Genomic DNA, 57,671 nt, shown 5'->3' with positions numbered 1-57,671 from the left:
AGCGATGGAGATGACCGAAGAGAAAATTCGCGACATCATGAAGATCGCGCAGGACCCGGTCTCGATCGAGACGCCGATCGGCGACGAACAGGATTCCAAGCTGGGCGACTTTATCGAAGACAAGGAAGCGATCGCGCCTTCGAAGTTTGCCGAAGCGGGCCTGCTGCGCGAACAGCTCGAAGAAGTGCTCGATACGCTGACCGAGCGTGAAGAGAACGTGCTGCGTCTGCGTTTTGGCCTGGAAGACGGCCGGGCGCGCACGCTCGAAGAAGTGGGCAAAGAGTTCGGCGTAACCCGCGAACGGATTCGCCAGATCGAAGCCAAAGCGCTGCGCAAGCTGAGACATCCGAGCCGGAGCAAGATCCTCAAAGGGTATCTGGAATAGTCGCTGCGGCGGCCAATCGAATCGAAAATTCAAGACCGGAACGTTTCGTTCCGGTCTTTTTGCGCGTTCGGACACGGAAAATAGTGCAGAAGGTTGCGAAAGGTGCAGAAATGTTGGAGATGCGACATAGGCCGGAAGGCGACAACCCATTTACAATAAAAAAAGGAAGCCATTTCAATATCGGGAGGGAAAGACTTGGGAAATCGAAGACGGGGAATCCAAGCCGGGCTGCTGGCGTTATGCGCGGGCTTGATACTGAGCGGATGCGGGGGCGCCGGCGGCGAGCAGACTGCACAGTCGCCTATTTTTGAAAACGCATACAAAGAAAAATACGAGCCGCCGGTAACGATCACGACCGCCTGGGGCATCAATCCAATCGCCAAGTTCAAAAACGGGGAAACGATCGAGAACAACGTGGCGACCCGATGGGCCCGGGAACAATTCGGCATCGAGATCAAATCGCTCTGGTCCGTGACGGATACGAACAACGCGTTCACGACCAAAATGCGGCTGTCGCTGTCTTCCGGGCAGGAGATGCCGGAGATCGTAACCGTCGGCGACGATCTGCTGGCGCAGGACCTGATCGACTCCGGCATGTATCAGGAAGCCGGCCCGCTGTTCGACAAATACGCGTCCGACACGTGGAAAAAGGCGATGGAGCTCGATCCGAACATCTGGAATCCGTATACGCGCGACGGCAAAAGAATGGGGATTCCGATTCTCGATTATGCGTATAACAACGATTATCTGCTGTGGATTCGCCAGGACTGGCTGGACAAGCTGAAGCTGGGCACGCCCAAGACGCTGGACGAACTGGAAACGGTCATGGAAGCGTTCAAGAACGACAATCCCGACGGCTTGGCGCCCGACCGGGTCGTCCCGCTCAGCATCGGCTTCAAGACGACGATGAACACGTGGATGGGCGATCCGTCCTGGGTGTTCGGCGCTTACGGCACGCTGCCGCAGCAGTGGAACGCGGGCGCGGACGGCAAGCTGGAATACGGCTCGGTCAATCCGGCGATGAAGCCGGGCCTGACGAAGCTGGCCGACTGGTTGGCCAAAGGGTATATTCCGCAGGAAGCGGCGCTCTGGGACGAGAACAAAACGGCCGAACCGGCTGTCGCCGGAACCGCCGGCATCATTCCGGGCCCGTACTGGATGAGCGGCTGGCCGCTGCAGGACACGGTGAAAAACGCGCCGAACGCCGTATGGAAACCGATCGGCATTCCGAGCGGACCGGAAGGCCAAGCGATGCGACACGGCACCGAGTTTTCCAACGGCGTCATTTTGATCAAAAAAGACATGGCGCATCCGGAAGCTTTTTTCACCTACCAGAATTACCTGTTCGACCATTACGCCGATCCCGAGCCGGGCAGTCCGTACGATTACGGTCTGTTCGAAGGCTACGATTACCAGCTTGACGCCGAGGGCCAGCCGATTCCGGGCGAAGAGATCGACGGCGGATACGTCAACGTAACGCTGTATCTGCTCGTGCACGACGGCGCGCGTATTCCCGATGCCCAGATGAAAGCGCTGCTGAGTTTGGCCGACGGCAAAGAACCGGTAAGCAAAATCGAAAAAGACGTCGCGCTCAACTACGGGGCGGAAACGCCGGCGGCGGCCAAAGTGCTGCTGAGCCAGGAAGACCGTTCGCACAAAAACCGGTTTACCGGCCCGGCGACCGACACGATGAAATCGAAGCTGGATTATCTGAACAAAATGGAAAATCAGGTGTTCAACGAAATCATTTACGGCAAAAGCCCGGTCGAAGCGTTCGATGCGTTCGTCCAATCCTGGAAGTCGGGCGGCGGCGACACGATCACGCAGGAAGTGAACGAATGGTATGACAGCGTCAAATAAAGACAGGCGGACCAATAGAACGAACGAATCGATAGAACGAACGAATCGAAAGAACGAATGAACGGGGAAAAGACTTCAATATCGCCGTCCGTAAGCGCGCATGCCGCGGCTTGCGGGCGAGCTTGCACCGATCGGGAGGTTGTCTGTTATGGGAAAAAGAACATCGATTCGCGCCGCGGCACTGACGCTGCTGTGCGCCCTGCTTCTGCTGTCGAGCTGGAACGTCGGCGGACCGAATACGGCTTCGGCCGCCGCGCCCGCGTTTGCCAAAGGCGCCGATATCAGCTGGGTAGCGGGACTGGAAGCGAAGGGACAGACGTGGAAAGACAAGACCGGCAAGACCAAAGACATTTTGCAAATTCTGCGCGACGATTACCAGATCAATTCGGTCCGTATCCGCGTATGGGTCAATCCCAACATGAGCGATTACGCCAGCGGCTACCTGAACGCGGACAAAGCGGCGGATCTTGCGGCACGCGCCAAAAAGCTCGGCATGAGCGTCATGCTGACGCTGCACTACAGCGATTCGTGGGCCGACCCGGGGCAGCAGACCAAGCCTTACGCCTGGCAGAGCTTCAACTTCACGCAGCTGATGGACGCGGTCTGGAGCCATACGGTCTACGTCATGAACACGATGAAAAATAAAGGCGTAACGCCGGACTGGGTACAGATCGGCAACGAGACGAGCGACGGCATGCTGTGGCCCGACGGCCGCGCTTCCCAGGGCGGAATGAAAAATTACGCCTGGCTGGTCAATACCGGCCATAACGCGGTCAAATCGGTCAGCAGCGGCACCAAGACGATTGTCCATCTCGCGAGCGGCCACGATTCGGCGCTGTTCGAATGGAATATCGGCGGCCTGATCGCAAACGGCGCCACGTTCGACATGGTCGCGATGTCGCTCTACCCGACGACGTCCGACTGGCAGACGAAAGTCAATCAGGCGGTGCAGAACGCGAACAATATCGTCGCCAAATCTAACAAAGACGTGATCGTGACGGAGATCGGACTGGACTACAATCAGGCCGCCGTCACCAAAAGCTTTATCGCGGACATCAAGCAGAAGATCCGCAGCCTGCCAAACGGCCGGGGCAAGGGCGTCTTCTATTGGGAACCGGAAGCGCCTCCGGGCTACAACGGCGGCTACAACAAAGGCGCCTGGGGCAGCGACGGCAGACCGACGCAGGCATTGGAAGGCTTCTTGAATTAAAAAGAAACGCGCCGACCGGCCCCTGCCGAGCAAGGGGCCGGTTTTGCGCGCGGGAAGCGAGGGTGCCCGGCCGAAGCTCTAATGGACAAGGTCCGCGAACACGGCCTGCGCCGCCGACGCCAGGTGCTGCGGAGCCAGCTTGACCTGCAGCCCGATTTTCCCGGCGCTGACCGCGACATGTTCCAGGTCTTCGCCGGCGGCTGCGATAAACGTCGGAAACGGCTTTTTCATCCCGATCGGCGAGCAGCCGCCGCGCACGTAGCCGGTCCACGGCTGAAGGTCTTTCAGCGGCAGCATTTCGATTTTTTTGACGCCGGCGGCGCGGGCCGCTTTTTTGAGGTCCAGGTCTTCGCCGACGGGAATAACGAACACGTACCCGCTGCTGCCCGCGTGGGCAACGAGCGTTTTGAACACCGATTCCGGCGCCAGCCCTATTTTGTCCGCGACGGCCGTACCGTGAACCTGCCCGTCTTGGTTGTCGTAACTCAGCGTTTCGTAGAAGATGCCCAGTTCGTCGAGCCTGCGCATCGCGTTCGTTTTGTGGATTTTCGGAGCGGCCATTTCGGTGTGCCTCCTTGCGTTTTCGGATGTATTCTATTGTAGCGAACCGATCGGGAAGGCGCAAAATTCATGATCGGAGCGTCGTTTCTTGACATGAAATTTCAACAGTGCTATAAATGGAATTGGATTAGCACTCCGGCAAAACGAGTGCTAACAACGAAACGGGCGCATCTGCGAAGGAGCGTGCCCGGCCATTTAAAAATCGGACTTTATCGGAGGGAAAATCACGCATGGAAAAGAAGCAGTTCCAGGCCGAATCGAAACGCCTGCTCGAAATGATGATCAACTCCATCTACACGCAAAAGGAAATTTTTCTGCGCGAACTGATTTCGAACTCAAGCGACGCCATCGACAAAATCTATTACCGCGCGCTGACCGACGAGAACCTGTCGTTCGACCCGGATCAGTACTACATTAAATTGTCCGTCGACAAAGAGAACCGCACGCTGACGCTGACCGATACCGGCATCGGCATGACGCGCGAAGACCTGGAGAACAATCTCGGCGTCATCGCCAAAAGCGGATCGCTTGCTTTTAAAAAGGAAAACGAAGCCAAAGACGGGCACGATATCATCGGCCAATTCGGCGTCGGCTTCTACTCGGCGTTCATGGTCGCGGACCATGTAGCCGTCACGAGCCGCGCGCTGGGCGAAGAACAGGCTTACAAATGGGAATCCGACGGCGCGGACGGCTACACGATCGCACCGGCGGACAAAGCCGAAGTCGGCACGCAGATCGTTCTGACGATCAAGACCGATACGGAAGAAGAGAGCTACGAAGAATATCTGGACGCTTACCGCCTGCGCTCGATCGTCAAGAAATATTCCGACTTTATCCGCTATCCGATCAAGATGGACAACACTGTCCGTGTTCCCAAAGAAGACGCCGAAGGAGAATTCGACGAGCGGATCGAAGAAGAACAGGTCAACAGCATGGTGCCGATCTGGCGCAAAAACAAAAGCGAGCTGACCGAAGCGGACTACGAAAACTTCTATGCCGAGAAGCATTACGGATTCGACAAGCCGCTCTCGCATGTGCATATCAACGCCGACGGCGCTGTCGTGTACCGCTCGATCCTGTTTATCCCGGAGACGCCTCCGTTCGATTTCTATTCCCGCGAATACGAAAAAGGGCTGGAACTGTATGCCAACGGCGTGCTGATCATGAACAAATGCGCCGACCTGCTGCCGGACTATTTCGGGTTCGTCAAAGGGATGGTCGATTCCGAGAGCCTGTCGCTGAACATTTCCCGGGAAATGCTCCAGCATGACCGCCAGCTCAAACTGATCGCCAAAAATATCGAAAGCAAGATCAAAAGCCAGCTCAAATCGCTGCAAAAAGACGACCGCGAGAAATACGACAAGTTCTTCGAAGCGTTCGGCCGCCAACTGAAATACGGCGTGTACAGCGATTACGGCACGCACAAAGACGCTCTGCAGGACCTGCTCATGTTCTACTCTTCGACGGAGAAGAAGCTGGTCACGCTGGACGAATACGTCTCCCGCATGCCGGAAGAGCAAAAGTATATCTATTACGCGGCCGGCGCATCCCATTCGCGGATCGAGAAGCTGCCGCAGACCGAAATGGTCGCGGACAAAGGCTACGAAATTTTGTACTTCACCGACGATATCGACGAGTTCGCGGTCAAAGTGCTGCTGTCTTACAAGGAAAAAGAATTCCGCTCCGTGTCTTCGGGCGATCTCGGCATCGAAGAGACCGAAGAAGAGAAGCAGGATGAAGCGGAAGCGGCGGGCGACCAGGAGCTGTTCGAATACATGAAGACCCGTCTGGCCGGCAAAGTCTCGAACGTGCGCGCTTCCAAGCGCCTGCGCTCGCACCCGGTCTGCCTGAGCTCCGACGGCGAAGTGTCGATCGAGATGGAGAAAATTCTCAGCATGATGCCGGACAACCCGAACGTCAAAGCGGACAAAGTGCTGGAAGTGAACGTCAACCACGACGTGTTCGCTTCGCTCAAGTCTTCGCTGGAAGGCGACAAGTCCAAGCTGGACCTGTACACCGACCTGCTGTACAACCAGGCGCTGCTGATCGAAGGACTGCCGATCGAAGATCCGGTCGAGTTTACGAATCAGATGTGTAAAATTATGGTGTAGGGGGAAAAGATCGGTCGGCTCCGGGAAAGATCGGCTTCGGTCGCTGTTTCGATCGGGAAGCTGAATTGGATTTCAAGGAGGCTTCCCGATCTCAAAGGCGAACACTGTCGTTCCTGCACCGATCTTTCCCTCCGCCGCCCGATCTTTTCTTGGATTGGAAAGGGAAGAGACAAGGGCTGAAAGACAAGAGATCAAACATAAGAGCGGGAAAGATGAAAACGGGCCAGTTTCCTTCGGGAAACGGTCCGTTTTGTTGTGGGCAGGGGACAGGGAGAAGGGCCGAGAGAGATAAAGAGAGAGAAAGAGAGAGGGAAAAGGAAAGGAAAGAGCAAGGCGAGGGAGCCGGCGAGAGGGAAAGGGAAAGTTAGGGGAATGGGAGCGGGAATGTGAGGGGGATCGGGGGGTAACCGGGATTTTTCGGCTCATTCAGCGAAAACCCGGACGTAAGCCCCCGGGGTTTTTTCAGGGAAAAGGCAAGCTGTGGGACCAAAGCCTATCGGTCGGGAGAGGCTTTTTTTGGCGGATGATTTCTCCTATACTGGAAGCCATTAAGAGACGACAGGAACAGAAGGGAGACCATCCGCATGAGTTTGATGAGACAGGCCATGCTGGGACCGAACGAATCCCGGAGGACCGGTTCGCATTTGTCGGCGGCGCAGAGGTTGATCGATTACTACCTGCTGCCGGTCGAAAAAGAACATTGGAGCTTCAGCAAGCAGATGATCCATCTGGAGCGGTATGCGGGCGGAGGCGGATTCGAGCGGGCGTCTTCGAGGCTCCGGCTCGCGGATTGCGCGCTGCACGGATTGTCGTTGACGATTCTGCTGCTGCTTCTGGGCACGGCGGGACTTGATCTGGTCTGGCCCGGGCTTGAACTGCGCGAAGCGGTCCTGTCCGCCGCCGGAGCCAATCTCGAAGCGGCCCTGCTTGCGGTGGCGGCGCTGCTCATGCTTGTGATCGCTTTGATGGGCGTGCGGCGTTCGCTCGGCCGGGAGCAGGAAGACCATCTGGTGCTGCTGTGGCAGCGCGTGCTGGAAGTCGTGAATCCCGCGCTGGACATGCCGGCGGGTTCGCCGTATGAACTGTCCGAAGCGCTGAACGAATGGATAAACCGCCAGACGGCAAGAGACGACGAGGCCAATCCGGAAGCGACTTTTTGAAGTCGAATAAAGGCATACATAGGCGAACGCGCAGCGGACGAGGAGAGTCGATGCTGAGAACGTCACATTTTTTCGGGAAAATCGGTGTGTTAAAGAGATTGTGATTTTGGAAGTTTTCATTGTTTTTTTGCCATCGGAACGGTGCCAAGGCGAGCAGGATTCGCGGCGGCGCCGTTTTTGCCGTGCACCGGGCAGAAAGCGGACGGCATGCGAACGGCATGCAAACAGTGCGGGCTTCTGGTACACTGGGACTCAGACTATACGCACTGGGGGAACGGCTTTGAGAGAACGAGCGGCGGAGGAGAGATGGAACGAAAGGATGATCAAATCGCTGTGCGGCGCCGGCCCGTACCGCAAAGGGGAAGCGCTGTTTCGCGCGGGCAAAGCGGAAGTAATCCGGCTGCCGGAAGAAGGTCCGGGCGTGTACGAAGCTTATGTGCGCGACGGCGATTCGCTGCATCTGACGCTGCGCTTCGGAGCGGACGACGGGATCTTCGCGGAGTGCGACTGTTCGGCCGGATTCGCGTTCGAACGCTGCTGCAAGCATACGGCGGCGGCGCTGCTGCAGCTGCTGCATCTGCGGCGGGAAGGCCGAACGGCGAACGCCGGAAGACCGGAAGCCGAAGCGCCCGGGCCGGAGACGGCTGCGGGTTCTCGATCGGAACGGGCGTCAGAGCGGCCGACTGCGCAGGCGGCGGAATCGGTGGAACCGCTCAATTTGGCCGATTCGTTCGATTCGGTCGATCCGGCCGGGGCCGCCGGCGCAAATCGGAACAACGCCGGCGCGGCATCCGCCGGGCCGAAGCGAAGCGTTCCTCTTCGCGGCGTCTCTGACGCGGCGGAACGTCCCGAAGACCGGCTCGTCGGCCGGGTGATGGACCTGTTCCGCCAGCAGCCGAGAGCGCTGGCCGGATCGCGGGCGATCTTCGAATCGCGCCGGGAGCTGACAGCGGAGTTTTGGATCGCGCCGTATCCGCACGGCCCGCGCCGGGGGCTGCTCGGCATCGAGCTGCGGGTCGGCGCGGGCCGGACGTACGCCGTGCCGGATATCCGCGAATTTCTGGCGCGCTTCGAACGGGGCGAGAGCTATTCGTTCTCGCGCCATTTCGCGTACGATCCGTCGCGCGACTGCTTCGGCCTGCGCGACGATGCCGTGCTGCTGCGCCTGGCCGAGATTCGGCGCAGCGAGAAAATGCAGCGCGCTTCCGCCGGTGCGCTCTACACGGGCGAGATCGGCGATCCGCCGTCGCTGCCCCTGCCGCCGCACGCCTGGGACGGACTGCTGCCGCTGCTGCGGGAAGCGCCGTTCTCGGCCGTTCGCGGCGGAAGCCGGACGCATTCCGGCGTCGAACTGTCGACAGAGCCGCTGCCGCTGCGCTTCGAATTCCGGCGCGCCGGGGAAGCGGATCGATCGCTGGACATGAGTGCGCGCGGCATGGCCGACACGCTCGTGCTGGAAGCGTACGGCCTGACGCTGCATGCGGGCAAGTTCTACCGCCTCGGGGCGGCGGAAGGCCGGCGGTTGGCCGATTTGCAGCGGATTCTGCGCGCGGAAGAAGAAGCGGGAGGAAGCGCGGAGAGCCTACGCATTCCCGAGGAACAGGTCGAAGCGTTCATGGAAGAAGTCGTGCCGGGCCTGATGAAGCTTGGCGACGTGTTCATGGATCACAGCGTATCCGATGAGGTCGTGCGGATTCCGCTCGAAGCCCGCGTCTATCTCGATCGGGTCGGCGACCGCCTGCTCGCCGGACTGGAATTCCAGTACGGAGATATCCAGATCAATCCGCTGGAGCGCGCGGAGCGGCGGCGCGGCGAGAGCCGTATTCTCGTGCGCGAAGGCGGCAAAGAACTTCAAATCCTGGAACTGATGGAAAACGCGGGCTTTACCCGAACGGAGAGCGGGTATTACATGCAGGCGGAAGAACGGGAATTCACGTTTCTGCATACGATCGTGCCGCATCTGGAGAAGCTCGCGAAAGTGTACGCAACGACGTCGGTCAAGGAACGGGTCATCGCGGTGCACGCGCCGCCCCGAATCTCGGCGCAGTTCGACGAACGCTCCAACTGGCTGGAATTCCGCTTCGAGATCGACGGTGTTCCCGAAGCGGAGATCCGCGAAGCGATTGCGGCGCTGCAGGACAAGCGCCGCTATTACCGGCTGCGCAGCGGCGCGCTGCTGCCGCTGGAGACGCAGGCGTTCCGCACGCTGCTGGAATTCCTGAACGGCAGCCGCCCTTTCCTGCCAGGCGAAGATTCCGCTTCCTTCCGCGTGCCGGTCGCCGAAGGGCTGCATCTGCTCGCCGAAGCGGCGAGCGGCACCGACGGCGGCCCGATCCGGCCGGACCGCAAGCTGCGGCGGCTGCTGGACAGCCTGCGCAGCCCGGACCTGCTCGATTTCCCGCTGCCGGAATCGATGGAGACCGTGCTGCGCGATTACCAGCAGACCGGCTACCGCTGGCTGAAGACGCTGGCCCATTACCGGCTCGGCGGGGTACTTGCCGACGACATGGGCCTCGGCAAGACGGTGCAGAGCATTGCGTACCTGCTGTCGGTGCTGCCGGAGATCCGGCAGAGCGGCCGTCCCGCGCTGATCGTCGCGCCCGCTTCGCTGCTGTACAACTGGCGCAGCGAGCTGGAACGCTTCGCGCCGCAGATCCGCGCCGCGGTCGCCGACGGCACGAGAGCCGAACGCGAAGCGCTGTTCGCACCGGGCGGGGCCGGGCAGACGGACGTATGGATCGTCTCGTATCCGCTGCTGCGCCGCGATCTGCCTCATTACGAAGCGATGGAGCTGCATACGCTCGTGCTCGACGAGGCGCAGGCGATCAAGAATCCGGACACGCAGACGGCCCGGGCGGTCAAAGCGCTGCGAGCCGGTTTCCGCTTCGCGCTGACCGGCACGCCGATCGAGAACTCGCTCGAAGAACTGCGCTCCGTGTTCGACGCGGTCCTGCCGGGGCTGTACCCGGACCGGCGGAAGTTCGCGGAGCTGACGCGCGAACGTATCGCGCAGCGGGCGCGTCCGTTCCTGCTGCGCCGGCTCAAGTCCGACGTGCTGCGCGAGCTGCCGGAGAAGATCGAGTCGATCCGGGTGACGGAGCTGCTGCCCGAACAGAAAAAGCTGTACGTGGCCCATCTCGCGAAGCTGCGCTACGAGACGCTGGAGCATCTGGACAACAGCGCAGAGCTCGGGCGCAGCCGGCTGCAGTTTCTGGCCGGCTTGACCCGGCTGCGCCAGATCTGCTGCCATCCGGCGCTGTTCGTCGACGGATACGCCGGCCGTTCGGCCAAGTTCGAGCAGCTGCTCGAAACGTTGGAAGAATGCCGCCGCGCCGGGCGCCGGGTGCTCGTCTTTTCGCAGTTTACCGAGATGCTGGGGCTGATCCGGCGCGAGCTCGGTTTTCGGGACATGCCGTTCTTCTACCTTGACGGCAGCACGCCTCCGAGCGAGCGTCTGGAGCTGTGCGACCGGTTCAACGCGGGAGACAAAGACGTATTTCTCATCTCGCTCAAAGCCGGAGGGACCGGACTCAACCTGACCGGCGCCGATACGGTCATCTTGTACGATCTGTGGTGGAATCCCGCCGTGGAACGGCAGGCCGAAGACCGGGCGCACCGGATGGGGCAGACGAAGGTCGTGCAGGTGATCCGTTTGGTGGCGAAAGGCACGGTCGAAGACAAGATGCACGAGCTTCAGCGAAAAAAAGCGGCTTTGATCGACGACGTGATCCGTCCCGGCGAAGACAGCCTCACGTCGCTGACCGATGCCGATCTGCTGGACCTGCTGCGCGAGGAATAACGAACAGGACGGCGCGTATACGCGCCGTCCTGTTTTTTTTATTTGCGTGACCTGCCGATCAGATTTTGAACCGTTCGATCGAAGTCTGCAAATCCTGCGCCAGTTTGCTGAGATAAGCGGCGGAACCCGCCACTTCCTGCACGGAAGCGAGCTGTTCTTCGGTGGCTGCCGCAACGCTCTGTGCCATGTCTTTGGAACCGCCGGCGATCGCGGCGGAAGATTCCACGGTTGCCAGCACCTGTTCGGAGCTTGCGGACATCTGCTCGGTCACGGCTGAGACTTCATGCAGCTGTACGGACAGGTTGCGCGTGCTGCTCATGATGCCGCCGAACACGCGGGAGACGTCGCTCATGACGACGCGTCCGTTCTCGGCCTGATTGCGGCTGAGTTCCATGCTCTGGAACGCGATCTTCGTCTCCGACTGGATATCCTGGATCAGGCTGGAGACGCTGGCCGACGATTCCTGCGTTTGCTCGGCCAACTTTTTCACTTCGGCCGCGACGACGGCGAAGCCGCGTCCTTCTTCGCCGGCCCGGGCCGCTTCGATCGCCGCGTTCAGCGACAGCAGGCTCGTCTGGTCGGCGATCGCTTTGATCGTGTCCGTGATCTCGCCGATGCTGGCCGATTTTTCGTTCAGCGACGTGACCACTTCCGACAGGCTGCCGATCGAGCGGTGGATTTGTTCCATTTCCCGGATCGCTTCTTCCAGCTTGCCGTGGCCGTTCGTGACATTCTGCTCGGAATCCTGCGAATCGGAAGCGAGTTCGCTCGCCGATTCGGCAATCCGCTGAATGCCGACGTTCATCTCTTCCATCGTGCGGCTGATCTCGGCCGTGCCGCGCGCCTGCGATTCCGTTCCGTCGCTAATATCCTGAATCTGAGAAGAGATATGTTCCGTAGCTTGGGCGCTTTGTTCGGAACTTGCGAGCATCTGTTCCGAGCTTGCGGCCAGCGTCACGGCATTTTCGGCAATTTGTTTGACCAAGCCGCTCAGCGACTCGACCATCGTATTATAGGAGCGTGTCAGCGCGCCGGCTTCGTCCCGGTACAGATGCGTGCCGACCGAAGTGAAGTCGCCTTCCGCGGCCTGCTGCATCAGATCCTGCAGTTTGCGAATCGGACCGGTAATGGAACGAATAATGAACAGCGAGAGCAGGATCAGCACGATCACCGCCGCGATTACGCTGATCAGGCTGACCGTTTTCGAGACGATGCCGGCCTGGATGTTGTCTTCGTTGCTTTGTTTGGCGGCGGCTTCGGCGAGGGTGGCCAGTTGAACGTACAGCGCTTCGGTCTCGATTTTTTTCGGTTCGAGTTTGTTCAGGTACAGCTGATAAGCTTCCGCGTTTCGATTGTCCAGAGCCGCATTGGCGACTTCGTCTTCGAACGACCGGAGTTCTTTGCGCGAACCGAGGACGGTATCATAGATGGCCTGCTCTTCCGCGCTCAAATCGAAATCTCCGTACGAGGTCAGCAGTTTGGAATTGGCGTCGAACGTTTCTTCGAAATGCTGGTTAAGCTTCACATTTTCTTCATCTTTTTCGTTGATCATCATTTGCAGCATATCGTTCATGATCCGGTTAAAATTGGTCATGACCTGATTGATCGATTTGACCTTCATGAGGCTTTCTTCATACATGACGCGGGAATTGGCCGTCATCTGATTCACGTACACAAAGCTTACCGTGCCGACCAGCAGCAGAAAAACGATCGCCGCGGCGTTCAAAACGAAAAGTTTGGAACGCAATTTGAAGTTGTGAAAAATGTGCATAAGATCTGTCCTCCGTTTGTTGGAATATTTCGTCTACTGGGCTTGCAAGCGCGGCTTGAAGCTGATACTCCATTTATCGGCATATTTCGACAGTCCATAATGAAGCCGGATAGGAACAATGTCTTAATTCCCCTTTTTAATCCGACTATTTTTGGCATGAAAAAAAAGGACACCCGGAGATGCCCTCAATTCTTCGAAGCCATGCACTGCCGCAAGTCACGGGGCGATGCGTCAAGCGTCCGGCCAAGCGGCATCCGCGGCAAATACGAGACCTGCGTCCACTCTGGCCTGCCCAGCCGCTTCCATCACAAGGACGGAATGGCGCATTGCCTGCAGGCATTTGTCCCATTCTCCGGCTGCGTACATCGAGGCGAACGCCCGAAACTCGCTTACCATATGATTGTCTGGCACGTCGAACGTAAAAGTCTGTTCCCCGTCCGGCGTCTTGAGCGTGACCGGGCTGCACAGATTCGGCGGACCGTTCACCCGGATGCTGCCGCGCTCGCCCTGAATAAGCGTGAAGCTGTCCCCGTCGGAGTCTTTGGCGGCGCAGCAGGCGGCGGCGAAGCCGTCATACGACAGCGTCAGCACGCCCGACGTGTCGATGCCGTTGGGCCCGAACCGTGGGATATAGCGCACTTCGTCCGGGCGGCCGAACAAACCGATCGCCAGATGCAGATTATAAATATTGAGATCGTACAGCGCGCCTCCGGCCAACGCGGGATCGAAAGCGGGCAGGATTCGGCCGTCCAGATAATCGCCGTAACGGCTGGATCGTTTGGAGAAGTTGCTCTGCACGAGCCGGATCGGCCCGATCTGCGGCAGCAGTTCGCGCACGCGCTTATAATCCGGCGAATACGGCGTCACCACGGCTTCGAACACATACCGCTTCGCCTGCTCCGCCAGCCGCAGCAGGTCGCGCGCTTCCGCGGCGGTGGAGGTGAACGGTTTTTCCACAAAAACATGTTTGCCCGCCTGCAGCGCGCGCTTCGCGTAGTCGTAATGCAGGCTGTTGACGATGCCGATGTAGACGAACTCGACGGCCGGGTCTTCCAGCATCCGGTCGTAGTCGGTATGGACGGTGTCGATCCCAAAGCTTTGTGCCAGTTGTTGTCCGGCCGCGAGACTGCGTTCCCGCACGCTGATAGCGGTGACGTTCGCGCCTTCGACTTCACGCAGCGCTTCCAGAGCCACCCGGACGATCATGCCGCTGCCGGCTATTCCGATATTCATCCTAAATTCCTCTTTTCCGTAAATGGGTATTTGATCTGTTCCGATTCAATCCGCTCCAATCCGGGTCGCTCCGAACCGAAGCCGTAAGCCCAGTATAGACGTTTGGCGGCGATTGTAGGGTGGTACGCCCGACCTTATAATGGAGGTACAAGTTAACGGCTCCGCAGCTTCTCTGCGCGTACCTGAAGTACGGAACAGGCCGGAATCGGAACGGGAAAAGAGGGAGATCATGCTGCTTGAAAAACTGCGCCGTGCGGATGGATGGTCCGGAAGCGAGCGGGCGATCGCGGATTATGTGCTTCAACATCGGGAAAAAGTGCTTGGCATGACGATCCGCGAACTGTCGGAAGCGACGTATTCGTCGAATCCGACCATCGTGCGGTTATGCCGGAAGCTCGGCGTCAGCGGATTTCGCGAATTCAAAATCGTGCTGTCTTCGGAATTCGAGCGTACGGCGGGGCGGGAAGAGGTCGACGCGAACCTGCCTTTTCGGAAACGGCACAGCTCGGCCGCCATCGCGGGTAATATCGCCGAATTGACGCAGTCGACGGTTCGGGAAGCGGCAGAACTGCTCGGCGGCGAGCGGCTGGATAAGGCTGCGGCGCTGCTCGGCGCTGCGCGCGGCGTCTACCTGTTCGCGGCGGGGGACTCGATGGTGCGGGCGCTCGGCCTGCAGGGCAAGCTGCTGAAGATCAACCGTCCGGTGCAGATCAGCAGCCTGATGCAGGAACAGGGCTACCACGCGTACAACGCGTCGGCCGGCGATTGCGCCGTGTTCATCACGTATGGAGGCCTTCAAGCGGGCTACGCGGACTATGCGGCCGAGATGAAGAGCAAAGGCGTAGGGCTGATCGCGGTTACCGCGAACAGCGAAGGATGCCTGGCCGCGTTATGCGACGTCGTGCTGCCGCTGCCGATCGCCGAAGAGCCGATGGCGAAGATCGGGACGTTCTCGTCCCAGATCGCGATCGATTATGTGCTGAACGTACTGTATTCGTGCGTGTTCAATCTGCGTTACGAGGAAAATTTCGCAATCAAGCAGTCGGCGCAGGCTTACGTGGAGCGGATCGATCATTCCTGATCGCCGCAGCGTGATCCGTACATCGCGATACTTGCAGCGAAAGACTTGTACAGCATGAACGGTGCAGTGAAGGATTCGTAGAACAAAATCCTTGTGGAACCCTATACCCGTATGGCAAAAAAAAGCTGTTCCCGAACCGGTTGCCGGTCGGGAACAGCTTTTTATATCAACTTGTATATTGAATCGTTCGGGTCTACTTACTGGGTCAGCCTACTTGGCCGGCTTACTGTTCTTTGCGCAGTACGGCGGACATCGCGGCCGGCGCTTCGTCGGCGCGGGTCACTTGAATCCGGTCTTCGTCGAGCGTCACGCGGATCGCCGTTACGTCTTCTTCGTCAAGCAGCAGGTCGGTGATGCCGTCTTCCACATGCTGTTGAATCATGCGGCGGAGCGGACGGGCACCGAAAGCCGGATCGTAGCCGAGTTCCGCCAGTTTGCGTTTGGCTTCGTCGGCCACTTCGACTTGAATGCCGCGCGCCGACAGGTTGGCCGAGATTTCGCCCAGCATATTGTCGACGATGACGATCAGGTCTTCTTCCTTGAGCGAAGCGAACGGCACGATGCCGTCGAACCGGTTCAGGAACTCGGGCCGGAAATACTGGCCGAGCGAGCCGAGAATCGAACGCGTCTCTTCGGCTTTCGCCGTGAAGCCCATCGTGATCTTCTTCTCGGCGGCCGAGCCGGCATTCGAGGTCATGATGATGACCGTGTCTTTGAAGCTGACCGTACGGCCCTGGCTGTCGGTCAGGCGGCCGTCTTCCATCACCTGAAGGAACATGTGCTGCACGTCCGGGTGGGCTTTCTCGATCTCGTCGAGCAGGATGATGCTGTACGGGTTGCGGCGCACTTTCTCCGTCAGCTGTCCGGCTTCTTCATGGCCGACGTAGCCCGGAGGCGAGCCGATCAGCTTGGACACGGAGTGGCGTTCCATGTATTCGCTCATATCGAGGCGGATCATCGATTCGCTGCTGCCGAACAGCTCGTCCGCGAGCGCTTTGGACAGCTCGGTCTTGCCGACGCCGGTCGGTCCGACGAACAGGAAGGACGCGATCGGCTTGCCGCTGCTGCGCAGTCCGGCCCGTCCGCGGCGAACCGCTTTGGACACTTTGTCGACCGCTTCGGACTGGCCGATGACGCGGCTTTCCAGACGGGCAGACAAGTTTTTCATCTTGCCGCGTTCGTCGGCCTGCAGCTTGCCGACCGGAATACCGGTCTTGCGTTCGATAATGGCCTGAATATCTTCGACAGATACTTCAAGCACGTCTTCGCCGGAAGGTTCGCCGTTCAGCCGTGCGTTCAGGCCGGCTTCTTCGTCGCGCAGCCTGGCGGCGCGTTCGTAGTCTTCTTCGCGGGCCGCCGCGTCTTTCTCAAGCTTGATCTGCTCCAGACGCGTTTTGATCTCGTCGCTGCCGCCGGTCGAAGCGCGCAGGTTCAGCTTGGCGCCGGATTCGTCCAACAGGTCGATCGCTTTGTCGGGCAGGAAGCGGTCCTGCACGTAGCGGCTCGACAAGCGTACGCACGCTTCAAGCGTCTCGTCGGAGTAGCGGACGCCGTGGAACTGCTCGTATTTCGGACGCAGTCCTTTGAGAATAAGAATCGTCTCTTCGGCAGTCGGTTCGTTTACCATCACCGGCTGGAAACGGCGTTCGAGCGCAGCGTCTTTTTCGATATGGCGGTATTCCTTCAGCGTGGTCGCGCCGATGACCTGCAGCTCGCCGCGCGACAGGGCCGGCTTGAGAATATTGCCCGCGTCCATTGAACCTTCCGCCGAACCCGCGCCGACGAGCAGGTGAATCTCGTCGATGAACAGCAGGACGTTGTCGCGCTGTTCCAGCTCGGCGATCAGCTGTTTGATCTTCTCTTCGAACTGTCCGCGGATGCCGGTTCCGGCCACGAGCGAAGCGACGTCCAGCGAATACACTTCCTTGTTCAGCAGCTTGGACGGCACCTGGCCTTCCGTAATGCGCAGCGCGAGCCCTTCGGCGATCGCCGTTTTGCCGACGCCCGGTTCGCCGATCAGAACCGGATTGTTTTTGTTCCGGCGATTGAGGATTTCGATCACGCGGTCGATTTCTTCGTCGCGGCCGATGACCGTGTCGATCTTGCCGCCGCGAGCCGCGTCGTTCAGGTTGCGTCCGAGCTGGTCGAGCAGGCCGCCGCCGCTTTTTCCGCCCTGGGCGGAAGGCTGCGCGGAGCGCTGCGAAGCGCCGTTCGACGCTTGATTCGACTGCATGAAGCCGCGGAACATTTCTTCGAACGGGGAAGGGCCGGAAGAACCGAATCCCGCCGTGAACGGCACGCCGCCGTTGACTTTGGCATAGCAGTCTTCGCACAGGAACATTTTCTCGGATTTATTGTTAATGGTGAGGCTGAGACCGACGGTTGCTTGATTCTGGTTACAGTGTTGACAGCGCATGAAGGCATGCCCCTTTCAAATGTGAGTTTATGAGTTTGCATGGATGATCGTGTATAAGAATAAAGTTGGCAAAGTCAAAAGTTTGATCTTTTTTTCTGACTTTGACTTTCTTTGACCTTATTATACCGCATCTACATCCAGAGTCAATAGTTTTTCGGTTATTTTTAGTAAGTTTGTTGTGAAAGGTGGAATAAGCGGCATCAGACTCACGAAAAGACTCAATACTGCGCGCCAAACAGCCGCTTCACCCGGAGGAACGGGGGAAGCGGCTGTTTGCGCGGAAACGCGCAGGACGAATTTCGAGCGGATCTGTCGAGGCGTTAAGCGGAGACAAGCGGAGTATGTGGGAACCGCCGGTCGGACCCGATCCGATCGGGACGGACGGCACACCGGTTCGGCCGATTATCCCGCGTCGTACACGGTCTTATTTCTGCGAGGCGGCTTCCGGATCGGTCGCAAGCGTCTCGCCGTTGCTTGCGATGACCTGCTTGTACCAATGGAAGCTGGCTTTGCGGGAACGGTTCAACGTACCTTGGCCTTCATTGTCCTTGTCGACATGGATAAAGCCGTAGCGTTTCTTCATCTCGCCGGTGCCGGCGCTGACCAGGTCGATACAGCCCCACGGCGTGTAGCCGATCAGGTCGACGCCGTCGATGATCGCTTCTTTCATTTCCTTGATATGCTCGCGCAGGTATTCGATCCGGTAATCGTCGCGGATCGAACCGTCCGCTTCGACTTCGTCCACGGCGCCGAGGCCGTTCTCGACGACCATCATCGGCAGCCGGTAGCGGTTGTACACGTTGTTGAGTACCCAGCGCAGCCCCTGCGGATCGATCTGCCATTCCCAGGCGCTCGCTTTGAGATACGGGTTTTTGAGACCCATCGACATGTTGCCGCCGATTTTCTCCTGCTCCGGATCGGCGCTGACGCACACGGAGGAGTAGTAGCTGAACGTATAGAAGTCGACCGTGCCTTCGAGCAGGATCTGTTCGTCTTCGGCTTCGAAGAGGAGCTCCACCCCTTTTTCCGCAAAATAACGTTTGGCAAAGCCCGGATATTGTCCGCGCACGTGCACGTCGCCGCACAGGAAGTTGCCGATATTGTCTTTTTGCTGCGCGAGCAGCACGTCGGCCGGATCGCTTGTCAGCGGGTAGGCGCACATATAGGCGATCATGCAGCCGATCTTGAAGTCGGGATCGATGGAATGGCCGAGCTTGACCGCTTTGGCGCTGGCGACGAACTGGTGGTGCAGCGCCTGGAAGCGGGCCTGGTCCGTACTGGAATCCGGGTTCGTCAGCTCCATGCCGTTTTTCGGAATCATGGCGCCGGCCAGGAACGTGCCGAGAGGCATCGTCAGGATATTGATTTCGTTAAAGGTCAGCCAGTATTTGACGACTCCTTTATACCGCTTGAACAGCGTCTCGCAGTAGTTCACGTAGAAGTCGATGACGCGGCGATCGGACCAGCCGTTATAGATGTTGGCCAGACCGAACGGCGCTTCGTAATGGGAGATCGTGACGAGCGGCTCGATGCCCCGCTGTTGCAGTTCGGCGAATACGCGGTCATAAAAAGCAAGGCCTTCTTCGTTCGGCTCCGCTTCGTCGCCGTTCGGGAAGATGCGGCTCCAGGCGATCGACAGACGGAACACTTTGAAGCCCATCTCGCCGAATAGGGCAATATCTTCCGCATACCGATGATAGAAGTCGACGGCTTCGTGGCTCGGATAATTTTCGCCGGGCAGCAGCTCCGTCGTGATGCGGCGGGGAACGGTATGCGTGCCGGCCGTCATCATATCCGACGTGCTCAGTCCTTTGCCGCCTTGATCGTAACCGCCTTCAAGCTGGTTCGCGGCCGTCGCGCCGCCCCACAGAAAGCCTTCGGGAAACCCTTTTGGAATCGTATTCATTTATTTTTCCTCCTCGGTAAGTTGGGAATCGTAAGGTCGGGATCGTAAGGTCAGGTCGGAATTGTACAGTCGCGACAGGTCAGACGACGATCGTCAGCAGGTTGTCGGCGTAGCCGATCTGTTTCTGCTGCGTCTCGATCACGTCCAGATAGCTGCCGGTATTGGAGACGATGATCGGCGTCGTCAGCACGTAGCCGGCTTTGCGGATCTCGTCCATATCGAACTCCATAAGCAGGTCGCCTTTTTTGACGGCGTCGCCCTGCTTGATACGCGGCGTGAAATATTTGCCTTTGAGCTTGACGGTATCCTGGCCGACATGGATCAGGATCTCGACGCCGGTGTCGCTCGTGATGCCGATCGCGTGGCCGGAAGAGAAGAGGGAAGTCAGCACGCCGTCGACCGGCGAATACACTTTGCCTTCGATCGGTTCGATCGCCACGCCTTTGCCCATCGCGCCGGTCGAGAACGCTTCGTCCTTGATCGTGGACAACGCGATGACGCTGCCTTTCATCGGGCTGCCGACGGTCTCCTGCATGAGGACGGAACCGTCTTTTTTGGACGACGAGCCGTCTTCCGCGACCGGATCGTCCTTGAACGTGAACAAGGTGATGACGACGCCGAGCACGAAGCTGACGATGATGCCGATGATCGCGCCGTAGAAGCCGGCGTCCAGACCGTTCGGGCCGATATAGGACGGAATACCGAAGATGCCGAGGCCGCCGACGCGGTAGCCCTGCGTGCCCATGGCGCCGATGATGCCGCCGCCGACCGCCGCCGCGATACAGCTGACGATAAACGGTTTTTTACGCGGCAGCGTGATGCCGTAGATAGCCGGTTCGGTGACGCCGAAGATGCCGGAGATGACCGCCGGGATCGACAGCGATTTGAGCTTTTTGTTTTTCGTTTTGAGCAGGATCGCCAGTACGACGCCGGTCTGGGCGAACGAAGCGCCGAACATGCCCGCGAGCACCGGATCTTTGCCGAGCAGGGTCAGGTTGTTGAGCGCGATCGGAACGAAGCCCCAGTGCAGGCCGAAGATGACGAATACCTGCCAGAAGGCGCCCATGATGATGCCGGCTGCGATCGGGCTGAAGTTGTAGACGGCAAGCGTGCCGTTGCCGATCAGCGTGCCGGCCCACGTGGCGATCGGTCCGATCAGGATGAACGTGAGCGGAACGATGACGAGCAGCGTGCAGAACGGAACGAGGAACGTGCGGACAACGCTCGGAATCGTGTTTTTGAAAAACTTCTCGATCTTCGCGCCGACGAACGCCGCAATGATGATCGGGATGACGCTCGACGAGTAGGTCATCAGAATGACCGGAATGCCGAGGAACGTAATGTAGACGGGCGATTCGAACAGCGTTCCGCCGAATAACGTATACAGCGGCTCGGCTCCCGACGACGTAATGCCGGCGATGTTCGGGTACACGAGCGCCGCGCCGATCGCCATGCCGATAAAGTGGTTGCCGCCGAATTTTTTGGAAGCGGTGAAGCCGAGGAAGATCGGGAAGAAGAAGAACAGACAGTCGCCGATCGCGTTCAGGATCTGGTAGGTGCCGGAAGCTTCGGTCAGCCAGCCGAGCGTCAGGAACAGGGCATTGAAGCCTTTGATCATGCCGGTTGCGGCCAGCACGCCGAGCGTCGGCGCGAACACGCCGGAGATCATGTCGACGAAGCGGCTGAACAGGCTGATCTTCTCGCCGGAACCCGAATCGCCGTTATCGCCGGATTCGGCGGAGAAGCCGCCGGCGGCGTTCACTTCCGCGTACACGTCGGACACGTGATTGCCGATGACGACTTGGTACTGCCCGCCGCTTTTGACGACCGTGACGACGCCGTCCATGTTTTTGAGCACATCGGTGTTGGCTTTGCTTTCGTCTTTGAGCCTGAAGCGCAGTCTCGTGACGCAGTGTTCAAGGCTGTTGACGTTTTGTTTGCCGCCTACGTTTTGAATGATGTCCTGCGCCAATTTTTCGTATTTTCCCATAGTTCTCGCTCCTTATTCGGCAGATGGTCACCCGTGAAAAAGCTAAACGAAAAAGCATATAAAAAAGGCAAGACCGAGGAAGCGCACGCCCCGGGAGGACCTGCTTCCTGTCGGTCTCGCCTGCATTACCAGTCACGATCCGTCATTTTATGAAGTTGAAAGTTGGCTTGAGCACGCAGGTCTGATCGATATGGGGGAACGCCGCTTCAGGGCGCCGATTCCCGGGTCACGCGGTGGATATGCAGCGTCAGATACAGCTTTTCTTCGTCGGGCAGTTCAAGCTGCAAGTATTTCTCCACTTTGAGCATGCAGCCGTACGCCCGCTTGTATTTGGATTTGACCTGCTGCAGCAGAAAATCGTCTTCCAGTTCGCCGCGGCCCGAACTTCCGATCCGTTGGAAAAAAAAGCGCAGATGGGTGACGAACCGTTCGTAGCTGATCGATTGTTCGTCCGGCGACGTGCCGTACGTGTATTTGATGATGTTCAGGATGTCGCTGATCTTCCCGGCCTGGTCGGCCGCGCTTTGCGTCCGGCGGGCGGCAGGGTCGATCTGCGCGTTGATCAGGTGCATCGCCACGTTCGCCGCTTCGTCTTCCGGCAGTTTTTTGCCCAGCGACTCTTCAATGAACGTCAGCGCTTTGCGGCCGATCGCGAATTCTTTCGGATAGATGCGCCGGATTTCCCAGATGAGCGGATTGGTCGTCGTAATCCCTTCGTCCAGCAGTTTCAGCGCGTTGTTCATGTGGTCGGTAAGCGTGACGTACACGTAATCGCTCAGCGGGACGTCCAGCATGTTTTTGCCGTATTCGATAATGTCGTAGCATAAGGAGATGTATTCGGGCGGCACGTCTTCCAGCAAAAGCTTGAACTTTTCCGAAGCGTCCTGCTGTTGAAGCACGAAAATCTTCTCGACGAGGTCGCGGTCTACCGGTTCGCCGATTTTCCTCTTGAACGCGATGCCCCGTCCGACGACGACGAATTCGCTTTTGCCATTATCGCTTGCGATGATGGCGTTGTTGTTGAAAATTTTTTGGATAATCAACGGCTGCCCTCCTTATCCGGCGAAATCATCAAACGGGCAAGATAAGCGCTTACATCTGTGAAACGAAAAAAGGGACGGTTACGGCGAGAAGGCAAAACCCAGCACATGTACTTGGCGCACATGCAGCGGGTTTTGCCTTCTTCAGTAACAATCCCAAGGCCATCATAGCAAGAAGCGGAACGTTTGACAAGAGAAAAGTATGCGCTTTCTTTTGGGGTTTTTTCGAGAACGTTTTTGATCGGATATCAGGAAAAAGAAGCAGGGTCGGCGTCGCCCGGCGCGCTGCCGGGTTCGTGCATCAGACGCCGCAGCTTGGATTCGGTCGTCGTGCCGGCCGCCGGCGTGTAGATGCTCAGGCGCAGGTCTTCCTGCCCCGACATGCCGAGCGACGTCAGCTCGTAGACCATCTTGCCCGCTTTCGCATGGCGGAATTCCAGATGGACTTCGGGCGCGTAGCTGACCTGGCCGTGCTCCCACATATCGCGGAATTCCGGGTAGCCGGCCGTCATCTCGGCGAGGAACAGGTCGTACCAGCCGTCGCCGACGTGGCGGCCGTAATAGGACCGGAACAGCGACAGGAAGCCGCTGGCGAACTGTTCCCAGTTGACGGCCAGCCGGCGGAATTCCCGGCGCGCGAACAGCAGCCGGATCATGTTGCGCTCTTCGGCGGGAATCCGGTCGAAATCGAGAAACACGAACGAAGCCGCTTCGTTCCACGCCACGATATTGCACATCCGGTCGGAGACGATGACGGGGCAGTACGTCAGCTCGTCGATAATCGTGCGCAGCGCGGGCGGGATCGGCGCCGCCGCCGATTCGGACAGACGCGCGGCGGCTCCGCCGTCCGCGGCCAGCGAATATAGGTACCGGCGTTCGTCGGCGTTCAGGCGAAGCGCGGCCGCGACGCAGTCGAGCACCGACGGGGACGCCTGGATGTCCCGGCCCTGTTCGAGCCACGTGTACCAGGTCGTGCTGACGCCGGCGAGCTGCGCTACTTCTTCGCGGCGCAGACCCGGCGTCCGGCGCCGCGTGCCCGCGGGCAGGCCGGCCGATTCGGGCGAAATTTTGGCGCGCTGGCTTTTGAGAAAAGCGGACAGCGCTTGAAGACGTGCAGCGGAATGCATCGGTCATCCTCCTTCGGAATCCGGTAAACAGGCAGTTCTTATACCCGTATAAACGGTAACTTGTACTAGGATAGTTTCCGTGACAGTATAGCGGTACGGGAAGCTTCCGACAAGGGAATCTTTCGATGTTAATCAGGAACCGAGAGGGGAAAGCCGCAAATGGAAAGAGTCGTTATTACGGGTATGGGCGTCGTTACGCCGCTTGGCAGCGGAGTCGAGACCTTTTGGTCGAAGCTGATCGCCGGGCAGTCGGGGGTGCGGACGATCGAAGCATTCGACGCAAGCTTGCACAAATCGAAGATCGCCGGGGAAGTCCGGGATTTCGACGGAGCGGCGCTGCTCGGCGCCAAAGAAGCGCGCAAGCTGGACCGCTTCTGCCAATTCGCTCTGGCCGCGGCCGATGAGGCGGTGCAGCAATCGGGACTCGATCTGTCGCGCACCGACCGGGAGCGGATGGGCGTCTACGTCGGATCGGGCACCGGAGGGATCGGGACGCTGATGGAGCAGGCCGGCGTGCTGGACGCCCGCGGCCCGGGCAGGGTCAGCCCGATGCTCGTGCCGGCGATGATCGTCAACATGGCCGCGGCGCTGATCAGTATCCGCTACGGGGCGCTCGGCCCGTCGATGTCTCCGGTCACCGCGTGTTCGATCGGCAACACGGCGATCGGCGAAGCGTTTTACCACATTCAGGCGGGCCGTTCCGACGTCATGCTCGCGGGCGGCAGCGAAGCGGCAGTGACGGAGATCGCGCTGGCCAGCTTCTCGAACGCAACCGCGCTGTCGACCCGCAACGACGCTCCGCAGCAGGCGAGCCGGCCGTTCGAAGCGGGCCGCGACGGATTCGTCATGGCGGAAGGCGCCGGCATTCTGGTGCTGGAATCGCTGAGCCATGCGCAGGATCGGGGAGCCGCCATCCTGGGCGAGGTAATCGGCTACGGAGCGAGCTCGGACGCGTACCATATGGTGGCGACGCCGGAAGACGGCAACGGAGCGGCCCGCGCGATGCGGACGGCGCTGAGAGAAGCGAACGTCGTGCCCGCGGAGATCGACGTGATCAGCGCCCATGCGACGAGCACCGTGCTCGGCGACCGTTCGGAGACCGCCGCGATCAAATCGGTATTCGGCCAAGACGCGTACCGCATTCCGGTCACGGCCAACAAGTCCATGACCGGCCATATGCTCGGCGCTTCGGGCGCGGTGGAAGCGGTCGCGCTCGTCAAATCGCTGCAGACGGGCCTCGTCCCGCCGACGATCAACCTGGAACAGGCCGATCCGCTGTGCGATCTCGATTATACGGCAGGCACGGCGAGACAGGCGGAGCTTTGGATCGGCATTTCGAACTCGTTCGGGTTCGGAGGGCATAACTCGGCGATTGTGTTGAGAAAATACGAGAACTAAGAGGGCCCGAACGCTTCTCATTCCGGCGATTTCCAATAGCACTTCAGCTTGAGCAGCTCCGAAATCGGTCCGTTTCCGGCCTGCGACAAAAAGGTTGCGATCTCCGATTTGAAAGTGACTTCCGCAAAATCCACTTCAATCTCGCTGAGGTCGTAATGCCTTGCTCGTTAAGGGATTTGCCTTTTTTGTTCGTGAGCCCCGAATTTACGAGGGCATAACCGAAAGGAGTGCTGCCGCCGCGATAGGGGTACACGAGCCCAAATCATGAACCATTGGATACGGTGATTTAGGGTGTTGACTCGGCAACTCGTCTGTGATATATTATTTCTTGTGAGAAAAACTGATACGGGGCCTTAGCTCAGCTGGGAGAGCGCGTCGCTGGCAGCGACGAGGTCAGGGGTTCGAGCCCCCTAGGCTCCATAATAGCTACACAGCAAGACAAGCCGGTAAAGGGCCTTAATCCTTTATCGGCTTTTTTATTTGCCATCACGACTGGATAAACCGGTTTCGGTCTGTCAAAATAGAAAGTGCAGATAACGCTTTCAGCATTTGCGAGACAGGCGAAAGGGAGGCGGGAAGCCTGACCAACGCCTACTTTCAGTTAACGAAGGAGAGAACTTATTATGGCACAATTCGATCACTTAACGGCCCTGCTCCGCTCTTTTCCGGAGACCGGCCCTGCCGGCGGTGCCTGCATGATCGCCCAGGGCGGCGAGGTCGTATATGAACATTATTTCGGGCAGGCCAACGTGGAAAAAGGGATCGATACCGGACCGGATACGGTCTTCCGGCTCTATTCGATGACGAAGGTGATCGTCTGCGCGGCGGCCCTGATCTTGTTCGAGCGGGGCAAGTTCCTGCTGAATGAACCGCTGCACCGCTATTTGCCGGAATTCGAACACGTCCGCAAAACGGTGACGAGTCCGACCGGACAGGTCCATACCGAACCGGTGCAGAATCCGATTCTGATCCGGCACGCATTCGGCATGATGACCGGGCATCCGTACCCGTACGGCGAATCGCTGTCGGTGCGCGAGCTGACGCGGCTGCGCGGCGAACTGCGCGAGCGGACCGGCGGACGCTACACGCTGCGCGACGAGATTCGGGCGACGGCGCAGGCGCCGCTCATGTTCGAGCCGGGCACGCATTGGCTGTACGGATACGGGCATGACCTGGTCGCGGGGTTGATCGAAGTCATTTCGGGCAAAAGGATCGGACAGTTTTTGCAGGACGAGATTTTCGGGCCGCTCGGCATGACCGATACGGGCTACCGCTACCGGGACGATATCGAAGAGCGGATGGCGGTGATGTACGAACGGGCGGACGACGGCACGCTGACGCCGGCATCCGGCGAGATGGATACGCTGCATCGTCCCGACGCGACGTTGGAATTGGGCGGGCAGGGCCTGTACGCGACGACGCGCGACTATCTCAAGTTCGCAAGCATGATGGCCGCCGGAGGAACGCTGAACGGCGTGCGCATCCTCGGCCGCCATACGATCGACCTGATGCGGACCAATCATCTGGACGAGACGCAGATGCAAGACTTCGGCGGCTCGTATTCGGCCGGCTACGGCTACGGTCTCGGCGTGCGCACGCTCGTCGACCGGGCAGCGGGCGGCAGCAATAGTCCGCTTGGCGAGTTCGGCTGGACCGGCATGGCCGGCACGTGGACTTCGATCTCGCCGGAGCACAATACGGCGATCGTCTACATGCACCAGATGCTGCCGAACATGGAAGAACATTATCATCTGCGAGTGCGGGCCGCGGCTTACGGGGCGCTGTAGCGGAACGTTGCAGGGCAAGGCGGAAACGAAGCGGAGCCAACTCGAAGTCGATTCGAAGCCAAATGAAGCCGATCTCAAGCCGACGTGGGAAAAAAGCTGGCGCTCTTTTATCCAACGTTCAGCGCGATTTCAGATTGTTTTCAGGTTGGGCGATTAAGATGTAATCAATCCCCTCTACACATAGAGTTTGACCCCGGCGACGCCACGCTGCCGGGGTCCTTTTTTTGTCCGGACGCGGAGGGGGCAGACCTACTCCTGAGCAATCAGAATTCATCGTCATCGCGAATCGCCGCAAAAAGTCGCAGATTTTAAGCCAATCTTTAACTTGGCATCAGGTTGCTTTCAGCTTGAACCGTTATTCTAGGTTCAACCCCTCTTAACCAGATACAAGACACACCCGGCGGAGCCACCCCGCCGGGCCTTTTTTTGCCTGCCGCCGGCTATTCGCCGCTGACGCTCACTCGGCTTGGCTTTGCTTCCGCTAACGAATTCTAAACACGCTATTTCAGCCTTTTCGACGGTTTCGGGCAAACTAACGAATCGTCAGCACGCTATTTGAGCGTAAACGCCGCTTTTTGCCCATAAACAAGCAAATAATGCTCTGACGATTCGTTACAGCAGCAAAAAGCGCAAAAACCCGACATTAGCGATACGAGGATTCGTTAGAGTTCGCTTACCCGCTATCCCGTCACCCTATAAGCCGATCCCCGGAATAACAAGCCAATCCTCCCAAATAAGCCAAAAAACCGAACCGCGAAGCTCCGGTTCGGTCTCTTTTCCATACAAAAAGCTGTCGTGCGAAGCAGCAGCGGAGGCACTATCCCAGCGTCACTCCTTCACTGCACCGTAGGCGGCATAGCCGGCGGTTCGTTCTTTTTGGCCGGCGTGCCAGGAGGGGCTTTGGCGCCTGGTTCCAGCGGGACTTCCAGGATGTCGAGCAGGAAGATAAAGATCGGCACGCCGACAATCAGGCCCCAGGCGCCGAGGAAATGCTCGCCCAGCAGCAGGATGAGGAACGTGAAGAAGATCGGCAGATGCGTTTTGTTCGACATGAATTTCGGGTTCAGGATGTACGCTTCGAACGCGTGCAGCACGACGATCATGATCAGGATGTACAGGATCATCTTGAAGCCGCCGATGTTGAACGCGATCGCGCACAGCGGAACGAGCGAGATGATGACGCCCATGACCGGAACGAGGCCGAGCAGGAAGATCATGAGCCACAGCGCGAACAGGTTCGGGAAGCCTAGAATCCACAGGAATACGAGCGACAGCAGCGAGTTCGTCAACGAGATCATGAACTGCACTTCGAGCACTTTGCCGAACGACGACACGAATTTGCGGCCGAAGTATTCCAGCTCCGTGAAGAAGTAGGCGGCTTTGCTGTAGCGGAATTTGGACATGAGCGACGACACTTTGTCTTTTTCCAGATTGAAGAACAAACTCAGGATAAAGGCGATAAACAGGTTCAGGCTCCATTTGCCGATATCGCTCAGCGTGTGCAGAATGAAATCGAAACCGCCTTCGACGTAGCTCGCGATATCGAACTCCTTGACGGAATTCATGATGTAGCGCGTAAACGCATTGTCCGGCAGCACCAGGTTCGACAGATTGTTATAGAACGAGATGACCTGGGTGATCAGCTGCTGGATTTCGTAAATAAAGACGGGCAAATACCGGTACACCCCGAATCCAAGCGCGAAGACCAGCAGGGCATAAGTGAACAGCAGGACGATTTTGTTGTTGATCTTGATCCGGTCCGTGCCTTTTCGAATAAAACGGTGCAGACGGTTCATGAGATAGGTGAGGATAAAGGTAATCAGCAGCATGCTGAGCATGCTCCGAAGCATCAGGAGCAGCACGACGGCCAGAATGAGCGCCAGCGCCCTGCGAATGCCCGGAATGTAGAAAAAATCTCTAAGGGCCTTCATGAAATCACGGTTCTCTCCTTCGGAATCAGACTTGGCTTTGCTTCGGCAACGGATTTGCGAAACAAATCTATATCTATCAGTTTAGAGGTTGGTCGCCTGTAAATGCAAGAACGGATATAATGATCGTGGATGCCCGAATGATTCATGAATAAGCGAAGCAAGCCGGAAGGAGAAAAGCCTGTGCGCGACAATAATCGAACATGCCGAAGCTGCGGGGACGAATTTGCGGTCAACGACCGCCAGATGGAGCGTCTGCTGGCTTCGCCGGCCTTTGCGCCGGAGCTGAGAGTGCCGCAGAGCCAGTACGAAGCGCGGCTCGCCGCCTGCGAAGCATGCCCCAAATTCCAGGGAGGTACGACCTGCATGCTGTGCGGCTGCCTCGTTCCCGTAATTGCCTATTTAAAAAGCAAAAACTGCCCTTATCCCGGTCTGGACCGGTGGGCAGCCGCTGCACATGCTTAACGAACCGATTGATGGTAACGGGTCAGGCTGCCGGCTAGATCCTGCATCGATTCGCCGGTCTGCTGCAGCCGTTCGATCACGTCCGTGAACGTCGTGACGAGATCGGCCTGTTCCTGCGACGAAGCGACGATCTGCGAGATCTCGTTTTCCATAACGCGGATCGAATCCTGAACGTCTTTGAGCGCGATCTCGATATCGGCGGTCGCGCTTTTGGAATGGACGGCAAGCTTGCGCACTTCGGTAGCGACGACGCCGAAGCCGGCGCCCAGTTCGCCGACGCGCGCAGCTTCAATGGCGGCGTTGAGACCGAGCATGTTGGTCTGGTCCGAAATTTCCTTGATCAGCGTCGCGACGCTGTTGATCTTGACCGATTTTTGCACGGCAGTCTTCGTGTTGGTCAGAATCTGCTCGCTCGTCGCCTGCATCTGCTGCGCGTGGGCCGCCACATGCTGGACCATTTCGACGAGATTGTCGGCGATCGAACGGTTATCGGCGGCGATGCTTTTGAGCTTCTCCTGGTTGGTCTGGTCGTAGGTCACGGTCAGGATCGCCGCGACTTCGTCTTGTTCGAGCAGCGGGATGATAACCGCGTGGAGCGGATAACCATAGCCGAACGCTTCGGCCGGGTATTCGGCGAGAATAGGCTGCTTGCTGCCTTTCAGTACGCTGAAGTTCTCGAACCCGGGATACAGCGGGTCTCCGGTCTTCAGGCCGAGATCGAAATCGCCCGACTGCACATAATAGAGAATATGCGTATGATCGTAAATGGTGATGGCCGTATTTTCGCGCATCATTTGACTCAAATAAGGGACGACCTGGATCATGGAATCAACGATAGTCATGCTTGCGTTCACGTTCCTTTCTGTATGGGCAAAACAGCGGATAGGCGGCGTCCGGGTAACGTTATAATCGAGTGTAGGTGAATGTTCCTAAGCCCTTCGTATCAATCGAATATAGAGATAGTTGCTCGAAAATTCAATAAAAAACTTGGCAAATGTCGAAAGTTAGTGACAAAGCACTACGTTGGTTACAATTCGAAACCGTTTTTGAACACGTGTAAGCGATTTAATGAAAATTAAGGCCTACCGGCAAAAGACAAGGTTAAAAGAGAGCACCGGAACAATATGAACAAACCCTCCGCAGCCATGCGGAGGGTCAAAAACGTTACTATTCCATTCAGTTCTCTCACGTTCAGGAAGCGGAGCGCGTATCCGTCTGCGCCGAATCCTGCGCTCCCGGCTGCGCTTTTCGCACCGGGGACACGGCCCAATAGGCGCCGGCGACGAACACGGCTCCGCCGACGATGTTGCCGAGCGTGACGGGGATCATGTTGTGCAGCCAGCCGGCCAAAGTAATCGTCGCCGGGTGGCCCGGCAGCATGAGCGCCGTGCTCAGCAGCGTCATGTTGGCGACGCTGTGCTCGTAGCCGCTTGCGATGAAAGCGAACAGGCACCACCAGATCAGCATGATTTTCGCGGCTTCGTTCGTCGTCCGGCTGGCCATCCAGATTGCGAGGCAGACGAGCCAGTTGCAGAGAATGCCGCGGAAAAACAGTTCCATAACGGGCAGGCTCATTTTTTTGGCCGCGGCGGCGAAGATCAGATGCTCCGGCGCGATATTTTTGAACAGCCCGGTTCCGAGCACGAGCAGGCCGACGATGACGGCGCCCGCCAGATTGCCGAGAAATACGAGCGTCCAGTTTTTCCCGAGGTCTTTGACCGAAGTGCGACGGGCCAGCGTGGAAGCGGTGAAGAACATGTTGTTGCCGGTAAACAGCTCCGAGCCGGCGAAGATGACGAGCGTGAGGGCAATCCCGAACGAGGCGCCCATGATCAGCGACTGGAACGGCGATTGGATCGCGGCGAGCGGAGCGCCCAGCGAGAAGATCAGAATGATGCCGAGACCGACATAGGCACCGGCAAGAACGGCGCTGATCAGATAGCGGAGCGGGTGTTCATTCATGAAATCCCTTTTTTTGACTGCGGCTTCGACGAGGGAACGTACACTTTCGGTAAACATGAGATCGGCCTCCTGGCATGCGAATGGGCAAAACGGGTGAAACGGGCGAACGCAGCAGACGTTTTGTACCTTGTCGACACTAAGAGTTGAAAGGGTACTGGTTCGGGAAGAGAACGACCCGTCCGTCTGCGACCTCGACGCGGAACGTCCGGACCTGACCGGTATCGGGCTGCTGCACGAGGCCGGTCTTCAGGTCGATTTTCCAATCGTACAGCGGATCGTAAATATAGTGGCCGGAGACGATCGCTTCGGCAAGCGGCCCGCCTTTGGGATGGGGATTGCGGTTCTCGACAGCGTAGAATTCGTCGTCCGACGTGCGGAAGACGGCAAGCTCGGTGTTGTCGACGAGGAAAACGCGGCCGATGCGGCTCGGGAAACGGTCGACGGAGTCAAGAACGATCGGCGTCGTACCGGCAAAAACGTTCGATGGATAGGTCATGGTCAAGCTCCTCTCGGGATCGGTTGATCGGTTGGCCGTTACGCGGACAGTTACGCCTGCGGCAGAGCCGGCGCGGCGGTCTCGAACAATTCGCTGCGCAGTTTTTTGTCGTTGAGCACTTGTTTCCACGGATCTTCCACGAACGTCAGCGCATATTCGATATCGTCGATCAATTTGCGGCGGTTTTCGGCATCCGCAACCGTTTTGGCGTAGATGTCTTCCAGGCCGATCCGTTCGACCCATTCCGACGTCCGTTCCAGATAGTTGCCGGTCTCGCGGTAATACTGCATGACGGCGGCGACCGTATCGGTCAGTTCCTGGTCCGTTTTCACTTTGCAGAGCGAGTCGGCCAGCCGGGCCTTGATCCCGCCGTTGCCGCCGATAAACACTTCCCAGCCGCCGTCGTTGCCGACGATGCCGATGTCTTTGGTGCACGATTCGGCGCAGTTGCGGGGGCAGCCGTTAACGGCGATCTTGAATTTGGCCGGAAAATCGAGCCGTTCGAACTTGCGTTCGAGCATGGCGCCGACCGCCAGCGAATCCTGGGTGCCGAAGCGGCAGAACTGCGAACCGACGCACGTCTTGACCGTCCGCAGCGATTTGGCGTACGCATAGCCCGAAGGCATGTCCAGCTCTTCCCATACTTTCGGCAAATCTTCCTTCTGCACGCCGATCAGGTCGAGCCGCTGTCCGCCGGTCACTTTGACCGCTTTGACGTTGTATTTGACCGACACATCGGCGATTTTCTTGAGGTCTTCCGGTGTCGTCACGCCGCCGTACATTCTCGGAACGACCGTGTACGTGCCGTCTTTCTGAATGTTGGCGTTCATGCGTTCGTTGACGAAACGCGATTCTTTCTCGTCTTTGTGTTCGCCCGGGTAGATGACGCCCAGATAGTAGTTGACGGCTGGCCGGCACTTGGAGCAGCCTTCCGCGTTATGCCAGTCGAGTACATGCATGACTTCTTTGGTCGTCCGCAGCCCTTTTTCCTTGATGCCGGCCACGATCTCCTGACGGCTCAGCGGGGTGCAGCCGCAGATGCCGGTCTTGACCGTCTGCTTGAAGCCGTCGCCGAGAACGAAGCTCAGAATCTGTTCGACGACCGGCTTGCAGCCGCCGCATGAACCGGTCGCGCCGGTGCACGCTTTGATTTCGTCGACCGTCGTCAGTCCTTGTTCGGTGATCGCGTCGACGATGACTTTTTTGGTGACGCCTTTGCAGCCGCAGACGATTTCGTCATCGGCCATTTTCTCTACCGCGGCCGTTTTCGATTTGCCGCTGCCGCAGTGGCCGGTGCCCATCAGATCGCCGTAGATTTCGTCGTTCATTTCGGTGCGTTCGCGGACGTATTTTTGCAGCGAAGCGGATTCCGTCACGTCGCCGAACAGCACGGCGCCGACGATTTTGCCTTGATCGAGCAGTATTTTTTTGTAGGTGCGTTTCCATTCGTCTTTGGCCGAGATGACGGTGTGCTGCGGCGTCTCGATAAATTCGCCGGCCGAGAACACGTCCACGCCCGAAATTTTGAGCTTGGTCGACGTGATCGAACCGCCGTAGCCTGCCGTGTCGATACCGCAAATATGTTTGGCGAGGACGCTGCCCTGCTCGAACAGCGGAGCGACGAGTCCGTAGCAGACGCCGCGGTGTTCCGCGCATTCGCCGACCGAGTAGACGTCCGGCGCGGACGTGCGCATGAAGTCGTCGACGAGGATGCCGCGATTCGTGTCGATGCCGCTGACTTCGCCGATCTGCTTGTTCGGCCGGATACCGACCGCCATGACGACGAATTCGGCTTCCAGTTCTTCGCCGTCCGTGAATACGAGCTTGCGCACGCGGTGGTCGCCGGTCATCTCGGCTGTCGATTTGCCCATCGCGAACTTGATGCCCTGGCGTTCCAGCTCGGTCTTGAGCATGGCGGAAGCCTGGCTGTCGAGCTGGCGTTCCATCAGGTCGTTCATCAGATGGACGACGGTCACGTCCATGCCGAGGCCGACGAGCCCTTTGGCCGCTTCGAGCCCGAGCAGTCCGCCGCCGATGACGGCCGCTTTCTTGTACTGCTTCGCCGCGTCCAGCATCCGGTCGCAGTCGGCGATATCGCGGAAGCCGACGACGCCTTCGCGGTCGCTGCCGGGAATCGGAAGCATAAGCGAATTGGAGCCGGTCGCGATCAGCAGCTTGTCGTACGCCTGCGTCAGACCGGTATCGGTGAGCACTGTTTTGCCGACCGTATCGATCTGCGTCACCGTCGTGTTCGTATGCAGCGCGATGCCGTTCTCCTCGTACCAGCTCCAGTCGTTCAGCACGATGTCTTCGAGCTTTTTGCTGCCTTCGAGCACGTACGAGAGCATGATCCGGTTGTAGTTGGGATGCGGTTCGCTGCCGAAAACGGTAATGTCGAACCGGTCGGTCAGCTTGAGAATCTGTTCCAGCGTATTGATGCCGGCCATGCCGTTGCCGATGACGATCAGCTTTTGTTTGACGGTGTTCATGAGGAAAAGCCTCCTTGGCGTTTGAATTCGGATGAAGGGAAGATCGCGGCCCGCGTGCGTGCGTCGTATCGGCCGTCAGGCGGCGGGGCAGGGGTGCTGCGGATCGGCGATCTTTCGTTAATGTGAACTTATTCACAACGTGAGTTGCAGGAAAGGGCGGGGCCGGAATATCCGGTAAGCCGCCGCTATTTCAAATTTGATCTACCTTGCATCCTCATTATAGGAGAACGCGATTGAAGAGGTTGGTGATCGTAATCACATCAAATGTGAAATATTTCACTTGAAAAAGTCACAATTCAGTACAGGGCGATTGTGCGCGGAAAACGGTCGTGCGGAAGAAGTGTGATAAGGTTGGAATATGGGAAAAAAGAGGGGGAAACGGTATGGCGTGGACGTACACGGAATCCGGTCCGATCGACGCTCCGCTGCTGCTGCTGTTCGTGCACGGCGGCGGGGTCGGCGGTTGGATGTGGGATCGGCAGGTCGAGCATTTTCGGCATGCGCACTGCCTGGTACCGGAATGGTCGGAGCAGGACGGAACGGGGGAAGACGAACGTTTTACTATCGAAAAAAGCGCGGAAGCCTTGATCCGGCTTGCCGAACGAAAAAGCGCCGGTCGGCCGATCGTGGCCGTCGGCTTCTCGCTCGGCGCCCAGATCGTCATGCAGATGATGAGCGATCGTCCGGACCTGCTGAGCGGCGCCATGCTGGGCAGCGGTTCGATCTATCCGGCGTCGCTTGCGCGTCCGCTGGCCGGGCCGCTGATCTCGCTGTTCTACCCGCTGATGCGCAGCCGCAAATTCGCGGCGCTGCAAGCCCGAAGCTTGTACGTGCCGGGCGAACAATTCGATATGTATTATGCGCACAGTCTCGGGATCAGCCGTGCCGGGCTGATCCGAACGGTGCGGGAAAGTCTCGGCTACCGGCTGCCGGCCGGCTTTGCCTATTCGACGGCGCGCCTTCTCGTGACCGTCGGCGAAGAGGAAAGCGGCTCGATGCGCCGCTCGGCGCGGGATCTCGCACAGATGCGCGCCGGGTCGGAGCTTGTCGTGCGGCCCGGTATCGGACACGGATTTTCGCTCGCGCAGCCGGAAGCATTCAACGCACTGCTCGCGCGGTGGCTGGAGGAAGGCGGGCTGCTGCCGCGGCGCGGGAGCGGGCGCTGAACCCGGCCGGGCCGGCGGAAGTTCGGCTTGCATTTTCCCAAACCGGCACTTAAACTAAACTTGTACGTACAATTAAGCTTGAGAGCGCTATCTTAGGATCGCTTTCCGGGTGCGCCCGGCAGATGCCGGAGACTGCCGGCCCGCACCGGATACGAACGCAAATACAGACCGAGGTGAATCAGGATGAACAAACGGCTTCCCAAATACATGATCTTGAAAAACGAACTGTTAAGTTGGATCGAAAGCGGCCGATTGGTGCCCGGCGGACAAGTGCCGTCGGAGAACGAGATCGCCGAGCAGTTCTCGCTCAGCCGCCAGACGGTGCGCCAGGCGTTCTCCGAACTCGAACGCCAGGGGCTGCTGGAACGGGTGCAGGGCAAAGGCACGTTCGTGCGCAGCGCCGGCATCCGCGAAGAAGCGGCGCAGCCGCGGACGATCGGCATCGTGACGACGTACATCTCCGATTATATTTTCCCGCATATCGTGCGGGGCGCCGAAGCCGAGCTGCGCAGCCGCGGCTATCGGCTGCTGCTTGCAAGCACCGACAACGACAAGGAGAAAGAGATGGAATGCCTGCGCCTTATGCTGAGCGAACCGCTCAGCGGGCTGATCATCGAGCCGACCAAAAGCGCCGAAGGTAATCCCAACCTTCCGTTCTACCTGTCGATGCAGTCGAGAAACCTGCCGTTCCTCATGATCAACGAACGCTACCGCGAACTGGAAGTGCCGTGCCTCAAAGTGGACGACGAACTCGGCGGCTCGACCGCGGCCCGGTATTTGATCGGGCAGGGGCATACGCGGATCGCCGGCTTTTTCAAAACGGACGATCTGCAGGGCGTCAACCGGCTGCGCGGCTTCATGCACGCCCACCGCGAAGCGGGCATTCCGCTGCTGCCCGAGCATGTCGTGACGTACGCGACGGGGCAAAAAGGCGAACTGCCGCTTCGGCGCGTGCGCGAACTGCTCGCTTCGCCGAACCGGCCGACGGCGCTCGTCGCCTATAACGACGAACTGGCCGTGCCGCTCATGAATGCGGCGCGCGAGCTCGGACTGTCCGTGCCGGGCGACGTGTCGGTCGTCGGCTTCGACGATTCGGCACTCGCGCTCGCTTCCGGCGTGCCGCTGACGACGCTGACGCATCCGAAGGAAGAAATGGGCCGCGAAGCGGCCCGGCGGCTGATCGCCATGATCGAGAGCGGCGCTTCGGGTTCGGCCGTCGAATACGAAGACGTCGTCTACGCGCCGGAACTGGTCGAACGCAGTTCGGCCGCCAAGCCTCGGCGGGGGTGAGGGGGGCGGGCGGTCATGTTGACTTTTTGTGCACATTTTCCGCTCAAAAACCGTATTCCGCGCAAAATGTTGACTTGATGCATACATTTTTCGTGAAAAAGCCCGATTTCCGGCCCGACAGGCAGAAAATGTTGACCAAATGCACACATTTTCTGTTCGCGGCCCTCATTCCGCCTGAAATGTTGACTTTTGGTACACATTTGCCGGATAAGACTTCCCAAGAAGGCTGCCGGCTCCCTTTTCCAGCAAGGCGGCAGGGCAAGAAGACGGCCAAAAGATCATGCAGCATTCCCTTTGGCACGGCATGCGAACTTTCTTGCCAAAAGGCTTGCAATCCGCCTACCGGCTGTGCTATATTATTTGGGCAGGGCAAAAAGCCCAGCCAACTATTATGCGGTCGTGGCGGAATTGGCAGACGCGCACGGTTCAGGTCCGTGTGGGCTAACCCCCGTGGAGGTTCGAGTCCTCTCGACCGCATCTCGTTTCATCGAAGAACCGTCGGTTTCCTTTAGGGAAATCGGCGGTTTTTTTGCGTATTCGAACGTGATTTTTGCGTATTCGAACGTGATTTTTGCGTATTCGAACGTGGGTTTTGCATTTTCAAACGTTTTTTTTCGGCGTTCCCGATTCCGTGCTTCCGCCCGGAATCGCTCGTTTCCGACTCTTGCCCGACTCACTCTCCATAACTGCCTGCTGATTTCTTTTGCAGCGAATGAGGTAAAGATACCGAGACGACGGATCGGCTGCCGATCCCGTCCGGAAGACGAACCGAATTCGCAGGGCGATCAGTACGAAGCGCCAAGGAGGAACGCCAGCATGAGTATATCGCATCAATCCCATTCATCCGAACCCGCTCGCGATCCGCGCGACATGATTCGCGTCCGCGGAGCCAGCGAGAATAATTTACAAAACGTCGATCTCGATATTCCGCGCGACGCGCTTGTCGTGTTTACCGGCGTGTCCGGCTCGGGCAAATCGTCGCTCGCGTTCGGCACACTGTACGCCGAAGCGCAGCGGCGCTACCTGGAGTCCGTCGCGCCGTATGCCAGACGGCTGATCCAGCAGGCCGGCACGCCGCAGGTCGAGAGCATCGAAGGGCTGCCGCCCGCGGTCGGGCTTCAACAGCAGCGCAGCGTGCCGCAGGAGCGCTCCACCGTGGGCAGCCTGACGGCCATCTCGAACGTGCTGCGCATGATGTATGCGCGCGCCGGCGATTATCCGGCCGGACAGCCGGTGCTGTACGCCGAAGATTTTTCGCCCAATACGCCGCAGGGAGCCTGCCCCGAATGCCAGGGGCTCGGCCGGATCTACGACGCGACCGAAGCGTCGATGGTGCCCGATCCGAGCTTGAGCATCCGCCAGCGGGCGATCGCTTCGTGGCCGGGCGCCTGGCACGGGCAGAACCTGCGCGACATCCTCATCTCGCTCGGCTACGACGTGGACAAGCCGTGGCGGGAACTGCCGCAGTCCGACCGCGACTGGATTTTGTTTACCGAAGAGAAGCCGTCCGCTCCGGTGTACCCCGATCTCGATTACGAGCAGATCCAGGAAGCGATCCGTTCCGGACGCAAGCACGATTATATGGGCAATTATACCGGCGCGCGCCGCCAACTGCTTCATATGTACGCTTCCGCCGACAATCCGGGGCGCCGCCAGCGGCTCGAACCTTATCTGGTCGTCGGTCCCTGCCCGCTCTGCCACGGCAAAAGATTGAAGCCGGAAGCGCTCTCCGTCACTTTCGGGGGAATGGACATCGCCGATCTGTTCCGGCTGCCCGTAACGGAGCTGCAGCGCAGGCTTGAAGAAGCCGTGCAGGCGCACGAGTCGCCGAAGGCCGATTCCGCGCATCGGAGAGCGACGGAAAAAGCGCTGATCGCCCGGCGGCTGGTCGAAGACGCGGCAGGGCGGCTGGATCGGCTGATCGCGATCGGCGTCGGCCATCTGTCGCTCGACCGCCCGGCGCCGACGCTGTCTTCGGGCGAGCTGCAGCGGCTGTGCCTGGCGACGCAGCTGATCTCGAAGCTGTTCGGGGTCGTGTACGTGCTGGACGAACCGTCGGCCGGTCTGCATCCCGCCGACGGCGAAGCGCTGCTGGAGTCGCTTGCGGCGCTGCGCGACGCGGGCAACTCCGTGTTCGTGGTTGAGCATAACCTCGACATCATGAAGCAGGCGCAGTGGTTGGTCGATATCGGCCCCGAAGCGGGCGAACGCGGAGGGCAAGTGCTGTACAGCGGCCCGCCGGCCGGCCTGGCGGACGTGGAACGTTCGATCACGCGGCGGTATCTGTTCGCGGATTCCGCTTCCGTGCTCCGGGAACGCCGGACGCCGGAAGGCTGGCTGAAGCTGAATCGGGTCTCCTACAATAATCTGCACGAATTGGACGTGGAGATTCCGATCGGCTGCCTGACCGCCGTGACCGGCGTGTCCGGTTCCGGCAAGTCCAGCCTGATCTCCGGCGCGCTGCCGGCGCTGCTGGCGCCGCATCTGGGCAATCTGCCGGCCGAACCGGCGGAAGAAGGCGAGGACGAACAGCCGGGCGAGATTTCGGGCGAAGCCGGAGGCGATCTTGATTCCCTGCGCCGCCTCGTACGGATCGACCAGAAGCCGATCGGCCGCACGCCGCGCTCGAATCTGGCGACGTACACCGGATTGTTCGATCACGTCCGGAAGCTGTACGCCGACGCGCCGCTGTCCCGGGAGCGTGACTACAAAGCGGGCCGCTTTTCTTTTAACGTGGCGGCCGGACGCTGTCCGTCCTGCGAAGGGCAGGGCTTCGTCCAGATCGAGCTGATGTTTCTGTCTAGCCTGTACGTGCCGTGCCCGGAATGCGGCGGAGCGCGCTACAATGCCGAGACGCTGGAAGTGAAATGGAACGATCTGACGATCGCGGACGTGCTGGCGCTGACCGTGGAAGAAGCGGTGGACGTCTTCGCGGAGCAGCCGGCCGTCTCGCGGCCGCTGTCGGTGCTGCTCGATCTCGGGCTCGGCTATTTGAAGCTCGGCCAGCCCGCGACGGAGCTGTCCGGCGGCGAATCGCAGCGGATCAAACTTGCGGCCGAACTGCAGCGCACGCAGCGCGGCCGGACGCTGTATCTGCTGGACGAGCCGACCAACGGCCTGCATCCGGTCGATGCCGACCGCCTGCTGCGCCATCTGGACGCGCTCGTGCGCGCCGGCCATACGGTCATCATGGTCGAGCACAATATGCGGATCGCGGCCCAGGCCGACTGGATGATCGATATCGGTCCCGGAGCGGCCGCGGAAGGCGGTACCGTCGTGGCGGCCGGCACGCCGACGGACGTGTCGGCTTCTGGGCGCAGCCGGACGGCGCCGTACCTGCTCGAACATCTTGCTTCGGATTCGTCCGCAAGCTGATGCCGCGGCAAGCCGCCGAGCTATTTTACCCAGATTGGGCGGCAGGTGATACAAGTTAGCTTCTTCGGGGTAATAGAATAAGGTGAAGACGAAGGAGAACACGGCCTGGCCGGTGCATCACACCTTTCCCAAGTCGAATTGTCCAATTCCAAGGAGGTCGAATGTTATGAGTAAAGCACTTGAAGCTGAGAAAAGAACCGGTTTTAAACGTTCCGATATGAGAGAATTGCGCGAGAGCGGACGCGTTCCGGCTGTCGTGTACGGCAAGAAAGCGGACGGCATCCCCGTTCACGTCGATGCGAAGGATCTGCAGCGTCACGTGCAGCGCGGTGGCGCGGACATCTTCTCGCTGAATGTCAAAGGCGGTTCGGCATCGCAGGTCATGATCAAAGACGTGCAGCGTCTTAACGGCCGCATCATTCACGCCGACTTCATTCAGATCGACAAGAACACGCCGATTCGCGCGACGATCGCAGTCGATTACCAGGGCGAAGCCAAAGGATCGAAAGAAGGCGGCATTTTCCAAATCCAGGCGAACGAGCTGGAAGTCGAAGCACTGCCGAACGACCTGCCGCAATCGCTCGAAATTGATGTGACGCATCTGGAAATCGGCGACAAACTGACGGCAGCCGACATCAAGCTGGCCGACAACGTGAAGCTGATCTCTTCGGAAGAAGAAATCCTGGCATCCGTCGTTCTGCCGCAGCTTGAAGAAGAGCCGGAAGCGACAGACGAAGAAGCCGAAGTGGCTCCTGAGCGCGTAGGCGACGAAGAGAAAACAGAAGAATAAGAAAGATTCGGGCATTAACCCGCCTTGTCTGTTCTTGGCCTTCGGAGAACCGCTTTCCTTTACGGGAAAGCGGTTTTCTTTTTTTTGCGTAAAATCGCTGCTGCCGTCCAATTCATGCTTTTTCACAGGTAGGATCTTTTTACTTTATTTACCTTTTATTGTTTCGGAAGGAAAAAAGCGCGGTTAAAAAAGAATAGATGCCATTTAGATAGCTGTCGTAAACAGCTTATCGGATCGCATCCAACAGCAGTCGAATTCGCGGCGAAAGGAGGTGAATCGATGAGAAAATGGATAATGACGATCTGTTTGTCGGCGGCGGGCTTTTTTATTTTTCAACCGCCGGACGTACAAGCGAGATCAACCCCCGTACTTCTGGACCATGTGCTTAAAGGAGCGGTTGATGCGGTCGACCAAACGGTCGGCGGCGTATCCGATTCGGTCAATCAGACGGTAAACGGCGTGACAGGCACGCTGGAGCAAACGGTAAACGGAACCTTAACTCAGACGCAGCAGGCCGTTCGGGAGACGTTGGACACGACGGGAGAAGCAGCCGGGGGGCTGCTTATGCCGGTCACCCAACCGACGGCCGACACGGTCGAACAAGTCGTCCATACAGTCGAACAGGTCGTGCAGGACACGAATGGGCTGGTACGAGAAAGCGTAGACATTCCTATGAATACGCTTCCACAAGTGACAGAAGCATTAAACGGCAAGGCTGCCGATCCTGTAGGCACATTGCTGGAAGAGACGGGGCAGGTGGTCAAAACGGTCGATCGCACGGTTCAAAACGCGGTCGAACAAGCCGGTCAAGTCGTCGGCAGCGTCGGCGAGGTGACGGAAGGCGTCGGCGGCACGGTAGGAGGGATCGTGCAGAAGACGACCGACGCCGTACAGGAAGCGGTCAAGCCGGTTACCGATCCGGGCGGCGGCAAGCCGGTCGTTCCGGTATCGCCTACGGCACCGCCAACGCCAACGCCCAAGCCGCCGGTCCCGGTGCAGCCGCCGAAGGTCAACGATCAAGATCCGGGCGATATGTCTGCCGGCCAGACGCCTACGGCGCCTGCAGCACCGCCGGAGCGGACAGCAGACCCGGTCGCGCCGAACAGCAGTTCCGCGTTCACGCAGCCGGATTCGAATTCGCAGCCGGTCACGGAAGTGATCGCGCCGTCGCAGCAGCCTGCGACATCGGCCGTGGTCGTTGAGGTCGAACGACCGGCGAACGCCGAATCCGGTATGCCGAACGTCCCGGTTATGCCGGACGCGGCGCAGGCGGATAACAGCCTTGCAGTCGCTCCGGGGCAGGAAGTCACGGCTTCGGCCGCCCGCTTGACGGACGTATCCGATCCCGCGCCCGCGCCTAAGCAAGACAGCGGTACGAACGCAGCAGGAATGACGGGAGAAGAGCCGACTTTTTCAGACCCGGAAACGGAATTGGAAACTGTCGGAGAGGACCCGGCCAACCCTTCCGCAGCGAACGCCGCCTTAGGAAAAGCGGCAGATCCGTCGAACGCTGACCTTGAGAGCGCCACGCAGACAGGTACGGAAGCGGCGCAGCCGCTGGCAAAACGAGCCGGACGTGCGAATCTTCCGCCTGCGCCGCCGGGACTGTTGACCGACAGCGCTCCTGCGCGCGGCGTCTCCGGCTCTCCGCAGGGAGGGTCCGGTTCCGCCGGGCCGCAGCCTCCGATCGCGCAGCTGCATACCGGATTCGATCCGGTCGCGGCGACGAAGCTGTACCGGCTCAAAGCCGTTTCCGACACGGAAGGCAGCCAATGGATTAACGCTCCGCCTTTTTCGCCGCCGAAACAAGCTCCCTTTTTGACGTAAAAATCAAAAAAATAAAAGGGAGCGATACACATGAAAAAGACGGTAAAAGCACTTTGGACAACAGGATTTGCGGCAGCCCTTCTCGCAGCAACGCAAGGCCAGGTCTCGGCGGAGGAAACGGCGATCCCGGTTCACGCCGAGTCGCGCACCGACAGCCAATCCCTGCTCAATCTGAATACGGACGACCTGATCGGCGAAACGCTGCACGTCGGCGTGCTGGAGAGCGCGCAGACCGCGGCTTCCGCGGCGCCACCGACATCCGGCGAGACGACCAGCCAGGACTACGACGCGCTGGTAAACGTGAATCTGGACGAAGTGTTGGGCGAGAGCGTGCATGTAGGCGTTCTGGAGAGCGAAGAAGCGACGACGACTTCCGGGGCGACGGGCACGAACGGTTCGACCGGTACGACGGGCGGAAACGCGACTGGAACCACGACGACCAGCGAAAAGAATGCCGACGCGCTGGTAAACGTGGATCTGGACGAAGTGCTGGGCGAGAGCGTGCACGTCGGCGTTCTGGAAAACGAAGAAGCGACAACGACTTCCGGGGCAACGGGTACGAACGGGACGACAGGCGGATCGACGACCGGTACCACAGTCACGAATAACGGTGCCCTGATCGATCTTGATCTGGACGAAGTGCTGGGCGAGAGCGTACATGTCGGCGTTCTGGAAAGCGAAGAAGCGACGACGACTTCCGGGGCGACAGGCACGAACGGTTCGACCGGTACGACGGGCGGAAGCGCGACTGGAACCACGACGACAGCCAGCGAAAAGAACGCTGACGCGCTGGTAAACGTGAATCTGGACGAAGTGCTGGGCGAGAGCGTGCATGTCGGCGTTCTGGAAAACGAAGAAGCGACTACGACTTCCGGGGCGACAGGCACGAACGGTTCAACCGGGACGACGGGCGGAAACGCGACTGGAACGACGACAACCAGCGAAAAGAACGCTGACGCGCTGGTAAACGTGGATCTGGACGAAGTGCTGGGCGAGAGCGTACATGTCGGCGTTCTGGAAAGCGAAGAAGCGACGACGACTTCCGAGGCAACGGGTACGAACGGGACGACAGGCGGATCGACGACCGGTACCACAGTCACGAATAACGGTGCCCTGATCGATCTTGATCTCGACGAAGTGCTGGGCGAGAACGTGCATGTCGGTGTGCTGGAGAACAGCAGCAGTACGACGACTTCCGGTACGGCTCCGAATCAACCGGCGGCTTCCGGAAATTCGGGTTCGCTCATTAACCTGAATCTGGACGAGGTGCTCGGCAGCGAGGTGGGACTGACGGTTCTGGAAAATGGCAGTTCGGCCAATTCAAACGGAACGTCCCAGAATTCCTCCCTGCTCGACCTGAATCTGGACGGCCTTCTGCCGGGCGTTCAAGTCTCCGTCCTGCCAAGTTCTTCTTCCACGACGAATGAGCCGGGCACCGACAACGGCGGCAACACCGGCGGAACGACGCCGGGCACCGATAACGGCGGCAACACCGGCGGAACAACGCCGGGCACCGATAACGGCGGGAACACCGGCGGAACAACGCCGGACACTGACAACGGCGGTAATACCGGCGGAACGACGCCGGACACCGGCACCGACGTCACGACGCCGTCATCCGGCGAAGTCGTCATCGACGGCAGCCTGATCGTACCAGGAACGGTTATCGCGGCTTCCGGCACGACGCCCGCTGCCGAGCCGGCCCAAACCGAGCCCGAATCTTCGACCGGCAGCGTCGTAACGCCGGTCACGGCGTCCGAAGGCGACGAGTTCGACGTGTTGGCGCCGGACGCGGAGGTGGCTCAAGCCGAGCCCGCGGACTTCGTCACCGAAGGCACGCTCGTCACGGCGGATGCTTCGAACGCGGATCGGGCCGGCATGCCGGAACGGACTTCGCTCGTGACGGCAGCGGCTCTGACAAATCCGGCTTCGATCTCCGGCTCCATGGATGCCGGAGCAGCCGATGCAGGCGCAGGCGGCGCCGCTTCGTCGGCACTCGCCGAAAGCGCGATGGCAGGCGGCAGCGGAATGTCGGAACTGCCGCAGACGGGCGAGAGCGGCGATATGGCTTACGCGTACGCGGGGCTGCTGCTGATCGCCTGCGGTGCCCTGATGGGCCGGCGCCGTTCGCGCTAAAGCATCCGTGAAGGCTTGCCAAGCGGCTGCCGGACACGGCGTCTGAACCTCAATCGCAACCTAACGAAGACCGGCTGACGGCCTCGACCGACAGCCGGTCTTTGCTATGCCCTGCGTAGGGCGTAGAGCGTTTTCGGTAAATCGACTTGTCGATTTTGGCTGTAACCGCTCTCCTTATGATATAGTTTCTTTGTGAGCTTTTTTCTGAGGCATGGACAGCCCATATTCTGCATCGGGAGATGAGACAATATGATCAAACACATCGTCTTTTTCAAATTGAAGAACCGTTCGGCCGAAAGCGTGGCGGAAGCCGCGGACGTGCTGCGCAGCATGGACGGCCAAATCGAGCAGCTGAGATCGTTCGAAGTCGGCACCGACATTTTGCGTTCGGAGCGTTCGTACGACATCGCGCTGACAGCAACCGTCGAGACGCTGGACGACCTGGAAGCGTACCAGACGCATCCGGTCCACCGGAAGATCATCGAATACATTAACGGAGTCAAAGAAATCTCGCTGGCGGTCGACTACGAAGTGTAGTTCGCCGGCCCAGTCCGAAGGACACGGGGGGAACCGACATTGTATTACGTAAATCGGGAACAGATCGAGAAACGCCTGCTGTCGCTGCCGCAGACGATCGAAGCGATGCGTCTGGTCGCGGCGCAGTGGGAAGGCACGCTGCTGCAAGGGTTGGCGCAGGAACGCGCGCTGCATCTGGCGCTTGAAGCGGTGACGGATATCGGCAGCTACCTGATCGACGGCTTTATTATGCGCGATGCGGGCAGTTATGAAGACATTATCGAGATTATCCACGGCGAGAAGGTTATCGACGACGAGCTGCGCATGCTCATGCTGCGGCTCGTCCGGCTGAGACGTCCGTTGGTACAGGATTATTACGAGTGGGACCGGACGGCGCTGCATCCGTTGACGATGGAGCTGCCCGCCGCGCTCGAACGGTTCGCCGACCGGGTGAACCGGTATTTGCTCAGCGAGCTTGGCGAGGAGAGCCGGCCGCATTGAGCGCAGGCTCGACAGGACACGGAGGAGGAAGCGGACATATGGTCGATTCTGCAGGGCAGCAGCCCCAGGAAGGCAAGAGAATGAAGCCGGGATTTCTTCCCGTCTATGCGGTTGAACTGCTGTTCCGGGACGAGCCGAAGCTTGACGCTTCGGCCATCCTGCACAGCATTCACAAACGCATCCCGAAAACGGCGATCAATACCGGGCCTTTCCGCGAGACGGAAAAGGTGGAGAACGACGCGCTGCGGCGCAAAGAGACGACGGGCGGCGACGGATTCGAACTGGCGGCGGTGTTTTACCATGGCGATTACTCGGTCGCTTTTACCGATTCGGAAGTGCCGGCGCAGACCCGGTTATTCCAGCCCCGCCCGATTCGCGAAGATCTGGATTGGGACGGCGTGCTTCAGCAGAGCTGGAAATGGCAGGGCGGCACGGAGCGGCTGGAACAATACGGCTATGCCGTGACGCTGTGCGACTGGTATGCGGCGATGCTGCCGTTTGTGCGGCGCATGGAGATGTTCCATGCGGTGCTGGCCAGCATCATCGAGACGACCGGCTGCGATGCCGTCTATTGGCAGCCGAGCGGCCAGCTGCTTGATGCCGGCGCTTTTTTGCACGCCTATCCGAACGAACCGCTGTACGGGGCGCTTAACGTGCGCGTCTACCAGATGCAGCGGAAGGACGAAGTGCTGGTCGATACGCTTGGCTTGACGTCGCTCGGCATTCCTGATATCCAGTGCCGGGTCGTCGACATGACGCCGGACCGCGTCATTCCGATGATCTACGGCGCGGCGTATTATCTGTATGGCAGCGGCGGCGAAGTGACGGACGGGCAGCTGCTCGGAGGAGCGGGACTGCGCTGGCTGTGTCAGCAGCAGCCTTCCGTGCTCGCGCCGGCGCGGGTCGTCGTCGACCTGAACCCGGGCCATCCATATTATGCGGGCACGCAGACGACCGATCCGGTCGGCTACGATCTCAACGCGGAAGTCGAGTCGGCCGACGATTGGGAAGAAGAGCAGGATGAGTCCGCGTCCGGTTACCGGCTGCGCGACGAAGACGGCACGGAATTCCGCTCCGAGCGCGAATACCGGCTGCGCGAAAGCCAGCGGGCTTCCGAAGATCGGGAACCGGGGCAGTAGACGCCGTAAAGGTTTGAAGCCACGGCCTAGCTTCCGTCGTTTTGTGGCGGGAAACGGCCGCGGCGGATTTCCCGCAAAATCGGCTTGCGGCCGCGATGCCGCTTCGTTATGATAGACGTTAGGTTTGATTTTAACCCCGGTCCGCGCCGGGCGGCGCAAAGTCCGCAGGGCGCGGATATCCGGGAAAACGATATGAAGGAAGCGTGTACCCGTGCAGCAAGCTATTGCGATAATGGATTCGGGAGTCGGCGGTCTGACCGTGGCCAGAGAGGTCATGCGCCAACTGCCGAGAGAGCAGATCGTCTATTTCGGGGATACGGCGCGTACGCCTTACGGGCCGCGCGATCTCCAGGAAGTCCGCGCGTTCACGGAGCAGATCGTCGATTATTTGATGACGTTCAATCCGAAGATGATCGTGCTGGCCTGCAACACGGCGACCGCGGCGGCGCTCGACACGATCGCCGCGAAGGTGGACGTGCCGGTCGTGGGCGTTATTCATCCGGGCGCCCGCGCAGCCATCAGCAAAGCGAGCAGCAGCGGCATCATCGGCGTGATCGGCACGAAGGGCACGATAGACAGCGGGGCGTACGCCCACGCGCTGAAGCAGATTTCCCCGTTCGTGAACGTCGTGAGCCGGGCCTGCCCGCCGTTCGTGCCGCTCGTCGAGCAGGGACATTTCAGCGGCCGGGCAACGTACGAGATCGTCAAGAACGAGCTGCTGCCTCTTCGGTCGATGCCGCTCGACAGCCTCATTCTGGGCTGTACGCATTATCCGTTTCTCGCGGACACGATCCAGCGGGTCATGGGACCGTCGGTGACGCTGATCAGTTCGGCGGAAGAGACGGCGCGGGAAGTCAGTACCCTTTTATACGAAAAAGGACAGCTGGAGACCGGCGACGCCGTGCCCGAGCACCGGTTCCTGCACAGCGGGCAATCGGACATGTTCGAGAAAATCGCGCAGAAGTGGCTGGCCGAGTACATCGCACGAACCAAAGCGGTCTGGCAGGTCGCCTCGTTCTGAGCGCGGCGCTGCCGATTCGCGTTTTGCCGCCTCTATTTACCTTGTCATCCAATCCAATGCGAGCCGCGGCTTAGGCCGACGGCGGAAGGAGCCTGTCATGAAAGTCAAAATTACGCGCAACGCCGCCAAGAAACTGCTGGAAGAACTGAACAAGGAAGAGAACAAGGACATGAACATCCGCGTCTTCGTCACGCATTCGCACGGCGACCACGCCCACTACGGCATGGACCTCGACAAGCAAAAAGACGGTGACGAACTCGTCTCGACGGACAAAGACATCTCCGTGCTGGTGGACGCGAGCGAACCGATGCTCGACGGCATCAAGATCGACTATCTGTACAGCGCCCAGGAAGAAGGATTCGTTATCACGAACCCGGCCATGGGCAACCACGGCGACCACTAGGCTCCGCCATAGAAGAAGGGAACGATCATGGCTAACGATATTCGCGTTTGCGATAAGTGCCAGCATGTGCGCATGAAGACCCTCGTGCCCAAGCTGCAAAAAATGGCGCCCGACGCCGAGATCAAAGTCGGCTGCAAGTCGTACTGCGGTCCGTGCGGCAAGCGGGCGTTCGTGTTCATCAACGGACGTTACGTCAGCGCTCCGACGGAAGCCGAAGTGCTGGAGAAGATCGCGCCGTTCATCAAGAAGGCGTGATCGGCTAACGGCTCTAACGGAGCGCGGCGGAGATCTTCAAGTCCGTCCGCGTCCGGTTCCGCCCAAGCCAACAGCTTTTAACCGCAAAAACCCCGAAGTCCGGATAGCCGGATTTCGGGGTTTTTCGTCTCGTAACGGATCAGGCAGAGGCTCACGGAGACGTCTTCAACGCCGGAATCAGATCGTGCGCGATCACGTCGTCCGAGATGCCGAGCCGCTTCGACGCTTCTTCGTAGCCGGCCCGCGCCTGTTCGACGTCTGTCGGCTGCCCGGTCTTCAGGTCGTAGGCGGTGCCGTTCTCGAACGTACCGTCCGCGGAAGGCGAGTAGTAGACATGTCCGTCGGTAAAAGCGCCGCTGCGCAGCACGACGAGGCGATGGTCGTCGGTGCTGCGATCGAGCAGGTCGTTGCCCATCAGCGCATAGTCGCCGGCGTCGATACCGAGCAGCGGCAGCAGCGTCGGCATCAGATCGAGCTGTCCGCCCGGCTGGTCGGACGTGCCCGCAAGGCCGCCATCCGGCAGATGGATCAGCAGCGGCACCTGGCCCATGAGCTGTTCGTAGTCGAACTCCGACAACTCCCGCCCCATCAGCTTGCCCGCCGCTTCGCGTTCGTCCAGCGAATAATCGTGGTCGCCGTAGAAGACGAAGACCGTATTGTCCCACAGCCCTTCCCGTTTCAGCCGTTCGACCATGCCGCCAAGCGCCGAATCGACGTAATGGACCGACTGGAGATAATCGCCGAACGTCGTGCCCGCGTAGTCGCCTACGTCAAGCTTGTCTGTATCCTGAAGCGCCAGATTGTACGGATGATGGCTCGACAAGCCGATCAGGAACGAATAGAACGGCTGCGGCGTGTCCGCCATGAATCCCACCGACTGGTCGAAGAACGAACGATCGCCGAGCGACCAGCCGAGCGGTTCGTCGATCTCGTAATCTTTTTCCGTATAAAAGCGGTCGTAGCCCATCTCCCGGTACATGCGGCTGCGGTTCCAGAAACTGCCGTCGTAGGCGTGGTAGACGTTGGCCGCGTACCCGTGCTCTTTGAGCACGGACGGCATCGTGTCGAACGCGTTGTCCGCGTAGCGGATAAAGACGGAACCCGAAGGCAGCGGATGCAGCGAGAAGTTGGCGGCCAGATCGGCGTCCGACGTGCGTCCCTGCCCTGTCTGATGGTAGAAGTTGTCGAAATACAGACTGTCGCCGCGAAGAGCGTCGAGGTTCGGGGTGATCGGCTGCCCGTTTATTTGTTTGCCGACGAAAAAGTTCATGAACGCTTCGCCCTGCACGGTGACGACGTTGCTGCCCGCGTAGCGGCCGAATAATTCGCCGGAGTCCGAACGTTCATGCTGACTGGCGGCGAACCAGTCGCGGATCTCGTCCATGCGCGGCTGCGGCAGTTCGAGCCCCCGGCCGATCGCCGTCTGCGCGTACCGATAAGCGTCCAGCGTGTGAAAAGCGAGCAGGCCCGTCACGTTGTACAGCGACATATTCCACCAGTTGTTTTCCAGCAGGTTTTTGGCCCAGGTCTGGGAAGCGTGGCGGATCGGGAAAAACGCGGCGGAAAAACCGACGACCAGCACGAGCAGGCCGGCGGCGAACCGCCGCAGCAGGCGGACACTTCGGCGCGAACGGTTCGGCGTGCCGGCGCTTCCCGTTTCCGATAAAGCGGAAGAGAGGCAGACGCCCTGCCGGCTGCGGCGCCGCCTCGACCACGCCCACAGCGCAGCGCCAATCAGCAGCGGCCAATCGGCGAACAGCCACAGGTCGTTCCACCGCAGCAGCTCGGCGATGCTGCCGCCCAGCGATTCGACCTGCCCGGCCTGCAGCAGCACCGGGACGGTCAGGAAATCGCCGAAATAGCGGAAGTAGACGAGGTCGGAGAAGATCAGCGCCGTCAGCAGCAGGTCGAGCGCGGCGAGCGCGAACAATCGGCCGCGCGGAGGCAGCCAGAACACCCAGAACGACAGCGCGAGCAGGCTGCCGGCCGCGATCAGCGTGTCTGTCCGGTTCATGTCGATATAGGGCAGGCGCAGATTGTCGTGCAGCAGTCTAAGCTTGAGCAGCATGAGCAAGGTGAACAGCAGATAGGCGAATATATAGAGAAAGCCCGGCTTAAAGCCGGGCTGGTTCCGAATATCTCGGATCGGGAACAGGCGCAATGAAACTCCTCCTTGACCTTAGCGGCGCGGCGGCAGCGGTCCCAGGAACTGCAGGAACTGGCACTCGATCCGGCCGTTGAACAATTTGCGGCGCTTGTCGGCGCGCTTGCCGAAGTTCTGCTCGAAGTCCGTCGTCGGCGTGATCGCGAAGAACGACCAGTCCGGCAGGTCGAGCGCGGCGCGTCCAAGCTGGCGAATCATCTTGACGACTTCTTCTTCCTCGCTCAGTCGTTCGCCGTAAGGCGGGTTCGTGATGACGCAGCCGTATTTGCCTTCGGCCTTGAAGCGGGCGACCGGCTGCGCGGTGAACGTGATCTCGCTGCCGAGTCCGGCGCGCTTGGCGGAAGCGCGGGCGATCTCGATCGCTTCCGGGTCGATATCGCTGCCGCCGATGTTCAGCGGAATGTCGTCGCGTACGGCGTCGAACGCTTCTTCGCGCGCCTGCGCCCACATCTCTTCGGGCACGAAATCCCAGCGTTCGGACGGGAAGCTGCGGCGCAGCCCCGGCGCGATATTCCAGCCGATCAGCGCGGCTTCGATCGGCAGCGTGCCGGAACCGCAGAACGGATCGTAGAACGGACGGTGCGGGCCCCAGCGGCTGAGCAGGATCAGCGCGGCGGCCATCGTCTCTTTCAGCGGCGCTTCGACGGTCGTTTTGCGGTAGCCCCGCTTGTGCAGCGAAGGGCCGGTCGTATCGAGCGTGATCGTCGCCACGTCGCTCAGCAGCGACACTTCGAGCGTGTACAGCGGGCCGTCTTCGTCGAACCATTCGGTGCCGTACGATTCTTTCATTTTTTCGACGACGGCTTTTTTGGTGACCGATTGGCAGGCCGGTACGCTGGACAGCTGCGACTTGTACGAACGTCCGTTGACCGGGAATTCGCCGTACTCCGGGATGAAGCCGGCCCAATCGACCGCTTTGACGCCCTGGAACAGGTCTTCGAACGTGAGGGCCGGGAATTCGGCCATTTTGATCAGGACCCGGTCCGCCGTGCGCAGCCACAAGTTGGTGCGGCAGATGTCGGCAGGCGTGCCGGTAAAGGTGACGCGGCCGTTCTCCGTGCGGGCGTCGGCGTAACCGAGATCTTTCAGTTCGCGTGCGACGACCGCTTCGATGCCCATCGGGCAGGTCGCGATCAAAGTTAGGGTTTCTGGAATTTTCATGAGTTCAGCTCCGTTTGATAAGAAAAATGAGAGGTCTTCCGAAGTCGGCGGCCGGCGAAAATCATTGGCCGGGCCGCTTGTGAAGCCTGCTGGAAAATCGTACAATCGTTAGATGGGAAGTCGGAGGACGCAAGCATGCGGCCGGACGCGGACACGCGCATCCGGGGCATTCGCGCGCCCAATGCTCAATCTAGTATAGGGGAACAAGGTTCCCGTTACAATAACGGATAAGCACAAAGCTTAATGGAAAATGGAGAGTGGAAAAAATGAACGACCCGCACATGAACGCCGCGGCGGCCGAAGCTTACATGGAAAGTCTGGCCAACGAAGACGAACTGCTGCTCAAAATCAAACGCGTGATTCACGAGGCGCGCATGCCCGACGTATCGGTCGCGGCCGGTTACGGCAAAATGCTGACGCTGCTCGCGACGCTGTCCGGCGCAAGGCGCATTTTGGAGATCGGGGCGCTCGGCGGCTACAGCGGGATCTGCATGGCGCGCGGCATGGCCGAAGACGGTACGCTCACCTCGCTCGAACTGAAGCCGGAATACGCCGAGATGGCCGCCGGCCATCTGGCCGAAGCCGGTTTCGGCGAGCGTACGCGCTATTTGGTCGGCCCGGCGCTCGACAGCCTGGAGCAATTGCATGCCGACGGCGAGCGATTCGATTTCTTTTTCATCGACGCGGACAAGCTCAACTACGTCAACTACCTCGATATGGCGCTCAAAATGGCGGAGCCGGGCGCGGTCATCGTGGCGGACAATTTGCTGCTGCGCGGACGCACGCTCAATCTGGAGCGCAACGGCCCGGCTATTTTGACCGTGCGCGAATTCAACCGCCGCATGGCGGAAGATCCGCGGTTGATCGGCACGCTGCTGCCCGCCTACGACGGCTTCTCCGTCGCCATGGTGAAGAAAGCGTGAACGTTGCATGATAAAACGCCGCGGGCGGTTTTCAAACGGCCGTTATGGGTGGATAATTAATAGGTAAGGAAATCGTTCCCGGAATCGTCATCGAATCGACGCAAACGCCGCTTGAGGGAAATGTCTTAAAGGCGCATAATTAAAATTGAGTGTTTTAACAAGAGCGATTATCCGGTATTGGAGGACCCCATCGACATGACTTATAACGATCGCTTTATCCGGGCCTGTTACGGCCTTGAGGTAGACCGCCTGCCTGCCTGGTATATGAGACAGGCGGGCCGGTACGATCCGGAATATCGCAAGATCAAGGAAAACTATTCGCTGCTCGAAATTTGCCGGCAGCCGGAGCTTGCGGCCGAAGTCACGCTGATGCCGGTACGCAAGCTCGGCGTGGACGCCGCGATCCTCTATTCGGACATCATGAACCCGGTCGCTTCGATCGGAATCGACTTCGATATCGTCAAGGACGTCGGGCCGGTGATCGACAATCCGATCCGCAGCGGAGCGGACGTGGAGCGTCTGCGCCCGATCGACGTGGAAGGCGATCTCGGCCACGTGCTGGAGACGATCCGTATTCTCGACCGCGAGCTGGACGTGCCGCTGATTACGTTCGCCGGGGCTCCGTTCACGATCGCCAGCTACCTGATCGAAGGACGCCCGTCCAAAAACTACATCCGTACCAAAACGATGATGTACAGCGAGCCGCAAATCTGGTTCTCGCTGATGGACAAATTGGGCGACATGGTGATCGCTTATCTGCGCGCACACGTATTAAACGGAGGGAAAGCGTTCCAGCTGTTCGACAGTTGGGTCGGCGCTTTATCGCCGCAGGACTTCTCGCATTACGTGCTGCCGACGATCACGCGGATCTTCGACGAATTGTCGGCGATGCCGGAACTTGCGAACGTGCCGAAGATTTATTTCCCGGGCGTCAGCTCCGGCGAACTGCTGCCGACGCTGCGCGGGCTCAAGGCGGACGTGATCGGCCTCGACTGGCGCGTCTCGATCGCCGAAGGCCGCAGACGGCTCGGAGCGGGCTACGCGGTGCAGGGCAACCTCGATCCGTTTATCCTGACCGGACCGCAGGACCTGATCCACGACCGGGCAGCGAAGATTATCGACGAAGGCATTCAGCAGCCCGGCTTTATTTTCAATCTGGGGCACGGGCTGTTCCCGGAAGCTTCGCTCGACAAGCTGCGCGAGCTGACCGGTTACGTGCATGACTATTCCGCGCAGGCTTTGGCCGGCCGGGGCGCCCGGAGCTGACCGCTCCGCGCCCGTTTTTTGGTTGACGCGTTGACAACGCACAAGGATACGGAATTCATCGCGAGATTCAGACCGAGGAGGGAAACACCAACATGAAGAAGAAAATCGGAGTACTCGTCCTGTCTTACGGCACGCCGAAAAGTCTGGACGACGTCGAAGCTTATTATACGCATATCCGCCGGGGCAACCCGCCCGGGGCGGAACAGCTCAAAGAACTCAAAGACCGCTATGAGGCGATCGTGGGCGGCGTATTCCCGCTGCGCGAAAACACGGACCGCCAAGTGGAACGCATGCAGGAACAATTGAACAAGTTCGATCTCCCGGACGCGGAATTCGTCTGCTACCAGGGCTTGAAGCATACCGATCCGTTTATCGAAGACGGCGTGCGCAACATGGCGGCGGACGGCATCACGGAAGCGGTCGGCATCGTGTTGGCGCCGCATTATTCGACCATGAGCGTCGGTACCTATATCAAGCGCGCCAAAGCGACGGCGGAAGAAGTCGGCGTGCAGATGAGCTTTATCGAAAGCTACCATCTGCATCCGAAGCTGATCGAAGCGTTCTCGCAGCGCGTGTCCGCGAAGCTTGACCTGTTCGAAGAGACCGGCGCGAAGCGCGACGAAGTCAAAGTGCTGTTCAGCGCGCACAGCCTGCCGGAACGCATCCTGACGATGGGCGATCCGTACCGCGACCAGCTGCTGGAGACGTCGGAAGCGGTCGCGGCCGCGGCCGGCGTGAAGAACTGGCAGTTCACCTGGCAGAGCGCCGGACGGACGGCGGAGCCGTGGCTTGGCCCGGACGTGCTGGAGACGATGAAAGACTTGTCCGAGCAGGACGTGCGCTATATGCTCGTGTCGCCGCTCGGCTTCGTGTCGGACCACCTGGAAGTGCTGTACGACCTGGACATCGAAGCCCAGGAAGTTGCCGAAGAACTGGACGTGCGCGTGATGCGGATCGATTCGCTCAACACGGACCCGCTGTATATGGAGACTCTGGCCGAATGCGTATTGGCCGAATGCCGCAAAGGGGCGCTGGTTCATGGCTGAACAGCGTAAAGTCGTCATTATCGGCGGAGGCCTGACCGGTCTCAGCGCCGCTTTCTACACCCGGAATCTGCTGCGGGACGCGGGCTTCGAGCCTGTCGTGACCGTGCTTGAAAAAGGGAACGCGTGGGGCGGCAAGATCGAGACGCTGCACAAGGACGGCTTCGTCATCGAAAAAGGCCCGGATTCCTTCCTGGCCCGCAAGACGGCGATGGTCGACCTGGCCAAAGAACTCGAGATCGACCATGATCTGGTGACGACCAACCCGGAAGCCAAAAAGACGTATCTGCTTCACAAAGGCAAGCTGCACGCGATGCCTCCGGGCCTCGTGCTCGGCATCCCGACCCAGATCAGGCCTTTTCTGGCCAGCAAGCTCGTCTCGCCGGCCGGTAAGCTGCGCGCCCTGATGGATTACGTCATGCCGCCGCGCCGGAGCGACGAAGACGAGTCGCTCGGCGACTTCATCGAACGCCGGCTCGGGCACGAAGTGCTGGAGAACGTCACCGAACCGCTGCTCGCGGGCATCTATGCGGGGGATACGCGGCACCTCAGCCTCAAATCGACGTTTCCGCAGTTCGGTACGGTCGAGCGCGAACACGGCAGCCTGATCCGGGGCATGACGACCGGACGCAAGCCGCTCGAGACGCATACCGGCACGAAGAAAAGCATGTTCCTGACGTTCCGTCAAGGGCTGCAAAGTCTCGTGCACGCGCTCGTCAACGAACTGGCCGGCACGGTCGACCTGCGCGCCAACACGGGCGCGGCGTCGATGACCAAGCTGCCGGAAGGCGGCTATACGCTGACGCTCGAAGACGGCAGCACGCTCGCGGCCGATTCGATCATCGTCACGACGCCGACGTTCGCCGCATCCAGGCTGCTCTCGCCGCATGTGGATACGGCCGCTCTCGACGCGATCCATTACGTATCGGTTGCGAACGTCGTCTTGGCTTTTGATAAAAAAGACATCAAAACGACGTTCGACGGTTCGGGCTTCCTCGTGCCGCGCAAAGAAGGACGCAATATTACGGCCTGCACCTGGACGTCGACCAAATGGCTGCATACGAGCGCGGACGACAAAGTGCTTATGCGCTGTTACGTCGGCCGCGCCGGCGAGCAGGAAGCGCTCAAGCAAGACGACGCCGGACTCGTGGAGCTCGTACGCAAAGACATCCTCGATCTGATGGGCGTCGACGCCCAGCCGCTGTTCACGGAAGTGACGCGGCTGAACCAGTCGATGCCGCAGTACCCGGTCGGCCATCTGCGCCAGATCGAAGAACTGCGCCGGCAGTTGGCGGAGCAGCTGCCGGGCGTGTATATCGCCGGCGCCGGTTACGACGGCGTAGGCCTGCCCGACTGTATCCGCCAGGCCAAAGCGATCTCCGCGGAACTTGCGTCCGCCAAAGTGCCGGCGCTGTCCGTCGTCTGACAGAGGCAGCCGCAGGCGGGAACCCGATCATCGGATTCGAAAATCGTATAAGGCACAGCCGTTTTCGGAGTCGGAAGATGACGAAGCGGCTTTTTGCCGTTCGCGGCCATTCGCTATCGTTCGCGGTCATTCGTTGTCGTTCGTTGTCGTTCGTTGTCGTTGACTGCGGCGCAACTTTACGCCGCTTCGCTGCGTAGAGACAATGGGCGTATCGGCGAACAGGCAGGCGCCGGCGATTTTGCGGCCGCGCCTTCTATTTATGCCGGATAACCTGCTATAATGAAAAATAGTTTTCCCAGACCGGACGCTTTTTTTTGGCGAGCCGAATGCAGGCAAGGAGATTTGCGATCTTGAATATTCCTTCCCGTTCGAGAAGCACTCGAACCGAAATCGCCCGCAAGCGCAAGCAGCGGGCACTGCTGCTGCTCAATCTGACGCTGCTGCTGCTGATCCTGTCCGGCGGCGCGCTGCTCTACGCGCGCGAGCACGCTGCGAGCGAAGCCCGCACCGCCGCTGCGCTTGCGGCGGACGCGGCCCGGGCGGAGGCAGCGCTGTTCGCTGCCGCCGGCGAAGACCTGTCCGGCGCGGCAGCGCAGCCGGAACCGGGATCTTCGGCCGACGAACCGGCCGAAGCCGCGCCTGCCGACCGCGAAGCGGCGGACAGCGACGAAGTCCGTCCGCCGCTGACCGCCGGGTCGGCCGTAGGCTCGGCTGCTCCCGCCGCCGGCCTGCTGGCGGCTCCGCGCGCGGCTTCCGAACCCGAAGCCGAAGAGGCCCCGCCTCAAGAGTCCCTCAGTCCGGGCGACACCGGCTTATCGGCTTCCGCCGACCCGCTTCCGGCCGCCGCCAAGGGCAAGACCGTCAACCTGACGTTCGCCGGTGACGTTATTTTTTCCGGCAAAGTCCAATCGCTGCTGGAGCAGGAAGGCTACGATTATCCGTACGCTTACGTGCGGAATCGGTTTAGGAACGACGATTTGACGGTTATTAATCTTGAAACGCCCGTTACTTCCGGCAGCACGACGGGCGCGGACAAGACCTACGTATTCAAGTCTTCGCCGAAGGCGCTCGGACCGCTTCGGAAGGCGGGCGTC

42 protein-coding genes and 2 tRNA genes (2 of these 44 only partly in view) are annotated in these 57,671 nt (G+C 59.6%); 29 read left to right on the top strand and 15 right to left on the bottom strand.

Going from position 1 to position 57,671, the window contains the following annotated elements; all coding sequences use genetic code 11:
- From rpoD to FTE24_RS20880, 3 genes are all read left to right on the top strand, one after another.
- Positions 1 to 385, top strand: partial view of an RNA polymerase sigma factor RpoD gene (gene rpoD / locus FTE24_RS20890; protein WP_141449131.1) — the final stretch only. Its footprint begins 506 nt before the window's first position; only the last 385 of its 891 coding nucleotides appear in the window; its start codon lies beyond the left edge, outside the window; its stop codon occupies positions 383 to 385.
- A 195-nt stretch (positions 386 to 580) separates the two neighbouring features.
- Positions 581 to 2,245 carry an extracellular solute-binding protein gene (locus tag FTE24_RS20885; RefSeq protein ID WP_150231294.1) on the top strand — a complete coding sequence of 555 codons (1,665 nt, stop codon included), beginning with the start codon at positions 581 to 583 and terminating at the stop codon, positions 2,243 to 2,245.
- A 148-nt stretch (positions 2,246 to 2,393) separates the two neighbouring features.
- Positions 2,394 to 3,455, top strand: coding sequence for a glycosyl hydrolase 53 family protein (locus FTE24_RS20880; protein WP_150231292.1), 1,062 nt, complete (start codon positions 2,394 to 2,396; stop codon positions 3,453 to 3,455).
- 78 nt (positions 3,456 to 3,533) lie between these two features.
- On the opposite strand, the gene ybaK is transcribed toward FTE24_RS20880, so the two are convergent.
- Positions 3,534 to 4,016, bottom strand: coding sequence for a Cys-tRNA(Pro) deacylase (gene ybaK, locus FTE24_RS20875; protein WP_150231290.1), 483 nt, complete (start codon positions 4,014 to 4,016; stop codon positions 3,534 to 3,536).
- Between the two features lie 230 nt (positions 4,017 to 4,246).
- Here ybaK and htpG point away from each other — a divergent pair, with 230 nt between their 5' ends.
- The 3 genes from htpG (at position 4,247) to FTE24_RS20860 (ending at position 11,086) form a co-directional block, all read left to right on the top strand.
- The gene (htpG, locus tag FTE24_RS20870; RefSeq protein ID WP_150231288.1) at positions 4,247 to 6,127 is read left to right on the top strand and encodes a molecular chaperone HtpG; all 1,881 of its coding nucleotides are present in this window, start codon (positions 4,247 to 4,249) and stop codon (positions 6,125 to 6,127) included.
- A 584-nt stretch (positions 6,128 to 6,711) separates the two neighbouring features.
- Positions 6,712 to 7,287, top strand: coding sequence for a DUF6097 family protein (locus FTE24_RS20865; protein ID WP_150231286.1), 576 nt, complete (start codon positions 6,712 to 6,714; stop codon positions 7,285 to 7,287).
- Between the two features lie 319 nt (positions 7,288 to 7,606).
- Positions 7,607 to 11,086, top strand: coding sequence for a DEAD/DEAH box helicase (locus FTE24_RS20860; RefSeq protein WP_237401874.1), 3,480 nt, complete (start codon positions 7,607 to 7,609; stop codon positions 11,084 to 11,086).
- A 58-nt stretch (positions 11,087 to 11,144) separates the two neighbouring features.
- Here FTE24_RS20860 and FTE24_RS20855 read toward each other — a convergent pair whose 3' ends face one another.
- Complete coding sequence (locus FTE24_RS20855; RefSeq protein ID WP_150231283.1) at positions 11,145 to 12,857, bottom strand: methyl-accepting chemotaxis protein; 1,713 nt, start codon at positions 12,855 to 12,857, stop codon at positions 11,145 to 11,147.
- Positions 12,858 to 13,088: 231 nt separating this feature from the next.
- On the bottom strand, positions 13,089 to 14,090 hold the full coding sequence (locus FTE24_RS20850) for a Gfo/Idh/MocA family protein (RefSeq protein ID WP_150231281.1): 1,002 nt from the start codon (positions 14,088 to 14,090) through the stop codon (positions 13,089 to 13,091).
- A gap of 229 nt (positions 14,091 to 14,319) precedes the next feature.
- Between FTE24_RS20850 and FTE24_RS20845 the strand changes: the two genes are divergently transcribed.
- Positions 14,320 to 15,171: a MurR/RpiR family transcriptional regulator gene (locus tag FTE24_RS20845; protein WP_160441848.1), complete on the top strand. Its 852-nt coding sequence runs from the start codon at positions 14,320 to 14,322 to the stop codon at positions 15,169 to 15,171.
- A gap of 223 nt (positions 15,172 to 15,394) precedes the next feature.
- Here the strand turns inward: FTE24_RS20845 and FTE24_RS20840 are convergent, their stop codons facing one another.
- From FTE24_RS20840 to FTE24_RS20820, 5 genes are all read right to left on the bottom strand, one after another.
- Positions 15,395 to 17,587 carry an ATP-dependent Clp protease ATP-binding subunit gene (locus tag FTE24_RS20840; RefSeq protein ID WP_150231277.1) on the bottom strand — a complete coding sequence of 731 codons (2,193 nt, stop codon included), beginning with the start codon at positions 17,585 to 17,587 and terminating at the stop codon, positions 15,395 to 15,397.
- A 424-nt stretch (positions 17,588 to 18,011) separates the two neighbouring features.
- Entirely contained in the window at positions 18,012 to 19,493 is a 1,482-nt protein-coding gene (locus tag FTE24_RS20835) for a 6-phospho-beta-glucosidase (protein WP_150231275.1), read from the bottom strand.
- A gap of 79 nt (positions 19,494 to 19,572) precedes the next feature.
- A complete protein-coding gene (locus FTE24_RS20830; protein ID WP_150231274.1) occupies positions 19,573 to 21,483 on the bottom strand; it encodes a beta-glucoside-specific PTS transporter subunit IIABC in 1,911 nt (636 codons plus the stop codon).
- Positions 21,484 to 21,689: 206 nt separating this feature from the next.
- Positions 21,690 to 22,526 carry a BglG family transcription antiterminator LicT gene (gene licT / locus FTE24_RS20825; RefSeq protein WP_150231272.1) on the bottom strand — a complete coding sequence of 279 codons (837 nt, stop codon included), beginning with the start codon at positions 22,524 to 22,526 and terminating at the stop codon, positions 21,690 to 21,692.
- A gap of 245 nt (positions 22,527 to 22,771) precedes the next feature.
- Complete coding sequence (locus FTE24_RS20820) at positions 22,772 to 23,650, bottom strand: helix-turn-helix transcriptional regulator (RefSeq protein WP_150231270.1); 879 nt, start codon at positions 23,648 to 23,650, stop codon at positions 22,772 to 22,774.
- Positions 23,651 to 23,809: 159 nt separating this feature from the next.
- Between FTE24_RS20820 and fabF the strand changes: the two genes are divergently transcribed.
- From fabF to FTE24_RS20805, 3 genes are all read left to right on the top strand, one after another.
- Positions 23,810 to 25,048, top strand: coding sequence for a beta-ketoacyl-ACP synthase II (gene fabF, locus FTE24_RS20815; protein WP_150231268.1), 1,239 nt, complete (start codon positions 23,810 to 23,812; stop codon positions 25,046 to 25,048).
- Between the two features lie 347 nt (positions 25,049 to 25,395).
- Positions 25,396 to 25,468: transfer RNA gene (locus tag FTE24_RS20810), tRNA-Ala, on the top strand.
- 203 nt (positions 25,469 to 25,671) lie between these two features.
- Positions 25,672 to 26,835 carry a serine hydrolase domain-containing protein gene (locus FTE24_RS20805; protein WP_150231266.1) on the top strand — a complete coding sequence of 388 codons (1,164 nt, stop codon included), beginning with the start codon at positions 25,672 to 25,674 and terminating at the stop codon, positions 26,833 to 26,835.
- Between the two features lie 836 nt (positions 26,836 to 27,671).
- Here FTE24_RS20805 and FTE24_RS20800 read toward each other — a convergent pair.
- A complete protein-coding gene (locus tag FTE24_RS20800) occupies positions 27,672 to 28,766 on the bottom strand; it encodes an AI-2E family transporter (RefSeq protein WP_150231264.1) in 1,095 nt (364 codons plus the stop codon).
- A 180-nt stretch (positions 28,767 to 28,946) separates the two neighbouring features.
- On the opposite strand from FTE24_RS20800, the gene FTE24_RS20795 reads away from it, so the two are divergent.
- A complete protein-coding gene (locus FTE24_RS20795; RefSeq protein ID WP_337190075.1) occupies positions 28,947 to 29,228 on the top strand; it encodes a DUF6171 family protein in 282 nt (93 codons plus the stop codon).
- Here FTE24_RS20795 and FTE24_RS20790 read toward each other — a convergent pair.
- The 4 genes from FTE24_RS20790 to nirB all read right to left on the bottom strand — a co-directional run bounded on the left by FTE24_RS20790 (position 29,225) and on the right by nirB (position 34,175).
- Positions 29,225 to 30,070, bottom strand: coding sequence for a methyl-accepting chemotaxis protein (locus tag FTE24_RS20790; RefSeq protein ID WP_150231259.1), 846 nt, complete (start codon positions 30,068 to 30,070; stop codon positions 29,225 to 29,227). The two genes, FTE24_RS20795 and FTE24_RS20790, sit on opposite strands and share 4 nt — an antisense overlap.
- 349 nt (positions 30,071 to 30,419) lie before the next feature.
- Positions 30,420 to 31,247, bottom strand: coding sequence for a formate/nitrite transporter family protein (locus tag FTE24_RS20785; RefSeq protein ID WP_150231257.1), 828 nt, complete (start codon positions 31,245 to 31,247; stop codon positions 30,420 to 30,422).
- A 79-nt stretch (positions 31,248 to 31,326) separates the two neighbouring features.
- Entirely contained in the window at positions 31,327 to 31,686 is a 360-nt protein-coding gene (gene nirD / locus FTE24_RS20780; protein WP_150231255.1) for a nitrite reductase small subunit NirD, read from the bottom strand.
- A 50-nt stretch (positions 31,687 to 31,736) separates the two neighbouring features.
- Positions 31,737 to 34,175 carry a nitrite reductase large subunit NirB gene (nirB, locus tag FTE24_RS20775; protein ID WP_150231252.1) on the bottom strand — a complete coding sequence of 813 codons (2,439 nt, stop codon included), beginning with the start codon at positions 34,173 to 34,175 and terminating at the stop codon, positions 31,737 to 31,739.
- A 383-nt stretch (positions 34,176 to 34,558) separates the two neighbouring features.
- On the opposite strand from nirB, the gene FTE24_RS20770 reads away from it, so the two are divergent.
- The 13 genes from FTE24_RS20770 (at position 34,559) to FTE24_RS20710 (ending at position 48,594) form a co-directional block, all read left to right on the top strand.
- On the top strand, positions 34,559 to 35,341 hold the full coding sequence (locus FTE24_RS20770; protein WP_150231249.1) for an alpha/beta fold hydrolase: 783 nt from the start codon (positions 34,559 to 34,561) through the stop codon (positions 35,339 to 35,341).
- 183 nt (positions 35,342 to 35,524) lie between these two features.
- Positions 35,525 to 36,631 carry a GntR family transcriptional regulator gene (locus FTE24_RS20765; RefSeq protein WP_141449155.1) on the top strand — a complete coding sequence of 369 codons (1,107 nt, stop codon included), beginning with the start codon at positions 35,525 to 35,527 and terminating at the stop codon, positions 36,629 to 36,631.
- 393 nt (positions 36,632 to 37,024) lie between these two features.
- Positions 37,025 to 37,108: transfer RNA gene (locus FTE24_RS20760), tRNA-Leu, on the top strand.
- 339 nt (positions 37,109 to 37,447) lie between these two features.
- Positions 37,448 to 40,006, top strand: coding sequence for an excinuclease ABC subunit UvrA (locus FTE24_RS20755; protein ID WP_150231247.1), 2,559 nt, complete (start codon positions 37,448 to 37,450; stop codon positions 40,004 to 40,006).
- A 166-nt stretch (positions 40,007 to 40,172) separates the two neighbouring features.
- Positions 40,173 to 40,796 carry a 50S ribosomal protein L25 gene (locus tag FTE24_RS20750; protein WP_150231245.1) on the top strand — a complete coding sequence of 208 codons (624 nt, stop codon included), beginning with the start codon at positions 40,173 to 40,175 and terminating at the stop codon, positions 40,794 to 40,796.
- A 279-nt stretch (positions 40,797 to 41,075) separates the two neighbouring features.
- Entirely contained in the window at positions 41,076 to 42,623 is a 1,548-nt protein-coding gene (locus tag FTE24_RS20745; RefSeq protein ID WP_150231243.1) for a hypothetical protein, read from the top strand.
- A 30-nt stretch (positions 42,624 to 42,653) separates the two neighbouring features.
- Positions 42,654 to 44,759, top strand: a complete 2,106-nt coding sequence (locus tag FTE24_RS20740; RefSeq protein WP_150231241.1) for an LPXTG cell wall anchor domain-containing protein — start codon at positions 42,654 to 42,656, stop codon at positions 44,757 to 44,759.
- A gap of 249 nt (positions 44,760 to 45,008) precedes the next feature.
- Positions 45,009 to 45,296, top strand: a complete 288-nt coding sequence (locus tag FTE24_RS20735) for a Dabb family protein (RefSeq protein WP_141449160.1) — start codon at positions 45,009 to 45,011, stop codon at positions 45,294 to 45,296.
- Positions 45,297 to 45,335: 39 nt separating this feature from the next.
- Positions 45,336 to 45,776, top strand: coding sequence for a DUF86 domain-containing protein (locus FTE24_RS20730; RefSeq protein WP_150231239.1), 441 nt, complete (start codon positions 45,336 to 45,338; stop codon positions 45,774 to 45,776).
- A 38-nt stretch (positions 45,777 to 45,814) separates the two neighbouring features.
- Positions 45,815 to 46,915 carry a DUF4261 domain-containing protein gene (locus tag FTE24_RS20725; protein ID WP_150231237.1) on the top strand — a complete coding sequence of 367 codons (1,101 nt, stop codon included), beginning with the start codon at positions 45,815 to 45,817 and terminating at the stop codon, positions 46,913 to 46,915.
- Between the two features lie 211 nt (positions 46,916 to 47,126).
- Positions 47,127 to 47,936, top strand: a complete 810-nt coding sequence (gene racE / locus FTE24_RS20720; RefSeq protein WP_141449163.1) for a glutamate racemase — start codon at positions 47,127 to 47,129, stop codon at positions 47,934 to 47,936.
- A 97-nt stretch (positions 47,937 to 48,033) separates the two neighbouring features.
- Complete coding sequence (locus FTE24_RS20715) at positions 48,034 to 48,339, top strand: HesB/IscA family protein (RefSeq protein ID WP_150231235.1); 306 nt, start codon at positions 48,034 to 48,036, stop codon at positions 48,337 to 48,339.
- A 27-nt stretch (positions 48,340 to 48,366) separates the two neighbouring features.
- On the top strand, positions 48,367 to 48,594 hold the full coding sequence (locus FTE24_RS20710; RefSeq protein WP_141449165.1) for a DUF1450 domain-containing protein: 228 nt from the start codon (positions 48,367 to 48,369) through the stop codon (positions 48,592 to 48,594).
- Between the two features lie 151 nt (positions 48,595 to 48,745).
- On the opposite strand, the gene FTE24_RS20705 is transcribed toward FTE24_RS20710, so the two are convergent.
- Positions 48,746 to 50,755, bottom strand: coding sequence for an LTA synthase family protein (locus FTE24_RS20705; protein WP_150231233.1), 2,010 nt, complete (start codon positions 50,753 to 50,755; stop codon positions 48,746 to 48,748).
- An 18-nt stretch (positions 50,756 to 50,773) separates the two neighbouring features.
- Positions 50,774 to 51,919 carry a THUMP domain-containing class I SAM-dependent RNA methyltransferase gene (locus FTE24_RS20700; protein WP_141449167.1) on the bottom strand — a complete coding sequence of 382 codons (1,146 nt, stop codon included), beginning with the start codon at positions 51,917 to 51,919 and terminating at the stop codon, positions 50,774 to 50,776.
- Between the two features lie 266 nt (positions 51,920 to 52,185).
- Here FTE24_RS20700 and FTE24_RS20695 point away from each other — a divergent pair, with 266 nt between their 5' ends.
- From FTE24_RS20695 to FTE24_RS20675, 5 genes are all read left to right on the top strand, one after another.
- The gene (locus FTE24_RS20695; protein WP_237401873.1) at positions 52,186 to 52,842 is read left to right on the top strand and encodes an O-methyltransferase; all 657 of its coding nucleotides are present in this window, start codon (positions 52,186 to 52,188) and stop codon (positions 52,840 to 52,842) included.
- Between the two features lie 195 nt (positions 52,843 to 53,037).
- Positions 53,038 to 54,108 carry a uroporphyrinogen decarboxylase gene (gene hemE, locus FTE24_RS20690; RefSeq protein WP_141449168.1) on the top strand — a complete coding sequence of 357 codons (1,071 nt, stop codon included), beginning with the start codon at positions 53,038 to 53,040 and terminating at the stop codon, positions 54,106 to 54,108.
- 92 nt (positions 54,109 to 54,200) lie between these two features.
- A complete protein-coding gene (hemH, locus tag FTE24_RS20685) occupies positions 54,201 to 55,154 on the top strand; it encodes a ferrochelatase (protein WP_150231231.1) in 954 nt (317 codons plus the stop codon).
- Positions 55,147 to 56,577, top strand: coding sequence for a protoporphyrinogen oxidase (gene hemG, locus FTE24_RS20680; protein WP_150231229.1), 1,431 nt, complete (start codon positions 55,147 to 55,149; stop codon positions 56,575 to 56,577). Before hemH ends, hemG begins: the two co-directional genes overlap by 8 nt.
- Positions 56,578 to 56,927: 350 nt before the next feature.
- Positions 56,928 to 57,671 carry the 5' portion of a CapA family protein gene (locus FTE24_RS20675; RefSeq protein ID WP_237401872.1) on the top strand. It continues 705 nt past the right edge of the window, so 744 of the gene's 1,449 nt are visible here — the first part of the coding sequence; the start codon lies at positions 56,928 to 56,930; its stop codon lies beyond the right edge, outside the window.

Origin of the sequence: Saccharibacillus sp. WB 17, from assembly GCF_008634075.2 — a bacterium.
GTDB classification, from domain to species: domain Bacteria; phylum Bacillota; class Bacilli; order Paenibacillales; family Paenibacillaceae; genus Saccharibacillus; species Saccharibacillus brassicae.
The sequence above is the reverse complement of the archived record's forward strand: the minus strand, read 5'-3'. Positions and strand labels throughout refer to the sequence as shown.

Coding starts and splice junctions, on each gene's coding strand:
- FTE24_RS20800 (WP_150231264.1), bottom strand. CDS start 28,766: ATGAAGGCCCTTAGAGATTTTTTCTACATTCCGGGCATTCGCAGGGCG.
- FTE24_RS20790 (WP_150231259.1), bottom strand. CDS start 30,070: ATGACTATCGTTGATTCCATGATCCAGGTCGTCCCTTATTTGAGTCAA.
- FTE24_RS20765 (WP_141449155.1), top strand. CDS start 35,525: ATGAACAAACGGCTTCCCAAATACATGATCTTGAAAAACGAACTGTTA.
- FTE24_RS20745 (WP_150231243.1), top strand. CDS start 41,076: ATGAGAAAATGGATAATGACGATCTGTTTGTCGGCGGCGGGCTTTTTT.
- FTE24_RS20830 (WP_150231274.1), bottom strand. CDS start 21,483: ATGGGAAAATACGAAAAATTGGCGCAGGACATCATTCAAAACGTAGGC.
- hemG (WP_150231229.1), top strand. CDS start 55,147: ATGGCTGAACAGCGTAAAGTCGTCATTATCGGCGGAGGCCTGACCGGT.
- nirB (WP_150231252.1), bottom strand. CDS start 34,175: ATGAACACCGTCAAACAAAAGCTGATCGTCATCGGCAACGGCATGGCC.
- FTE24_RS20820 (WP_150231270.1), bottom strand. CDS start 23,650: ATGCATTCCGCTGCACGTCTTCAAGCGCTGTCCGCTTTTCTCAAAAGC.
- FTE24_RS20725 (WP_150231237.1), top strand. CDS start 45,815: ATGGTCGATTCTGCAGGGCAGCAGCCCCAGGAAGGCAAGAGAATGAAG.
- FTE24_RS20755 (WP_150231247.1), top strand. CDS start 37,448: ATGAGTATATCGCATCAATCCCATTCATCCGAACCCGCTCGCGATCCG.
- FTE24_RS20805 (WP_150231266.1), top strand. CDS start 25,672: ATGGCACAATTCGATCACTTAACGGCCCTGCTCCGCTCTTTTCCGGAG.
- FTE24_RS20740 (WP_150231241.1), top strand. CDS start 42,654: ATGAAAAAGACGGTAAAAGCACTTTGGACAACAGGATTTGCGGCAGCC.
- FTE24_RS20695 (WP_237401873.1), top strand. CDS start 52,186: ATGAACGACCCGCACATGAACGCCGCGGCGGCCGAAGCTTACATGGAA.
- htpG (WP_150231288.1), top strand. CDS start 4,247: ATGGAAAAGAAGCAGTTCCAGGCCGAATCGAAACGCCTGCTCGAAATG.
- FTE24_RS20770 (WP_150231249.1), top strand. CDS start 34,559: ATGGCGTGGACGTACACGGAATCCGGTCCGATCGACGCTCCGCTGCTG.
- ybaK (WP_150231290.1), bottom strand. CDS start 4,016: ATGGCCGCTCCGAAAATCCACAAAACGAACGCGATGCGCAGGCTCGAC.
- nirD (WP_150231255.1), bottom strand. CDS start 31,686: ATGACCTATCCATCGAACGTTTTTGCCGGTACGACGCCGATCGTTCTT.
- FTE24_RS20710 (WP_141449165.1), top strand. CDS start 48,367: ATGGCTAACGATATTCGCGTTTGCGATAAGTGCCAGCATGTGCGCATG.
- FTE24_RS20700 (WP_141449167.1), bottom strand. CDS start 51,919: ATGAAAATTCCAGAAACCCTAACTTTGATCGCGACCTGCCCGATGGGC.
- FTE24_RS20865 (WP_150231286.1), top strand. CDS start 6,712: ATGAGTTTGATGAGACAGGCCATGCTGGGACCGAACGAATCCCGGAGG.
- FTE24_RS20715 (WP_150231235.1), top strand. CDS start 48,034: ATGAAAGTCAAAATTACGCGCAACGCCGCCAAGAAACTGCTGGAAGAA.
- hemH (WP_150231231.1), top strand. CDS start 54,201: ATGAAGAAGAAAATCGGAGTACTCGTCCTGTCTTACGGCACGCCGAAA.
- FTE24_RS20860 (WP_237401874.1), top strand. CDS start 7,607: ATGATCAAATCGCTGTGCGGCGCCGGCCCGTACCGCAAAGGGGAAGCG.
- FTE24_RS20735 (WP_141449160.1), top strand. CDS start 45,009: ATGATCAAACACATCGTCTTTTTCAAATTGAAGAACCGTTCGGCCGAA.
- FTE24_RS20845 (WP_160441848.1), top strand. CDS start 14,320: ATGCTGCTTGAAAAACTGCGCCGTGCGGATGGATGGTCCGGAAGCGAG.
- FTE24_RS20750 (WP_150231245.1), top strand. CDS start 40,173: ATGAGTAAAGCACTTGAAGCTGAGAAAAGAACCGGTTTTAAACGTTCC.
- fabF (WP_150231268.1), top strand. CDS start 23,810: ATGGAAAGAGTCGTTATTACGGGTATGGGCGTCGTTACGCCGCTTGGC.
- FTE24_RS20835 (WP_150231275.1), bottom strand. CDS start 19,493: ATGAATACGATTCCAAAAGGGTTTCCCGAAGGCTTTCTGTGGGGCGGC.
- hemE (WP_141449168.1), top strand. CDS start 53,038: ATGACTTATAACGATCGCTTTATCCGGGCCTGTTACGGCCTTGAGGTA.
- FTE24_RS20840 (WP_150231277.1), bottom strand. CDS start 17,587: ATGCGCTGTCAACACTGTAACCAGAATCAAGCAACCGTCGGTCTCAGC.
- FTE24_RS20850 (WP_150231281.1), bottom strand. CDS start 14,090: ATGAATATCGGAATAGCCGGCAGCGGCATGATCGTCCGGGTGGCTCTG.
- FTE24_RS20855 (WP_150231283.1), bottom strand. CDS start 12,857: ATGCACATTTTTCACAACTTCAAATTGCGTTCCAAACTTTTCGTTTTG.
- FTE24_RS20880 (WP_150231292.1), top strand. CDS start 2,394: ATGGGAAAAAGAACATCGATTCGCGCCGCGGCACTGACGCTGCTGTGC.
- FTE24_RS20785 (WP_150231257.1), bottom strand. CDS start 31,247: ATGTTTACCGAAAGTGTACGTTCCCTCGTCGAAGCCGCAGTCAAAAAA.